Origin of the sequence: Curtobacterium sp. 458 (assembly GCF_030406605.1) — a bacterium.
GTDB lineage: Bacteria > Actinomycetota > Actinomycetes > Actinomycetales > Microbacteriaceae > Curtobacterium.
The window spans coordinates 1,881,779-1,937,710 of sequence record NZ_CP129104.1 but is presented as its reverse complement, the minus strand read 5'-3'; the positions used below and the strand labels follow the sequence as shown (position 1 = coordinate 1,937,710).

The 55,932-nt window shown below is 71.5% G+C and carries 56 protein-coding genes and 2 pseudogenes (1 of these 58 running past the window's edge); 29 read left to right on the top strand and 29 right to left on the bottom strand.

What is annotated here, in order from left to right; all coding sequences use genetic code 11:
• From QPJ90_RS09635 to QPJ90_RS09590, 10 genes are all read left to right on the top strand, one after another.
• A protein-coding gene (locus QPJ90_RS09635; RefSeq protein WP_290131030.1) for a metalloregulator ArsR/SmtB family transcription factor crosses the window boundary here: on the top strand, positions 1–311 show its 3' portion. The gene continues 46 nt to the left of window position 1, outside the view; the window shows 311 of its 357 coding nt (coding positions 47–357); its start codon lies beyond the left edge, outside the window; it ends in the stop codon at positions 309–311.
• Positions 308–1,321 carry a cation diffusion facilitator family transporter gene (locus QPJ90_RS09630; protein ID WP_290131029.1) on the top strand — a complete coding sequence of 338 codons (1,014 nt, stop codon included), beginning with the start codon at positions 308–310 and terminating at the stop codon, positions 1,319–1,321. The genes QPJ90_RS09635 and QPJ90_RS09630 overlap by 4 nt, the downstream gene beginning before the upstream one ends.
• Positions 1,322–1,363: 42 nt before the next feature.
• Positions 1,364–2,209 (top strand): aminoglycoside phosphotransferase family protein, encoded by an 846-nt coding sequence (locus QPJ90_RS09625; protein ID WP_290131028.1) that lies wholly within the window; start codon positions 1,364–1,366, stop codon positions 2,207–2,209.
• A gap of 38 nt (positions 2,210–2,247) precedes the next feature.
• Positions 2,248–2,919, top strand: coding sequence for a hypothetical protein (locus tag QPJ90_RS09620; protein ID WP_290131027.1), 672 nt, complete (start codon positions 2,248–2,250; stop codon positions 2,917–2,919).
• A gap of 10 nt (positions 2,920–2,929) precedes the next feature.
• The gene (locus QPJ90_RS09615; protein WP_290131026.1) at positions 2,930–3,460 is read left to right on the top strand and encodes a hypothetical protein; all 531 of its coding nucleotides are present in this window, start codon (positions 2,930–2,932) and stop codon (positions 3,458–3,460) included.
• A 118-nt stretch (positions 3,461–3,578) separates the two neighbouring features.
• On the top strand, positions 3,579–4,316 hold the full coding sequence (locus QPJ90_RS09610; RefSeq protein ID WP_290131025.1) for a DUF4129 domain-containing protein: 738 nt from the start codon (positions 3,579–3,581) through the stop codon (positions 4,314–4,316).
• Positions 4,313–4,792 (top strand): hypothetical protein, encoded by a 480-nt coding sequence (locus QPJ90_RS09605; RefSeq protein ID WP_290131024.1) that lies wholly within the window; start codon positions 4,313–4,315, stop codon positions 4,790–4,792. The genes QPJ90_RS09610 and QPJ90_RS09605 overlap by 4 nt, the downstream gene beginning before the upstream one ends.
• Positions 4,789–5,832 (top strand): MoxR family ATPase, encoded by a 1,044-nt coding sequence (locus QPJ90_RS09600; RefSeq protein WP_290131023.1) that lies wholly within the window; start codon positions 4,789–4,791, stop codon positions 5,830–5,832. Before QPJ90_RS09605 ends, QPJ90_RS09600 begins: the two co-directional genes overlap by 4 nt.
• Entirely contained in the window at positions 5,829–7,148 is a 1,320-nt protein-coding gene (locus tag QPJ90_RS09595) for a DUF58 domain-containing protein (protein ID WP_290131022.1), read from the top strand. The genes QPJ90_RS09600 and QPJ90_RS09595 overlap by 4 nt, the downstream gene beginning before the upstream one ends.
• A complete protein-coding gene (locus QPJ90_RS09590) occupies positions 7,145–7,681 on the top strand; it encodes a hypothetical protein (RefSeq protein ID WP_290131021.1) in 537 nt (178 codons plus the stop codon). The genes QPJ90_RS09595 and QPJ90_RS09590 overlap by 4 nt, the downstream gene beginning before the upstream one ends.
• A gap of 25 nt (positions 7,682–7,706) precedes the next feature.
• On the opposite strand, the gene QPJ90_RS09585 is transcribed toward QPJ90_RS09590, so the two are convergent.
• The 3 genes from QPJ90_RS09585 to QPJ90_RS09575 are packed head-to-tail and all read right to left on the bottom strand — an operon-like array spanning position 7,707 to position 8,878.
• Positions 7,707–8,138: a cupin domain-containing protein gene (locus QPJ90_RS09585; protein ID WP_290131020.1), complete on the bottom strand. Its 432-nt coding sequence runs from the start codon at positions 8,136–8,138 to the stop codon at positions 7,707–7,709.
• Between the two features lie 21 nt (positions 8,139–8,159).
• Positions 8,160–8,543 carry a DUF2255 family protein gene (locus QPJ90_RS09580; protein ID WP_290131019.1) on the bottom strand — a complete coding sequence of 128 codons (384 nt, stop codon included), beginning with the start codon at positions 8,541–8,543 and terminating at the stop codon, positions 8,160–8,162.
• Positions 8,540–8,878 (bottom strand): carboxymuconolactone decarboxylase family protein, encoded by a 339-nt coding sequence (locus QPJ90_RS09575; RefSeq protein ID WP_290131018.1) that lies wholly within the window; start codon positions 8,876–8,878, stop codon positions 8,540–8,542. The genes QPJ90_RS09580 and QPJ90_RS09575 overlap by 4 nt, the downstream gene beginning before the upstream one ends.
• Positions 8,879–9,007: 129 nt before the next feature.
• Between QPJ90_RS09575 and QPJ90_RS09570 the strand changes: the two genes are divergently transcribed.
• Complete coding sequence (locus tag QPJ90_RS09570; RefSeq protein ID WP_290131017.1) at positions 9,008–10,249, top strand: MFS transporter; 1,242 nt, start codon at positions 9,008–9,010, stop codon at positions 10,247–10,249.
• A gap of 108 nt (positions 10,250–10,357) precedes the next feature.
• Here QPJ90_RS09570 and QPJ90_RS09565 read toward each other — a convergent pair whose 3' ends face one another.
• The 10 genes from QPJ90_RS09565 to QPJ90_RS09520 all read right to left on the bottom strand — a co-directional run bounded on the left by QPJ90_RS09565 (position 10,358) and on the right by QPJ90_RS09520 (position 23,358).
• Positions 10,358–11,356 carry an ABC transporter permease gene (locus QPJ90_RS09565; protein WP_290131016.1) on the bottom strand — a complete coding sequence of 333 codons (999 nt, stop codon included), beginning with the start codon at positions 11,354–11,356 and terminating at the stop codon, positions 10,358–10,360.
• Complete coding sequence (locus QPJ90_RS09560) at positions 11,353–12,291, bottom strand: ABC transporter permease (RefSeq protein ID WP_290131015.1); 939 nt, start codon at positions 12,289–12,291, stop codon at positions 11,353–11,355. The genes QPJ90_RS09565 and QPJ90_RS09560 overlap by 4 nt, the downstream gene beginning before the upstream one ends.
• On the bottom strand, positions 12,288–13,985 hold the full coding sequence (locus QPJ90_RS09555) for an ABC transporter ATP-binding protein (protein WP_290131014.1): 1,698 nt from the start codon (positions 13,983–13,985) through the stop codon (positions 12,288–12,290). Before QPJ90_RS09555 ends, QPJ90_RS09560 begins: the two co-directional genes overlap by 4 nt.
• Positions 13,982–15,646 carry an ABC transporter substrate-binding protein gene (locus QPJ90_RS09550; protein ID WP_290131013.1) on the bottom strand — a complete coding sequence of 555 codons (1,665 nt, stop codon included), beginning with the start codon at positions 15,644–15,646 and terminating at the stop codon, positions 13,982–13,984. The genes QPJ90_RS09555 and QPJ90_RS09550 overlap by 4 nt, the downstream gene beginning before the upstream one ends.
• Positions 15,647–15,884: 238 nt before the next feature.
• Positions 15,885–16,739 (bottom strand): cation-transporting ATPase, encoded by an 855-nt coding sequence (locus QPJ90_RS09545; protein WP_290131012.1) that lies wholly within the window; start codon positions 16,737–16,739, stop codon positions 15,885–15,887.
• A 93-nt stretch (positions 16,740–16,832) separates the two neighbouring features.
• Positions 16,833–18,092, bottom strand: a complete 1,260-nt coding sequence (locus QPJ90_RS09540; RefSeq protein WP_290131011.1) for a D-arabinono-1,4-lactone oxidase — start codon at positions 18,090–18,092, stop codon at positions 16,833–16,835.
• A 10-nt stretch (positions 18,093–18,102) separates the two neighbouring features.
• Entirely contained in the window at positions 18,103–19,629 is a 1,527-nt protein-coding gene (gene araA, locus QPJ90_RS09535) for an L-arabinose isomerase (protein ID WP_290131010.1), read from the bottom strand.
• Positions 19,626–20,336, bottom strand: coding sequence for an L-ribulose-5-phosphate 4-epimerase (locus tag QPJ90_RS09530; RefSeq protein ID WP_290131009.1), 711 nt, complete (start codon positions 20,334–20,336; stop codon positions 19,626–19,628). Before QPJ90_RS09530 ends, araA begins: the two co-directional genes overlap by 4 nt.
• On the bottom strand, positions 20,333–22,138 hold the full coding sequence (locus QPJ90_RS09525; protein WP_290131008.1) for an FGGY-family carbohydrate kinase: 1,806 nt from the start codon (positions 22,136–22,138) through the stop codon (positions 20,333–20,335). The genes QPJ90_RS09530 and QPJ90_RS09525 overlap by 4 nt, the downstream gene beginning before the upstream one ends.
• A 221-nt stretch (positions 22,139–22,359) precedes the next feature.
• Complete coding sequence (locus tag QPJ90_RS09520) at positions 22,360–23,358, bottom strand: LacI family DNA-binding transcriptional regulator (protein WP_290131007.1); 999 nt, start codon at positions 23,356–23,358, stop codon at positions 22,360–22,362.
• A gap of 187 nt (positions 23,359–23,545) precedes the next feature.
• Between QPJ90_RS09520 and QPJ90_RS09515 the strand changes: the two genes are divergently transcribed.
• The 4 genes from QPJ90_RS09515 to QPJ90_RS09500 are packed head-to-tail and all read left to right on the top strand — an operon-like array spanning position 23,546 to position 28,863.
• The gene (locus QPJ90_RS09515; RefSeq protein WP_290131006.1) at positions 23,546–25,588 is read left to right on the top strand and encodes a beta-L-arabinofuranosidase domain-containing protein; all 2,043 of its coding nucleotides are present in this window, start codon (positions 23,546–23,548) and stop codon (positions 25,586–25,588) included.
• Positions 25,589–25,592: 4 nt separating this feature from the next.
• Positions 25,593–26,900, top strand: coding sequence for a sugar ABC transporter substrate-binding protein (locus QPJ90_RS09510; RefSeq protein WP_290131005.1), 1,308 nt, complete (start codon positions 25,593–25,595; stop codon positions 26,898–26,900).
• A gap of 37 nt (positions 26,901–26,937) precedes the next feature.
• Positions 26,938–27,909 carry a sugar ABC transporter permease gene (locus tag QPJ90_RS09505; protein ID WP_290131004.1) on the top strand — a complete coding sequence of 324 codons (972 nt, stop codon included), beginning with the start codon at positions 26,938–26,940 and terminating at the stop codon, positions 27,907–27,909.
• A 3-nt stretch (positions 27,910–27,912) separates the two neighbouring features.
• Positions 27,913–28,863: a carbohydrate ABC transporter permease gene (locus QPJ90_RS09500; RefSeq protein ID WP_290131003.1), complete on the top strand. Its 951-nt coding sequence runs from the start codon at positions 27,913–27,915 to the stop codon at positions 28,861–28,863.
• Between the two features lie 139 nt (positions 28,864–29,002).
• Here the strand turns inward: QPJ90_RS09500 and QPJ90_RS09495 are convergent, their stop codons facing one another.
• Positions 29,003–30,043, bottom strand: a complete 1,041-nt coding sequence (locus QPJ90_RS09495; RefSeq protein ID WP_290131002.1) for a substrate-binding domain-containing protein — start codon at positions 30,041–30,043, stop codon at positions 29,003–29,005.
• A gap of 180 nt (positions 30,044–30,223) precedes the next feature.
• On the opposite strand from QPJ90_RS09495, the gene chvE reads away from it, so the two are divergent.
• From chvE to mmsB, 3 genes are all read left to right on the top strand, one after another.
• Entirely contained in the window at positions 30,224–31,357 is a 1,134-nt protein-coding gene (gene chvE, locus QPJ90_RS09490; protein ID WP_290131001.1) for a multiple monosaccharide ABC transporter substrate-binding protein, read from the top strand.
• A 104-nt stretch (positions 31,358–31,461) separates the two neighbouring features.
• The gene (mmsA, locus tag QPJ90_RS09485) at positions 31,462–33,015 is read left to right on the top strand and encodes a multiple monosaccharide ABC transporter ATP-binding protein (RefSeq protein ID WP_290131000.1); all 1,554 of its coding nucleotides are present in this window, start codon (positions 31,462–31,464) and stop codon (positions 33,013–33,015) included.
• Complete coding sequence (gene mmsB / locus QPJ90_RS09480) at positions 33,002–34,183, top strand: multiple monosaccharide ABC transporter permease (protein WP_290130999.1); 1,182 nt, start codon at positions 33,002–33,004, stop codon at positions 34,181–34,183. Before mmsA ends, mmsB begins: the two co-directional genes overlap by 14 nt.
• A 135-nt stretch (positions 34,184–34,318) precedes the next feature.
• Here the strand turns inward: mmsB and QPJ90_RS09475 are convergent, their stop codons facing one another.
• The gene (locus QPJ90_RS09475) at positions 34,319–35,656 is read right to left on the bottom strand and encodes an alpha-amylase family glycosyl hydrolase (protein ID WP_290130998.1); all 1,338 of its coding nucleotides are present in this window, start codon (positions 35,654–35,656) and stop codon (positions 34,319–34,321) included.
• 93 nt (positions 35,657–35,749) lie between these two features.
• Between QPJ90_RS09475 and QPJ90_RS09470 the strand changes: the two genes are divergently transcribed.
• Together QPJ90_RS09470 and QPJ90_RS09465 are read left to right on the top strand one after the other, a co-directional pair.
• The gene (locus tag QPJ90_RS09470; protein WP_290130997.1) at positions 35,750–36,148 is read left to right on the top strand and encodes a DUF3253 domain-containing protein; all 399 of its coding nucleotides are present in this window, start codon (positions 35,750–35,752) and stop codon (positions 36,146–36,148) included.
• A gap of 35 nt (positions 36,149–36,183) precedes the next feature.
• A complete protein-coding gene (locus QPJ90_RS09465) occupies positions 36,184–37,293 on the top strand; it encodes an SDR family oxidoreductase (RefSeq protein WP_290130996.1) in 1,110 nt (369 codons plus the stop codon).
• A gap of 171 nt (positions 37,294–37,464) precedes the next feature.
• Here the strand turns inward: QPJ90_RS09465 and QPJ90_RS09460 are convergent, their stop codons facing one another.
• From QPJ90_RS09460 to QPJ90_RS09450, 3 genes are read right to left on the bottom strand one after another with little or no spacing between them, the layout of a single operon-like run.
• Positions 37,465–38,289, bottom strand: a complete 825-nt coding sequence (locus QPJ90_RS09460) for a carbohydrate ABC transporter permease (RefSeq protein ID WP_290130995.1) — start codon at positions 38,287–38,289, stop codon at positions 37,465–37,467.
• Complete coding sequence (locus QPJ90_RS09455; RefSeq protein ID WP_290130994.1) at positions 38,286–39,242, bottom strand: sugar ABC transporter permease; 957 nt, start codon at positions 39,240–39,242, stop codon at positions 38,286–38,288. Before QPJ90_RS09455 ends, QPJ90_RS09460 begins: the two co-directional genes overlap by 4 nt.
• The gene (locus tag QPJ90_RS09450) at positions 39,239–40,543 is read right to left on the bottom strand and encodes a sugar ABC transporter substrate-binding protein (protein ID WP_290130993.1); all 1,305 of its coding nucleotides are present in this window, start codon (positions 40,541–40,543) and stop codon (positions 39,239–39,241) included. The genes QPJ90_RS09455 and QPJ90_RS09450 overlap by 4 nt, the downstream gene beginning before the upstream one ends.
• A gap of 219 nt (positions 40,544–40,762) precedes the next feature.
• On the opposite strand from QPJ90_RS09450, the gene QPJ90_RS09445 reads away from it, so the two are divergent.
• A complete protein-coding gene (locus tag QPJ90_RS09445) occupies positions 40,763–40,939 on the top strand; it encodes a CsbD family protein (RefSeq protein ID WP_290130992.1) in 177 nt (58 codons plus the stop codon).
• Between the two features lie 79 nt (positions 40,940–41,018).
• On the opposite strand, the gene QPJ90_RS09440 is transcribed toward QPJ90_RS09445, so the two are convergent.
• Positions 41,019–42,092 carry a spore photoproduct lyase family protein gene (locus QPJ90_RS09440; protein ID WP_290130991.1) on the bottom strand — a complete coding sequence of 358 codons (1,074 nt, stop codon included), beginning with the start codon at positions 42,090–42,092 and terminating at the stop codon, positions 41,019–41,021.
• A gap of 45 nt (positions 42,093–42,137) precedes the next feature.
• Between QPJ90_RS09440 and QPJ90_RS09435 the strand changes: the two genes are divergently transcribed.
• Together QPJ90_RS09435 and QPJ90_RS09430 are read left to right on the top strand one after the other, a co-directional pair.
• A complete protein-coding gene (locus tag QPJ90_RS09435; RefSeq protein ID WP_290130990.1) occupies positions 42,138–42,458 on the top strand; it encodes a biopolymer transporter Tol in 321 nt (106 codons plus the stop codon).
• Between the two features lie 35 nt (positions 42,459–42,493).
• A complete protein-coding gene (locus QPJ90_RS09430) occupies positions 42,494–42,895 on the top strand; it encodes a hypothetical protein (RefSeq protein ID WP_290130989.1) in 402 nt (133 codons plus the stop codon).
• Positions 42,896–42,910: 15 nt separating this feature from the next.
• Here QPJ90_RS09430 and QPJ90_RS09425 read toward each other — a convergent pair whose 3' ends face one another.
• From QPJ90_RS09425 to QPJ90_RS09405, 5 genes are all read right to left on the bottom strand, one after another.
• On the bottom strand, positions 42,911–43,087 hold the full coding sequence (locus tag QPJ90_RS09425) for a hypothetical protein (RefSeq protein ID WP_290130988.1): 177 nt from the start codon (positions 43,085–43,087) through the stop codon (positions 42,911–42,913).
• 25 nt (positions 43,088–43,112) lie between these two features.
• Positions 43,113–44,924: a beta-galactosidase family protein gene (locus tag QPJ90_RS09420; RefSeq protein ID WP_290130987.1), complete on the bottom strand. Its 1,812-nt coding sequence runs from the start codon at positions 44,922–44,924 to the stop codon at positions 43,113–43,115.
• Between the two features lie 77 nt (positions 44,925–45,001).
• On the bottom strand, positions 45,002–46,339 hold the full coding sequence (locus tag QPJ90_RS09415; protein WP_290130986.1) for a sugar ABC transporter substrate-binding protein: 1,338 nt from the start codon (positions 46,337–46,339) through the stop codon (positions 45,002–45,004).
• Positions 46,340–46,437: 98 nt separating this feature from the next.
• A complete protein-coding gene (locus QPJ90_RS09410; protein ID WP_290134199.1) occupies positions 46,438–47,247 on the bottom strand; it encodes a carbohydrate ABC transporter permease in 810 nt (269 codons plus the stop codon).
• Between the two features lie 152 nt (positions 47,248–47,399).
• Positions 47,400–48,335: a sugar ABC transporter permease gene (locus QPJ90_RS09405; RefSeq protein WP_290130985.1), complete on the bottom strand. Its 936-nt coding sequence runs from the start codon at positions 48,333–48,335 to the stop codon at positions 47,400–47,402.
• Positions 48,336–48,483: 148 nt separating this feature from the next.
• Between QPJ90_RS09405 and QPJ90_RS09400 the strand changes: the two genes are divergently transcribed.
• Both QPJ90_RS09400 and QPJ90_RS09395 read left to right on the top strand, forming a co-directional pair.
• A complete protein-coding gene (locus tag QPJ90_RS09400; protein ID WP_290130984.1) occupies positions 48,484–49,518 on the top strand; it encodes a LacI family DNA-binding transcriptional regulator in 1,035 nt (344 codons plus the stop codon).
• 143 nt (positions 49,519–49,661) lie between these two features.
• A complete protein-coding gene (locus QPJ90_RS09395; protein ID WP_290130983.1) occupies positions 49,662–50,129 on the top strand; it encodes a hypothetical protein in 468 nt (155 codons plus the stop codon).
• Between the two features lie 177 nt (positions 50,130–50,306).
• On the opposite strand, the gene QPJ90_RS09390 is transcribed toward QPJ90_RS09395, so the two are convergent.
• Entirely contained in the window at positions 50,307–51,410 is a 1,104-nt protein-coding gene (locus QPJ90_RS09390; RefSeq protein ID WP_290130982.1) for an acyl-CoA desaturase, read from the bottom strand.
• A 216-nt stretch (positions 51,411–51,626) separates the two neighbouring features.
• Between QPJ90_RS09390 and QPJ90_RS09385 the strand changes: the two genes are divergently transcribed.
• The gene (locus tag QPJ90_RS09385; protein ID WP_290130981.1) at positions 51,627–51,926 is read left to right on the top strand and encodes a hypothetical protein; all 300 of its coding nucleotides are present in this window, start codon (positions 51,627–51,629) and stop codon (positions 51,924–51,926) included.
• Positions 51,927–52,062: 136 nt separating this feature from the next.
• Here QPJ90_RS09385 and QPJ90_RS09380 read toward each other — a convergent pair whose 3' ends face one another.
• Positions 52,063–52,599 carry an AAA family ATPase gene (locus QPJ90_RS09380; protein ID WP_290130980.1) on the bottom strand — a complete coding sequence of 179 codons (537 nt, stop codon included), beginning with the start codon at positions 52,597–52,599 and terminating at the stop codon, positions 52,063–52,065.
• A gap of 41 nt (positions 52,600–52,640) precedes the next feature.
• Here QPJ90_RS09380 and QPJ90_RS09375 point away from each other — a divergent pair.
• Positions 52,641–52,736 (top strand): annotated as a pseudogene (locus QPJ90_RS09375) (DivIVA domain-containing protein); the annotation flags it as partial.
• 45 nt (positions 52,737–52,781) lie between these two features.
• Positions 52,782–52,892, top strand: a pseudogene (locus QPJ90_RS09370) (DivIVA domain-containing protein); the annotation flags it as partial.
• A 36-nt stretch (positions 52,893–52,928) separates the two neighbouring features.
• Here QPJ90_RS09370 and QPJ90_RS09365 read toward each other — a convergent pair.
• Together QPJ90_RS09365 and QPJ90_RS09360 are read right to left on the bottom strand one after the other, a co-directional pair.
• Positions 52,929–53,150, bottom strand: coding sequence for a hypothetical protein (locus tag QPJ90_RS09365; protein ID WP_290130979.1), 222 nt, complete (start codon positions 53,148–53,150; stop codon positions 52,929–52,931).
• A gap of 86 nt (positions 53,151–53,236) precedes the next feature.
• On the bottom strand, positions 53,237–54,214 hold the full coding sequence (locus QPJ90_RS09360) for a family 16 glycosylhydrolase (RefSeq protein ID WP_290130978.1): 978 nt from the start codon (positions 54,212–54,214) through the stop codon (positions 53,237–53,239).
• Positions 54,215–54,487: 273 nt separating this feature from the next.
• Between QPJ90_RS09360 and QPJ90_RS09355 the strand changes: the two genes are divergently transcribed.
• Positions 54,488–55,276, top strand: a complete 789-nt coding sequence (locus QPJ90_RS09355; RefSeq protein ID WP_290130977.1) for an SDR family oxidoreductase — start codon at positions 54,488–54,490, stop codon at positions 55,274–55,276.
• A gap of 108 nt (positions 55,277–55,384) precedes the next feature.
• On the opposite strand, the gene QPJ90_RS09350 is transcribed toward QPJ90_RS09355, so the two are convergent.
• Entirely contained in the window at positions 55,385–55,924 is a 540-nt protein-coding gene (locus tag QPJ90_RS09350; RefSeq protein ID WP_290130976.1) for a DUF6611 family protein, read from the bottom strand.
• Positions 55,925–55,932 lie beyond the last annotated feature (8 nt).

Sequence of the window (55,932 nt, the reverse complement as noted above, 5' to 3'; positions counted from 1 at the left end):
ACGTCGAGCTCGCGGTGGAGGTGTTCGCCATGCTCGCGGACGCGACCCGCGTGAAGATCATCCTCGCGTTGCGGAACAGCGACGAGCTTTCGGTGAACCGCCTCGCAGAGGTCGTCGGCAAGAGCGCCCCGGCCGTGTCGCAGCACCTGGCGAAGCTCCGCCTGGCGCGGATGGTGTCGACCCGCCGCGAAGGCACGACGGTGTTCTACCGGCTGACCGACGAGCACGCTTCGGAGCTGGTCATCGACGCGGTCAAGCAGGCCGAGCACGTGGTCGGTCACGCACCCCACCACCAGCAGGCCTCCTCATGACGGACCACACGCACACCCACACGGACCGCAACGACCACGGGCACGACCACCACCACGACCATCCGCACGGCGGGGCGAAGGGGTTCCTGTACGACCTGTTCGTTCCGCACACGCACGACTCGGCGGACTCGATCGACGACGCGATGGAGGCCAGCACCGCCGGCGTCCGCGCCCTGAAGATCAGCCTGTTCGTCCTGTTGGCCACGACGGTCTTGCAGGCGGTGATCGTCGCGTTCACCGGGTCGATCGCGCTGCTCGCGGACACGATCCACAACTTCGCCGACGCCTTGACCGCGGTGCCGCTCTGGATCGCGTTCGTCCTCGGACGCCGCGTCGCGAACCGCCGCTACACGTACGGCTACGGCCGAGCGGAAGACCTCGCGGGCATGTTCATCGTGTTCGTCGTCGCCCTCTCCGCCGTCGTCGCTGGCTGGCAGGCGGTCGACCGCTTCATCGATCCTCGGCCGATCGAGCACCCATGGCTGCTCGTCGCCGCCGGACTCATCGGCTTCGCCGGCAACGAGGCCGTGGCGGTCTACCGCATCCGCGTCGGCCAGAAGATCGGCTCCGCGGCACTCGTCGCCGACGGCGTGCACGCGCGCCTCGACGGGTTCACGTCCTTGTCCGTCGTCCTCGGAGCGGTCGGCGTCCTCGTCGGCTTCCCGATCGCGGACCCGATCATCGGCCTGCTCATCTCGGTGTCGATCATGGCGCTGCTCTGGGGAACGGTGAAGTCCATCGGCGCCCGCCTCATGGACGCCATCGACCCGGGCCTCGTCAGCAGGACCGAGCACGCGCTCGAACACACCCCGGGCGTCGAAGCCGTCCGCGACGTCCGACTCCGTTGGGTCGGCCACCGCCTGACCGGCTCCGCCACGGTCGAGGTGGCGGCGCCGTCCCTGCACGAGGCCGCGGACGTCGCCGCGCACGCCGCCGAACACGTGCACGAAGCGATCGGCAACGTCGACGAGTTCACGGTGGTGCCCGCCGTCCACGCGCACCAGCACTGAGTCGACGTGCCGCCGCCGTGCACGCCGGACGTAGGGTGAGGTGTGCACTGGGGGACGAGCGGACTGCGGGACGAGCAGGTCGCCTTCCTGCAGTCGGTCTTCGACGATCCGGTCCTCGTGGCCGATGACTCGTGGGGACTGCTGGACACGCGAGTGCTCCACGTCCGTGACGCCGCCGGCGACTACGTCGTCAAGGCCTCGGGACCGGACAACGCGCACTTCCCCCGGGAGCTCGCGGCTCACCGCGACGGCTGGACGAGCGTCCTCGGCGCCCGGACCTCCCGCCTCGTCGCCGCGGACGAGGACGCACGCGTGCTGGTCCTCGATCGACTCCCGGGTCGGCTCGCGCTCGGGTCGCCCCACGAGGACGACCCCGACGTCCACCGGCAGGCCGGCACCGTCCTGCGACGGTTCCACCAGCAGTCCGCCCGCGAGGACCCGCAGTACCTCGACCGCGAGCGGGACAAGGTGCTCCGGCTGCTCGACGACCCGCACCGCATCGATGCGGACACGGCCGAGCGGGTCCGAGCGCTGTTCGAGACGTGGGTGCCGCACCCGGTGACGGTCGTCCCCACGCACGGCGACTGGCACCCGCGGAACTGGCTGGTCGACCGGGGCCGTCTCCTCGCCATCGACTACGGTCGCTTCGCGCTCCGCCCGGCAGCCACGGACTGCACCAGGCTCGCCGTCCTGTACTGGGAGCGGCGCCCCGAGCTCGAGCGGGCGTTCCTCGACGGGTACGGGGAGGATCCCCGCGACCCCGAGGACTGGCGCTGGCTGCAGCTCCGGGAGGCCGTCGGCACCGCGGTGTGGGCGTATGCGGTGCACGACGAGGCGTTCGAAGCGCAGGGCCACCGGATGCTGCGCGACGCGCTCACCGCGTTCTGACCTGCCCGCACTCGATCGCACCGGAGCAGGATGGGCAGATGGCGTTCATCTCGGACCGGTGGGTCGAGCGTCTGCGTGACGGCACCGCCGCTCCGTCGTGGCCGATCCACCTGGTCGCACTGGTCCTCGTGCTGGGGGCACCTGCGCTCATCGTCGCCGAGCTCCGGTCCCCGGCCTTCGTCGCGGAGATGGCCCGCAGCAGTCGGGTCGGGAGCGTCGTCCTGGTCGAGGCGTTCGTGGTCGTCGTCGGCTTCGCCATGTCGATCGGCACGTGGTGGAGCGGCCGACGCGATCGTCGGGTCCTCGCCCGGATGCGTGCGAGCAGCCACCGACCGGCGTTCTTCCTCCCGGTGCTGACGAAGGGCATCCGCGCCAGCGAGGACCTCCCCCGCCCGCGTCCGGAGGTCTGGACCTTCGACACGGCGGGACTGCACGGGTGGACGCCCGAACGGGACGGCCCGGTGCTCGACGTGCCCTGGTCGCGCATCCACCGGGTCGGGCTCGCGACGAAGGACTCCCGCGGCACCCGGGTCGACTACGCCCTGTGGTTCGGCCTCGACGGCGGCGACCCGCTCGTCCTCGCACCGCGGACCGCCCTCGGACGTCCGTTCGGGGCCGGGCCGGGCGGCCTCGAGACCCTCCTCCCCGTGGTGCGGGCGCTGCGGCGGGAGCTGGACCACCGGCCACGATCCCGCAGCACGGCTCGCTAGGGTGACGACCGTGACGACGGACGAGCCGAGCACCACGACCGCGCCCGACGCCCGAGGCGGTGCGACCCGTCGGACACTCCTGTCGGTCCTGCCGCTGACGACCGCGTGGGCCGGTGCCGCGGCCGTCGTCGCCGTCCCCGTCGTCTGGACGATCGTGGGCGCGGTCGTCGAACAGTCCCCCGAAAGGCTGACCTTCATCGTCCTCCTCGTCCCCGTGATGCTCTTCGCGGCCATCGGCGCCCTCCTCTACGGGTTCGCGGCAGGGGCCCTCGCTGCGCTGCCCGACTGGTTCCTGCGTCGGCGGTCGCCGAGCGCCGTCGGTGCCGTCAGCTCGGTCGTCATCCTGACGGCGGTCGTCTCGGCGACGTTCGGGTGCCTCGCGCTGTTCTCCGGGGTGTCCGCGGCTCTGCCGGTGTCAGGGTGGGGATGGCTGGCGCTCGTGGCGGCCGCGACGGCGGCCGCCACGAGCGCGGTCGTCGCGCGCCACCGTCGGCGGGAGCGGCGCGCTGCGGTGACCAGCCTGGAGGCGCGACCCGCCTGACGGACGCCGGTCGCGCCTCCAGGCCGTCGCCGGACGGCCGTCGGTCCGGTCCGGCTGCTCCCGACGCGACCCGCCTGACGGACGCCGCTCCCGCGGCCGCGCGGGGTAGCGTGAGGTCATGGGGAACGACGACGGTCCGCAGCGCAGCGGCTCCCCGTTCGTCCCCGTCGCCGCGTTCGCCCTCGGGGCGCTGGTCGTCGTCGCCGCCGGACTCGGAGCGCGTCCCGTCCTGACCGGTGCGCGCTGGTCCCCGACGGTCGCCCCCGCCCGCCCACCAGCCGTCGTGTCGACCGCGTCGCCGCCACCCGCGACGAACGAGCCGCAGCCGCCCGGCGCCCGCGCGGCCCAGCACGTCGACACGACCTGGGTCCTCGTCGTCTTCGCGGTCGTCGTGGTCGCGCTGCTGGTGCTCGTGGTCGTGCACCTGCTGCGGAAGCGTCGTCGTCGTGGACGTCCGGAGGAGATCGGGGTCGCCGGCCTCACGGTCGCGGTGGCGGCCGAACCGTCCGCCGAGGTCGGTCGACAGCACCTCCGCCGCGGGATCGGCCGTGCGCTCGAGGTGCTGTCGGCGCCACGCGACCCGTCCGACGCCGTCACCGCTGCGTGGCTCGGTCTGCAGGAGTCCGCCGAGGACGCCGGGTTCCGTCGGGGCGCAGCGGAGACGCCGACCGAGTTCACGACGCGGATCCTCCGACGACTCGACGTCGACGAGACCGCCCTCGCGACCCTGCGTCGCTGCTACCTCGCGGTGCGGTTCGGCGGGAGTCCGGCGAGCGACGCCGACGTCGCCGCCGTCCGCGCCGCACTGCGCACGCTCGACGCACAGTGGGCCGACGCCCCGACGGGCCGATCGTGAACCGCCGCCGCACCACCGGGGTGCTCGTGCTCGCCGTCGTCGCGGCCGCGATCACCTGGTTCTTCGGTGTCGGCGTCCTGCAGTCGCTCGCCGTCGGCGGCGCCGTCGCCGCGGTGGGTCTGACGTGGAGCGCGGTCCGCGAGGACGTCCCGCTGACCTGGCCCGTGCCTCCCGTCCGCTCCGAACCCGGCGCACGACGTGAGCTCGCCGAGACGGCGTGGGCGTTGCGCGCCCGCGGCGGCGTGCCGGAGCGGACGCTCGCCCGCGCCCGCGCGGTGGCTCGGCACCGCCTGCGGACGCTGCACCGACTCGACCTGGACGACCCGGCCGACCGGACGGCCATCGAGGCGGTCCTGCCGCCGGGCGTGGTCGCCGTCCTGGTGCGCGAGCGGCGGACCGAGATCGACCTCACCACCTTCGCGAGCGTCCTCACCGCGCTCGAGACCCTGGAACCCACGACCGAGAGGCACCCGTGACCGACACCCCGCCGCAGAGCGCCCAGCCGCTGCCCATCGCCGACGTCGCCGCGCGCTCCCACGACGTCCTCGACACGGTCGGCGCGGTCGTCGTCGGGATGCGGGAGTCCCTCGAGCTGGCGTTCGCGAGCATCCTCGCCGGCGGTCACGTCCTGTTCGAGGACGTCCCCGGACTCGGCAAGACGCTCGCGGCGCGGAGCCTCGCCGCCGCCTGCGGACTCGACTTCCGTCGGCTGCAGTGCACCCCGGACCTCCTGCCGGCCGACATCACCGGGTCGTTCGTCTACGCCCCGTCGACCGCCGACTTCGTCTTCCGGCCGGGCCCCGTCTTCACCGGGATGTTCCTCGCCGACGAGATCAACCGCACGTCACCGAAGACCCAGTCGGCGCTCCTCGAGGCGATGGCCGAAGGACAGGTCACGGTCGAGGGCGAGGGCTTCCCGCTCCCCCGGCCCTTCCACGTCGTCGCGACGTCGAACCCGATCGAGTACGAGGGCACCTACGCCCTGCCGGAGGCGCAGCTCGACCGTTTCATGGTCCGCCTCTCGGTCGGCTACCCCACCCGCGAGGGCGAGCAGCAGGTCCTCCTCAACCGGATCGGGCGACGGCAGGAGGTCGCGACGGTCCCGGCGGTGGTCGACGCGGCCGACATGCTGCGCATGCAGGCCACGGTCGAGAGCGTGCACGTCGACGAGGACATCGCGCTCTACTGCGTCGACCTCGCGGCCGCGACACGGACCCACCGCGACGTGCAGGTCGGGTCGTCGCCGCGCGGGGCGCAGGCGCTCATGCTCGTCGGCCGTGCGCGGGCGGTCATGGACGGGCGCGACTTCGTCACGCCGGAGGACGTCAAGACCGCTGCGGTCGCGGTGCTCGCGCACCGGATCTCGTTGACGCCGCAGGCGTGGGCGAACGGGGTGGACCCGGCGGTGATCGTGCGGGGCATCGTCGCGCAGGTGGCCGGGCCGCCGGTCGTCGGGGCGGCGGGCGTCCCCGGCGGTACCGGCGGGTCCGGTGCTGCCGGCCTGGAGGCACGGTGAGCGTTCCGGACGGACCGTCGGCCCGCCCCGTGGCCGCGTCCACGCCGCTCTGGGTACGGAACCCCGCACTCGTCTTCGGGCTCGCCGCCGGTGTGTTCCTCGCCGGGCTCGGCCTCGTCACCGGACGTCCCGAGCTCGTGGTGGTGGCGTTGCCGGCGCTCGTGACCGCAGCGTTCGGCGCCCGCCGTCACCACGCGGCCCCGGCCGGTACGACGATCGAGCTCGCACCCTCCGACTCCGGTCGGGGCGTCGGGTACCGGGCGGAAGTCGCCCTGCCTGCCACCGCCGAGGCCGTCGCCGTCGAGTTCCGCGTCGCCGGCGACCGTCGGCACGTCGTCGTGGTCGGACCTCGCCGTGCGGTGCACCTCACCGGCACCGTCCCGGTCACGCACTCCGGACCCCAGGAGGTCCTGCGGACACACCTGTCGCTCCTCGGCCGGGGCGGCACCGCGGTCTCGGTGCCCGACGCCGGTCCGGTGCGGTCCGCGGTCGTCCCGCCCCCGCACCTCCGGATGCAGCACCTCCCGATGCCGAAGAGGGTGACGGGCATCACGGGAGCGCACGACTCCACCCGTCCCGGCGACGGCGGCGAGTTCCGCGACGTCGCCCTCTTCGCCCCGGGCGACCGGCTCCGGCGCATCGACTGGCGACGCACCGCACGGCGGGCCGAGCGCCCGGGTGACCTCTACGTGCGCCGGACCTTCGCGACGGCGGACGCCCTCGTCGTCCTCGTGCTCGACGGCCGGGACGACCTCGGCGCGGACGTCACGGAGTGGAGCGGCGCCCGGCACGGCAGCCGTGACGCGACCTCGCTCGACCTCGCGCGCGAAGCCGCCGTGTCCCTCGCCACCGCGTACGTCGGGGCCGGCGACCGGGTCGGCTTCCGCGACCTCGCCGGCACCGCGCGGTCGGTCGAACCCGGCGGCGGCACCCGGCACCTCGAGCGGCTCCGCTCGACCATCGCCGCGGTGACCCCGACCGGTGACGCGACGGCGACGGCGCGCATGCCGCTCGTCCCGGCGGCGTCGCTCGTCGTGGTCCTGTCGACGTTCCTCGACGACCAGGCGGCGACGATGGCGATGACGTGGGCCGCCACGGGGCACCGCGTCGTGGCCGTCGACGTGCTCCCGACGCCCGACGACCGGCGGGCGAGCCGTCACGAGCGCGCGGCGTCCCGGCTCCTCACGCTCGAACGTGCCGACCGGTTCACGGAGATGACCGCCACCGGCGTCGAACTGATCCGCTGGCGGACCGACGACGGCGATTCCCCCGCCGTGCAGCTCCGCCTGCTGAGCCGCGCTCGGCGGGCCGGATGACGGCCCCCTCGCGGGCGGAGCGGGCAGGCGCCCCGGCGATCGGTCCGGCGGTGCCCGCGTGGTCGATCGGCGCGCTCGGCCTGGTGGCGGGTGTCGTCGGGTCGGTCGTCGTGGTCGGCGCGAGCGGCTGGCTCGTCGTCGCGATCGTCCTCGCGGTGGCCGCCGCGGTCGTGCCCCGCGGCCCGTTCGCGGCGCTCCTCACGGTGCAGCTCGCCCTCGCCGGGATCGACGGGACGGAGCTCCCGGTGCTCCTCCTCACGACGCACCTCCTGCTCGCCACGAGCCTGCTGTGGGCGTGGACGCCGCGGACCGCCCGGGTGCAGCTCCGGGCACTCGTGCCGTCGGCGCTGCGGTTCGTCGCCCTGCAGGTCGGCGCCCAGGTGGTCGCTTTCGTGGTCGTGGCGCTCCTCGGCGGGGCCGGCCCGGTCGGTGGCGTGTGGCTGGCGGTGGCCGGGACGATCGCGCTCCTGGCGCTCACCCTCGGCATGTTCGTGCCGGTGCTGGTGCGCGCCGGCGACGACCCCGAGGGTTGACCGATCCCGCCGTCCGTCGGCGCGGTCAGTCCTCGTCGGCCCCGGGCAGCGCGCCGTACTCCTCGTCCGTCACCCGCTCGAGCCACTCGTTGCGGACCCCCTCGCCGGGCGTGATGAACGCCAGGTGCGAGAACCACGAGTCGGCTTTCGCCCCGTGCCAGTGCTTCGTCCCGGCGGGGACGCGGACGGCGGTGCCCGGTGTCAGACTGACCGGGTCGGAGCCCTCGGCCTGGTACCACCCGGAGCCAGCGGTGCAGATCAGGACCTGGTCGCCGCCGCCGTCCTGACCGTGGTGCACGTGCCAGTCGTTGCGGCAGCCGGGCTCGAAGGTGATGTTGTTCACCGGGACGCCGCCGTCGACCACGGGGGCGTTGAAGCTCCGCCCGGTGAAGTACTGCGCGAACGCGTCGTTCGGCTCCCCGGTCGGGAAGGGCTGCTGGAAGGTGGTCTCGGTCATCGTCTTCGTCTCCGGTCGGCGTCAGGCGGGGTCGCGCGGGGTGATCTCGACGGTCGCGGCTCGGGGTCCGGCCGCGACCATCGGGGGGAGGTAGGGACTGCCGGCGTACTTCTCCTCGTACGCGGCGTCGATGCGGGTGCCGAGGTCGGGGTCGTCGACGGCCGTGAAGGCGACGTCGTGCGTGGCGCCGTCGGCGGTGATCGTCCCCGCCCGCTGCGCGAGCGCCGCCCCGTACCACTTCCCGGACGTGCCGTTCCAGGCGCGGACGAAGACCCGGCCGTCGACGACGACCGACCGGATCCAGGTCGGCGTCCCGGGCGTCCGGCCGTCGGGTCGGAACGGGGCGATGTGGAGGTCGTCCGTCGTGGCGATCCGCTGCACGGTGTCGGCGGGCCAGGCGCTCACCGGTCGTTCTCCACGATGTCCTTGAGGACGGTGGTGGCGGCCATGCCGTTGGGCCACCCGGTGTAGAACGCCAGCTGCAGCAGGGCTTCCCGCAGCTCGTCGTCGGTCACGCCGTTCTGTCGCGCGAAGGCGAGGTGGAACCGCAGCTGGTCCGTCTTCCCGAGCGCGGTCAGCGCCGAGATGGTGACCAGGCTGCGGTCACGCTTGGAGAGTCCAGCGCGCTCCCAGACCTCGTCGAAGAGCACCGCGTCGGTGTAGTGCACCATCCCGGGGGCGAAGTCCCCGAAGGCGTCCCTGCCGCCGGTCCATCCGGTCTGCTCGTCGTCGGTCGTCATGTGGTCCTCCCGTGGTCGTCGGTACCGATCCATGCAACGGCGCACCTGCGTGCGGCGTGAGGTTCTCCGTAAACGGGGTCCGGCAGACCCTCTCTCCCGCGTCGCGGCCGTCCCTACGGTGGGAGGACGATGCACGCACCCGCCGACCTCCGAAACGACCTCCGTCCCTCCGCCACACCGGACCGACTGCCGATCGTCGTGCCGGTGCTGGCGGTCGGCACGTTCCTCATGATCACGACCGAGTTCGTCGTCGCCGGCATCCTCCCCGAGGTCGCCACCGACCTCGGGGTGTCGCTCGGCCGCGCGGGCCTCCTCATCACCGTCTTCGCCGTCGGGATGATCGTCGGGTCTCCGCTCATGACGCTGCTCACCATCCGGCTGCCGAAGCGCCTCGCGCTCCTGTTGGCGATGGCCCTGTTCGTCGCGGGGCACGTCGTCGTCGCCGTCGCACAGGACTTCACCGTCCTGCTCGTCGCCCGGTTCGCCACCGCGTTCGCGACCGGCGCGTTCTGGTCGGTGGCCTCCGTGGTCGCAGCTCGAGCTGCCGGGCCCAGGCTCGGGTCGCGGGCGCAGGGCGTCGTCGGTGCGGGCGGCTCGCTCGGCACCGTCCTCGGGGTGCCGCTCGGGGCGTTCCTCGCGCAGGCCGTCGGGTGGCGTGGGACCTTCTGGGCCATCGCCGCCGCCGCGGTCGTCCTCGCGGTGCTGGTCGCACGGTTCGTCCCGCAGGCGACCGGAGCGGCCGGGCACACCTCGATCCGCGGCGAGTTCTCGGGGCTGCGCTCCGCACGGCTCTGGTGGACCCTCCTCGCCTGCGTGACGACCACCGGCGGGGTGGTCGCCGCCTACTCGTACATCGCGCCGCTGCTCACCGACCGGGCCGGCGTCCCCGCACAGTTCGTCCCGGTGGTGCTCACCGTGTTCGGCGTCGGCTCCTTCATCGGGACGCTCCTCGGCGGACGCTTCGGCGATGCCCGACCCGGGCTGGTCACGATCGTGACCCCGGCAGCGAGTGTCGTCCTGCTCCTGCTGATCGGACTGGTCGCCGGCCAACCGCTCGTCACCGCGGTCCTCGTCGGCGTGCTCGGCCTGTTCGGGCTGAGCGCGAACGGCGTGCTCATCAACACCGCGGTGCACGCCGCCGGCAGCGCGGCACCCCTCGGGGCGGCCCTCACCGTGTCGGCGTTCAACCTGGGCACCGCCATCGGGACCTCGATCGTCGGCGCGATGCTCACCGTCACCGGCGTCGCCGGTCCCGCGCTGATCGGGGCCGGCATCGTCGCCCTGACGCTCGTCCCCGTGGTCGTGATCGCGGTCGGCGCCGACCGGCGTCCGACCGCGCACCGCGCGCCGGACTCGATGTCCGTCAACTGACCACGCGCGCCGCCCGCCGGGGGCCATCCGTGCCTCCCGGCCGACCCACAGACCGACAGACCGACCGACGGACCGACGGACCGACGGACCGACCGACCGACGGACCGTCTACGCCCGGCGCCGCACCCGCGGGTCGACGAACGCGTAGACGATGTCCACGATCATGTTCGCGACGACGATGAGCATCGCCGAGAACAGCGTGAAGCCGACGACCACCTGCAGGTCGAGGGTGTGCACCGCGTCGATGAGGAGCGCCCCGAGACCCTGCATCGAGAACACCTTCTCGGTGATGACCGCACCGCCGAGGAGCGAACCGAGGTCGAGTCCGAACAGGGTCACCACGGGCAGGATCGCCGTCCGGAGCCCGTGCCGCACGACGACCTGGCGTTCGCGGAGGCCCTTCGCGCGGGCGGTCCGGACGAAGTCCTGCGACATCGATTCGAGCATCTCCCCCCGGGTGAGACGGGCGTAGATCGCGGCACTGATGAACGCGAGGACGCACCACGGCAGGACCAGGTGCGTGAACCAGCCCACGGGGTCGTCGGTGAAGGCCACGTAGCCACTCGTCGGCAGGACGCCCAGCACGAAGCCGAACAGCAGGATCGCGAGCAGCCCGATGAGGTACGACGGCGAGGACACCCCGGCGACCGCGACGGTCATCACCGCGCGGTCCACGAAGGTCCCACGGCGCAGTGCCGAGACCGCCCCGCCGACGACCCCGGCGACGAGCCAGAGCAGCGCGGCCCCGACGGCGATCGACGCGGTGACGGGCAGGCGCGACAGGATCAGGTCGGTGACGTTCTCGTGGAGCTGGAACGAGTACCCGAAGCACGGCGCGGCGCAGTTGATGACCGACGCCCCGGAGCCGAAGGTCCGACCGGCGAAGATCCCGGCGAGGTACGCCCCGAACTGCGCGAGCCACGGCTTGTCGGTGCCGAGGAACGCCTGCACCTCGCGGAGCCGGTCCGGCGTGCAGGGCTTGTCGCAGATCGCGCGCGCCGGGTTCGTCGGCAGCAGCAGGAACAGCGCGTAGGTGATCGCGGCGACGACGAGCAGGACGACGACGGCACCGAGGACACGGACCGCGATGAAGCGCAGGGTGGTCACCGGGCACCTCCACGGGGGTCGAGGGCGTCGCGGAGCGCATCGCCGAGCACGTTGAACGCGAGGGTGACGAGGAACAGCGCGGCGCCGGGGAAGACGAGGTACATCGGGTCGGTCTGCACCCACCCGATCGCGTCGCCGATGCTCCGACCCCACGAGGGCGTCGGCGGGGTGACCCCGACGGCGAGGAAGGACAGTGCGGCCTCGGCGCCGATCATCGACGGGATCGAGATCGTCGCGTAGACCGTGATGGTCGCGGCGAGGTTCGGCAGGAGCTGGGTGCGGATGACGTGCCAGCGACCGGCACCCATCGCGGTGGACGCCACGACGTAGTTCCGCGTCACGAGCGACAGGGTCTGCCCCCGGACGACGCGCGCGACGGCCGGCCAGCCGAAGAACCCGATGACGAGGACCACGAGCACCGGCTTCGGGAACGACGTCGGCACGATCGCGGTCAGGGCGATCATGAACACGAGCGACGGGAAGCCGAAGATGACGTCGACGATCCGGGAGAGCACCCGGTCGTACCAGCCCCCGAAGAACCCCGTGGTGACGCCGACGAGCACGCCGATGACGATCGACAGCGCCGTGGCGGCGAGACCGATCCCGAGCGAGGTCCGCGCGCCGTACGTCACGATCGCGAAGAGGTCGCGGCCGGTGAGCGGCTCGACGCCGAACCAGTGCGTCCCGCTCACACCCCCGAGTGCGCCGCGGGGCGCGCCGAAGTCGTTGAGCGCGTCCACGTGGTACTTGTAGGGATCCTGCCCGCTGATCGCGGCGATGAGCGGCGCGGCGATCGCGACCACCACGAACACGGCGATGAGGACGGCGGAGGCGACCGCCCAGCGGTCCTGCCGGACGCGACGGACGACGGCCCGGAAGCCGGTGCTCCGGCCGGCGGACGCGGCGACCGGACGGTCGACGACGTTGGCGGTCACGACGCCACCCCTTCCCACGCGCGCCACGCCTCGCGACGCTCGGCCTGCCGCACGGGGTCGGCGACCGGCGCCGCCGCGAGGAGCATGCGCGTGTAGTCCTGCTGCGCATCGTCGAGCACGGCCTCGGTGCGGCCGTGTTCCACGATGCGGCCGTCGTGGAGGACGACGACCTCGTCGGCGAGCTGCCGGACGACGGCGAGGTCGTGGCTGACGAGCAGCATCCCGAACCCGAACTCGTCCTGCAGCGTGGCGAGCAGGTCGAGCACGGCGGCCTGCACCGTCACGTCGAGCGCACTCGTGGGCTCGTCCGCGATCACGACCGCGGGCCGGAGCGCGAGGGCACGAGCGACCGCGACACGCTGCCGCTGGCCACCGGAGAGCTGGTGCGGGAAGCGTTCGGCCCACGACGGGTCGAGCTGCACCGCCCGGAGCAGCTCGCCCACGCGCTCCCGACGGTCGGCGTCCGAGCGCGGGTCGTGCACGAGGAGCGGCTCGGCGATGCTCCAGCCGATCGTCTGCCGCGGGTTGAGCGAGGACGCCGGGTCCTGGAAGACGATGCCGACGCGGCTGCGGAGCTCCCGCAGGCGCTTCCCCCGTGCGGTCCGGAGGTCGCTGCCGTCCACCTCGACGCTGCCGTCGACGACGGGGACGAGCCCAGCGAGCGCACGGCCGATCGTGGACTTGCCGGACCCCGACTCCCCCACGAGACCGACGGTGCCGCCGGCGTGCAGCTCGAGGTCGATCCCCGAGACGGTCGGCTCGCCGCGGCGTGCGTAGCGCACGGCGACGTCGCGCAGGCGCGCCACCACCGGCCGGGAGGCACGGCTCGCGTCGCCGCCGTCGGCATACGTCGCGGGGGTGCCCGGCCGGGCATCCTGCGGGTCCGCCGCTGACGAGGCGGGGGCGATCCGTCCCTCCAGTGCGGGGACCGCGGCGAGGAGCTCGCGCGTGTAGTCCGCCTGCGGACGCGCGAAGACGTCGGCGACGCTCCCCCGCTCGACGGGGTCGCCGCGACGCATGACGAGCACCTCGTCGGCGACGTCCGCGACCACGCCCATGTCGTGCGTGATGAGCAGGACGGCGAGCGACCGCTCGCGACCGAGGGTGCGGAGCAGGTCGAGGATGCCCGCCTGCACGGTGACGTCGAGCGCCGTCGTCGGTTCGTCGGCGATGAGCGCCACCGGGTCGCCCGCGAGCGCCATCGCGATCATCGCGCGCTGCAGCTGGCCGCCCGAGAGCTCGTGCGGGTAGGCCGTCCGGATCCGCTCGGGTTGCCGGAGTCCGGCGGACCGGAGCAGTTCGTCGACACGGGTCGAGACGCCCGCACGGTCGAGACCGGTCGGGTGTGCCCGCACGGCCTCGGCGATCTGCGTGCCGATCGTCAGGACCGGGGTGAACGAGTTCATCGGTTCCTGGAACACCACGCCGATGCCGGCGCCGCGGACGGCACGCAGGTGCTCCGCGTCGGCGCCGATGAGCTCCTCGCCGCGGAAGCGGGCGCTGCCGGACACCCGCGCCTCGGGTGGGAGCAGGCCGAGCAGGCTCATGGCGGAGACCGACTTGCCCGACCCGGACTCCCCCACGAGGGCGAGCACCCGGCCGGGCGTCAGGGTGAACGAGACGTCACGGACGACGGGCTCCGCGTCGCCGAACGCGACGTGGAGCCCCTCGACCTCGAGCAGCGGGTCGGTCACTGCTTCAGCGACACCGTGAGGTAGTTCGGGTACGCCGGGAAGTCCGCGATGCGGAAGTTCTCGACGTCCGAGCCGGCCAGGAAGGACTGCTTCGCGTACATCAGCGGGACGACGGGAGCGTCCTCCATGATCTTCCGGTCGGCCTGCGCCCAGAGCTTCTGCGCGTCGCTCTGGTCGATCGTCGCGCTCGCCTCCTTGATGAGGGCGTCGACGTCGGGGTTGCTGTACTTCGAGATGTTGTAGCCACCGCCACCGATCTGCGAGGAGTCGTACAGCGGCTGGAGGTTGGCGTTCGCGCTCGGGAAGTCCGGCTGCCAGCTCGAGAGCGACAGGTCGAAGTCCGTGCCGTTCGTCGTCGCCTGGTTGAACGAGTCGTCGTCGAGCGGCTTGAGCGTCACGGTGATCCCGGCGCGCTTGAGCCCCGCCTGCAGGGCCTGGGCCTGCGCCAGCGTGGAGGAGTCGTTCGGCGTCACCAGGGTGAGCTTGAGGTTGCTGACCCCTGCTTCCTTCAGGAGCGACTTCGCCTTGTCGACGTCGCCCGTGGCGCTCGTCTTGTACAGGTCGTAGTCCTGGCGCCCGGCGATGCCCGGCGTGATGAGCGTCGAGGCGTACGTGCCGGCGATCGCGCCTCCGGCGGCGATGCGGAACGACTTGCGGTCGACCGCGTACTGCAGGGCCTGGCGGACCTTGAGGTCCTTGAGGTCACCGCGCTGGGTGTTGATCGCCATGTAGGTGATCGGGCCGGCCTTCGACGTGGCCAGGCGGTCCTGCGCGGCCGGGTTCGAGCGCACCTGGTTGAGCTCGGCCGCACCGAGGTAGATCGCACCGAAGGAGTCCTTCGCGTCACCGTTGTCGGCGATCAGCGTCTGCGTGACCGTCGACGGGTCCTGGCTCTCCTTGAACACGACCTTCGACGGGCCCGCGGTGCGGACGGAGTCGGTCTTCTCGCTCCAGTACTTGTTGCGGACGAGCGTGACCTGCGACCCCTGCGTGTTCGACTGCACCTGGTACGGGCCGGACGACACCGGCTTGAGGTCGTACTGTCCGGTGTTCGTGCCCTCGCCCTCCGGCACCGGCGCGAACGCCGGCATCGACGCGATCCACGGCCAGTCGCCGTAGGCCGCGTTGAGCTTGAAGACGATCGTCTTGTCGTTCGGCGTCTCGATGCTGTCGAGCGTCTTGCCGTCGAACGGTCCCTTGTACGAGTCGCCGCCCACGAGGAGCGACTTGTGGTAGCTCAGGCCACCGGTGAGCGTCGGCGCGAACGAGCGCTCGATGCCCCACTTGATGTCCTTCGTGGTGATCGGCGACCCGTCCTGGAACTTCAGGCCGTCCTTGAGCGTGTAGGTCCAGGTCTTGCCGTCGTCGCTGACCTTGCCCGTGGTCGTCGCGAGGTCCGGGACGACCTTGGCGGTCTTGCCGGGCTCGACGTCCCACGTGGTGAGGCGGCGGGCGACGAGCGCCATCGACGTGATGCCGAGGCTCTGGCTCGTCGCGGGGTCGAGGTGGAATGCGGTCTGCGTCGTGAGGATGTTGAGGGTGCCGCCCTTGGCGGTGCCGCTGGCGTCGTCCGACGATCCCCCGCCCGAGCAGGCGGTGAGCGCGAGTGCTGCTGCGACGGCGACCGCCGCGGTGGTGATCAGGCGCGTGGGGCGTCTCATGACGGTGCTGCTCCTCGTGGGGTGTGGGTGGCGCACGCGCGTGGGGTGGGCGTGCCGCTGGCCGGTGTCGGGCGCTCCGGCGGCGTCCATCCTGGCACCGCGGGCCTCGGCCGGCCGAATCTCGCGCACGACGGACGTCGCACGACGTAACGGTCCAATCGTCGTGCGACGTCACGCATTCCCGATGCGCACACATCGATCCCGCGATGCGAGACTCGGCGTCCGCTCCCCACCCGGGTCAGCGGTCGAACAGGCCGCCGAGGAAGTCGTTCCCGAGGTTCGACGCCTGCTCGCCGAGGCCCGACGCCTGCTCGCCGAAGCCGCCGAGCAGCTGCTCGCCGTCGCCGAGCAGTCCCTGTGCACCCTCGCCGAGGTCCGCGAGACCCGTGTCCGCGAGCCCGAGGTCGCCGATCCCCGACGCGATCCCCTCGAAGTCGACGCCCGAGCCGACGGCCTCGGCGAGCACCGGCCCCGCCGCGGCACTCATCACCGCCGCTCCGGCGACCGCGACACCGATGCCGCCGATGGCCATCGCACCGGCACCCACCGCGGCTCCCCCGGCGAACGCACCGCCCCTGCCACCGAGGACACGGCGCAGGAGACCCGGGCGCTGGACCTCGCCCCGGGTCGCGGCACGGGCGAGTCCGGCGGCCGAGTCGTCGCGCAGGTGCTCGTTCGGCGGGAGCTGCGAGTTCAGCCGGTTGCGGATCTCCTGCCGCTGCCCGGGGGTGAGCCGCGCGAAGGCGTCGTGGTGGACCTGCTCGAGGCGCTCGGGCGGAGCGGTGCGGAGGAGGTAGTCGTACTTCGCGATGGCCACCTTGTCGGCGTCGACCGGACCGCGCTGCTGCCCGTGCGTTCGCGGCTGCGGCTGCGTGGCCTGCTGTCCGGAGTGCTGCGGTGCCGGGGGCTGCTGGGGCTGACGGCCCCGGTCGTCGCCCGTGAGCTTGTCCGCCGCCGACCGGACGACGTCACGCCAGTCGGTCCCCCCGGACGACGTTGCTCCGTTGCTCCGCGCGCCCGCCTGCCCGCGCTTGCCCAGCTGCTTGTCGATGACCTTCGAGGCCATCCCGAGGATGCGGTTGAGGTTCGCCATGGCCCAACCTTTGTGATCACACATGTGAGCACTCAGCGACCGACCGGTGCGTGCGCCGGACGACTGGTCCCAAACTCCTGGGAGCCGCCGGCCTCAGCTCAGGATGCGCGCGAGGAAGGCGTTCCGGAAGCGTCCGATCGGGTCGAGGTCCCGCGCGAGCGCCGCGAAGTCCCCGAGCCGCGGGTACGCCTCGTGCAGTCGCTCGGCACTCGCGACCGAGACCTTGCCCCAGTGCGGCCGCGGGTCGAACGGGGCCAGGGCCTCCTCGATCCGGTGCACCGCGGCCTCGACCGCCTCCGGCTCACGGCGGAAGGTGAAGTGGATGCCGACCGACTGCCGCTCGGACGACGGGGCGAGCCAGGCGGTGTCGGGCGCGATCGTGCGCACCTCGGCGGCGATGAGGATCGGTGCGAGCACGTCCTGCAACGGGCGCAGCGCCTGCAGTGCGGACACGGCGTGCGAGGCTGGGATCAGGTACTCCGACTGGATCTCCGCCCCGGTCGAGGGGGTGAACGCCGACCGGAAGTGCGGCAGCCGTTCGGACCACGGCCCCGGCACGCCGCCCTGCTCGGTGACGCCGGCCGGGTCGTTCTCGCCGGGGTGCACCGGCCCGGTGGCGGCCCGGGCACCGAGGGCGACGAGGTCGACCGTCGGCGCGGGCTCGTCGACGCGGTGCTTCACCCACACCTGGCGGGCGCCGCGGTCGTCGAACGACGTGAAGAGCGACACCGAGTAGGCGTCGGACACCACGGCGTCGAAGTGTTCGGTCACGGCGTCCCACGGCAGGTCGAGGAACACGGTCGTCGCGACCTGGAACGAGGGCTCGATCGCGAGCTCGACGGCGGTGACGACACCGAGCGCGCCGAGTGCCACCCGGTGGGCATCGAGGGCGCCGTCCGGGCTCGACGCATCGACGCGCTCCAGCGAACCGTCGGACCGGACGACCTCGAGGCCGACCACCGCCTGCGCGAGCGACGGGTTGCGGACGCCGGAGCCGTGCGTGCCGGTGGCGACCGCCCCTGCCGTGGAGATGTGCGGCAGGGACGCGAGGTTCGCGAGTGCCCAGCCACGGGCCTCCAGGCCGGCCGCGACCTGCGCGTGCGTCGTGCCGGCCGCGACACGGACGACCCGGCGGTCGCTGTCGACGTCGAGCACGGGCGGGAGCCCGGCGAGCGTCAGCTGCGCACCGTCGGTGTCGGCGATCCGGTTGAAGGAGTGCTTGGACCCGAGCGCCGTGAGGCGCGGTGTCGCCGCGACGACGCGACGGACCTCGTCGACCGAGGTCGGCGAGAGGAGTTCGGACGCCCCGTAGGTGACGTTCCCTGCCCAGTTCGTACGCGTCGTCGCGGTCACGGTCACGAGCCTAGAACCCCCGGTCGAGTCGGTGCCAGGTCTGCTGGAGCCGGAGCTCGTCGCGGAAGCCGCGCGACGTGGTGTGCTCGTCGATGACGAGGAACTCGGTGCCGACCATCGTCGCGACGTCCTCGACGACCTGCAGGCCGACGGCGGTCGTCATGACGGTGTGGTGGGCGGCGCCCGCGGTGAGCCAGGCCTCCGCGGCGACCGGGAACGACGGGCGCGGCTCCCAGACGGCACGGCCCACGGGCAGGTTCGGCAGTGCCTCGGTCGGCGGAACGACGTCCACGACGTTCGCGGTGAGGCGGAAGCCATCCCGGGTGTCGGAGAGCGCCACGACGACGGCCTCGCCGGCGTCGGCGGTGAAGACCAGGCGCACCGGGTCGTCCTTGCCGCCGATGCCGAGCGGGTGGATCTCGAGGGTCGGCTTCGTGGTGGTGAGGGTCGGCGACACCTCGAGCATGTGCGCTCCGAGGATCTTCTCGGCACCCGGGGTGAGGTCGTACGTGTAGTCCTCCATGAGGGAAGCGCCACCGGGGAGTCCCGCGCCGGCGACGTTCATCGCGCGGACGAGGACCGCCGTCTTCCAGTCGCCCTCGGCGCCGAAGCCGTAGCCGTCGGCCATGAGCCGCTGCACCGCGAGGCCGGGGAGCTGCTTGAGCGTGCCGAGGTCCTCGAAGTTCGTGGTGAACGCGGCGGAGCCGTTCTGCTCGAGGAGGGCACGGAGCCCGAGCTCGATGGCGGCGCCGTCGCGGAGCGCGGCGCGGCGTGCACCGCCGTCGCGCAGGTCGTCCACGACGTCGTACTGCTCGTCGTACTCCGCGACCAACGCGTCCACCGCGGCGGTGTCCGCTGCTGCTGCGTCCACCGCGGCGGCCAGCTCGTTCACCGCCCAGGTGTTCACCTGCACGCCGAGCTCGATCTCCGCCTCGGTCTTGTCGCCCTCGGTCACGGCGACGTAGCGCATGTTGTCGCCGAAGCGGGTCAGCTTGAGTTCGCGGACCGCAGCCGCACCGGCAGCAGCGCGGGTCCAGTTCGCGACGCGGATCTGCACCCGCTCGTCGGACACGTGCCCGACCGCGGTGGCGTGCCGGACACCGAGACGGGCGAGGGCGTAGCCGAACTCGCGGTCGCCGTGCGCGGCCTGGTTGAGGTTCATGAAGTCGAAGTCGATGTCGCCCCACGGGAGCGCGACGTTCGCCTGCGTGTGGAGGTGCAGCAGCGGCTTCGTGAGCGCCTGCAGCCCGCCGATCCACATCTTCGCGGGGCTGAACGTGTGCATCCAGGTGGTCACGCCGATGACCTTGCCGTCGGCGCTGGCCTCGATGAGGGCGCGGCGGATGCCGTCGGCGTCCTTGAGGACCGGCTTCCACACCAGCCTCACCGGCACGTGCGGCGCCAGGGTCTCGTGCACGGCCTTGCTCTGCCGCTCGACCTGACGGAGGGTCTCCTCGCCGTAGAGCCCCTGGGAGCCGGTGAGGAACCAGACCTCGTAGCCCGCCAGCGTTTCGGCGGGGTCGACGACGTGCGTCATGAGAGCGCTCCTTCGGGGTTCTGTCCGTAGACGTTCTGGTAGCGATCGAAGAGTCGATCGATGTTGTCCTGGGCGATGGGGACGACCTCGCCGCCCTGCTTCGCGATGTGCACGGTCCGCGCGACGTCCTCGCACATCACCGCGGCCTTCACGGCGTCCTTCGCGTCGCGCCCGATCGTGAACACGCCGTGGTTCTGCATGAGCACGGCACGGCTCCGGTGTCCGCTGAGGGTGTCGACGATGCCGTGCCCGATCGAGTCGTCGCCGATGATCGCGAACGGGCCGACCGGGATCGGACCGCCGAACTCGTCCGCCATCGCCGTGATGACGCACGGGATCTCCTCGGCGCGCGCGGCCCACGCGGTCGCGTACGTCGAGTGGGTGTGCACGACCCCGCCCACCTCGGGCATGTTCCGGTACACGTAGGCGTGCGCCGCGGTGTCGGAGGACGGGCCGTGCGCGTTGCCCCACCCGTCCGCCGGCACGCCGTCGAGGGTGCAGACGACCTGGTTCTCGGGGCGGAGCTCGTCGCTCGACACCCCGCTCGGCTTGATCACGAACAGGTCGGTGCCCGGGACGCGCTCGGACACGTTGCCGCCGGTCCAGATCACCAGGCCGTAGCGGACGAGCTCGCCGTGCAGGGTGGCGACGCGTTCGCGCGCGGCGGCGACGGCCGCCTTCGTCTCGTCGGTGGTCGGGTCCGTCATCGTGTCGGCTCCTTCTCGGTGCGTGCGTCGTCCGCGTGGTCGCTCGGGTCGGCCTGGGCCCCTGCCGCCGGTTCCGGGTCACCGCGCCAGCGGGGATCCGGCCGTGCCGGTGGGGAGAGGCGCGGCTCGGCACCGTCGGCCGGCTCGCCGGGGTCGGTCGGTGCGCTGGTGCGCGTGGCCGCTGCCGCCACGTCCTGGACGGGCAGGGCGGCGCGGTACCGGTCGAGGTAGTCCCGGAAGCCGTCGACGTCGCGCTGGTCGGGCTCGGCGACCTGGACGGCGTCGCCGCGGAACACGGTGTCGGCGAGGAAGTCCGCCAGCGGCCGGTCGGTGTGCTCGAGGTACGCCGCGAGGACCGCGATCCCCCAGGCCCCGCCCTCGCCCGCGGTCTCCTCGAGGGCGACGGGCACGCGGAGGGCGGCGGCGAGCAGGCGCTGCGGCGCACCGGGCGTCCGGAACAGGCCGCCGTGCGCGGTCATCCGGTCGACGGCGACGTGCTCGCCGTGCAGGACCTCCATGCCGATCGCGAGGGTGGCGAAGGCGCCGTGCACCTCGGAGCGGACGAGGTTGCCGAGGGAGAAGCGGGAACCGGGCGTGCGGAGGAGCAGTGGTCGGCCGTCCTCGACGCCGGTCACGGGCTCACCGGCGAGGTAGTTGAAGGACAGCAGGCCGCCGGCGTCCGGGTCGGCGTCCTCGCCCGTTGCTTCGCCGAGCAGGACCGCGTAGACGTCGTCGACGTCGACGGCCGGACCGCCCGTTCGTGCGCTCGTCGCCGCCGCGAACCGCGCGAACACCCGCGCCCACGCGGCGATCTCGCTCGCCCCGTTGTTGCAGTGCACCATCGCCACGGCGTCGCCGGACGGCGTGGTGACCACGTCGAGTTCCTCGTGCGGGGTGCTCAGCGGGCGTTCGAGGACGACCATCGCGAAGATGCTCGTACCGACGCTGACGTTGCCGGTCCGAGGTGCGACGGCGTTCGTCGCGACCATGCCCGTGCCCGCGTCGCCCTCCGGCGGGCAGAACGCCACGCCGGGCTCGAGCGTGCCGGTCGGGTCGAGCCACGCGGCGCCCTCGGCGGTGAGCGCCCCCGCCTCCTCGCCGGCGACGAGCACCTCGGGCAGCAGCGCACGGAGGTCCGGCACCCGCTCGCCGAGCAGGTCCTGCGTGGTCGCGAGCATGCCGGCGTCGTAGTCCCGGTGGCCGGGGTCGCCCGGGGCGCTCTCGACGGGCGCGGAGTCGATCGGGAACAGGCCGCTCGCGTCGCCGACGCCGAGGACGTCCCGGCCGGTGAGGCGACGGTGGACGTACCCGGCGAGCGTCGTGATCCCGGCGATCTGCGCGATGTGCGGCTCGTCGTCGAGGACGGCCTGGGCCAGGTGGGCGATGGACCAGCGCTGCGGGACGTTGAAGTCGAGGGCGGCGCTCAGTCGCTCGGCGGCCGGGCCGGTGGAGGTGTTGCGCCACGTCCGGAAGGGCACGAGCAGCTCGCCGTCCGCGTCGAACGCGAGGTAGCCGTGCATCATCGCGGAGACACCGGCGGCGCGGAAGGTGGTCGGGCGGACGCCGTACTGCCGCTCGACGTCGTCCACCAGGTCGGCGTACGCGGCCCGGAGCCCGGTCTCGACGGCGTCGAGCGAGTAGGTCCACCGGCCGTCGACGTACTCGTTCTCCCACTCGTGGGAGCCGCTCGCGACGGGGCGGAGGTCCTCGTCGACCAGGACGGCCTTGATGCGCGTCGAGCCGAGTTCGATGCCGAGGGTGGTCCGGCCGTCCACGACCTGCCGAGCGGCGTCGTCACCCATGTCGTCCTCCAGACGTCGTCGTCCTGCGTGAGCGCTCACATCCTGGCACGTGAGCGCTCACTCGCGCAACGCGGCACGCCCCGGGGCCGCCCCGCTTCCTCGAGCGGTCGCGACACCCCGCACGCGCGGCGCCCGACGGTCACGATGTGTCGCTCGACCGCGCCGAGACCGACACGAGGTGACCCCTCGCCGGAGCCGAGCCGGGCGTCACGACCTCGCGGCTACGCGCCGACGGTGCTCTCGCGCACCACGAGCGACGGCGTCACGGTCGCCGAGGTCGCCGTCCCGCCGTCGATCAGCTCGAGCAGCGTCCGCCCCGCCACCCGTCCGAGCTCCTCGAGCCGGAGGTCGACCGTGGTGAGCGGCGGACGGGACGCCAGGGCCATCACGTCCCAGTCGTCGAACCCCGCGACGGCGACGTCACCCGGGACGGACCGCCCCGTCTCGCGCAGCCGGTCGCACACGCCGCGTGCGATCTGGTCGCTCCCGGCGACGATCGCATCCACGTCCGGAGCGGTCCGGGCCAGCAGGTCGACCGCCTGCCGACCCCACCGCTCCGACCACTCCCCGTACGACGGCGGACCGACCAGGTGCTCGCCGAGGACGCGTGCAGCACCCTCGACACGTCGCACCGCCGACGCGTGCCGCTCCGGGCCGGTGACGATCGCGACACGCCGCCGCCCCAGGCTCAGCACGTGGTCGGCGACCATCGCGGCACCGGCGGCGTCGTCGAGGGTGACCGACACGTCAGCGGGGTCGGTCGACGGCGTGAACGCGTACACGACCGGCACCGGGACGTCGATCGGCGGGCGCGCGTCCGCCGACCGACCGGTGACGATCACACCGTCGACACCGCGCGCGGCGAGCGACCGGAGGTAGTGCGCCTCGCGGACGTGGTCGTCGCGGGTGTCGCAGAGGAGCACGGCCATCTGACCGGCGGAGAGCGCGTCCTCGGCGCCGAGCAGGACCGGGATGGTGAAGCGTCCGAACGAGTCGGTGGTGATCATGCCGACCGTGTACGTGCGTCCGGAGGACAGCGCCCGTGCACGCGCGTCACCGACGAAGCCGAGCTTCTCCGCCGCCTGCTTGACCCGCTGCCGCGTCGACTCACGGAGCTGTCCGGTGTCGTTGAGCGCCTTGGACGCCGTACCGATGGACACCCCGGCGAGCGCCGCGACGTCGCTGATCCGGACGGGCGGAGCGACTCGGTCGATCGTCACGGCAACTCCTTTCCGGATCGGCTCGGGTAGCGCGATCATACGCAATTCCCGGCAGTCCGGGGTTGCGCAGCGCCGGAGCGTGACGTACGGTCAGCGCCAGAAACCGTTTTCCGGCAACGTTGGCACCTCGACCCCGAGGCCATCGATCCCGTGACCGGAACGGCACCGGCATTCGCAAGGAGGCGACATGACCACCACGCTCGCGACCGACAGCCGCGCGCACACCGCGACCCCGGTCCTCCCGACCGACGGTGCGCACCTGACCTTCCGGCCGCTCCCCGCCGGGGCGGCGCGGATCACAGGCGGGTTCTGGGCGCTCCGGCAGGACCGCAACGGGCGGGACGCGATCCGCAGCGGGTACCACCAGCTCGAGGCCGCCGGGAACTTCCGGAACCTGCGCATCGCCGCGGGTGACGAGGAGGGCGAGGCTGTCGGACCGATCTTCATGGACTCCGACGTGACGAAGTGGCTCGAGGCGGTCGCGTGGGAGTACGGGCGCGCCCCCGCCGAGGACCTCCTGGCGCTCCAGCGCGAGGTCACGGACCTCTACGCCCGCGCCCAGGCCGACGACGGGTACCTCGACTCGGTGCAGCAGGTCCGCGGGAAGGGCGAGCGGTACGTCGACCTCAAGTGGAGCCACGAGCTGTACTGCGCCGGCCACCTGTACCAGGCAGCGGTGGCGCAGCACCGCGCGACCGGCGACACCGGTCTGCTCGACGTCGCGACGAAGAACGCCGACCACCTGGTCGCCACGTTCGGTGACGGACCGGGTCGGACCGTCGACATCGACGGGCACCCCGTCGTGGAGATGGGGCTCGTCGAGCTCTACCGCGAGACCGGCACCCGCGCCTACCTCGACCTCGCGCACTGGTTCGTCGATGCGCGGGGGCACGGCATCATCGAGCGCGCGGGCGGCGAGCCGACGTACTTCTCCGACCGGGTCCCGGCACGCGAGGCGACGACCGTCGAGGGGCACGCGGTCCGTGCCGTGTACCTGGCGGCCGGAGCGGTCGACGTGGCGATCGAGACCGGTGACACCGAGCTCCTCGCCGCGAGCGAGCGCCAGTTCGCCGACATGATGGCCACGAAGGCGTTCATCACGGGCGGCCTCGGCGCACGGTGGGACTACGAGGCCTTCGGTGACCCGTACGAGCTGCCGACCGACCGCGGCTACGCCGAGACCTGCGCCGCGATCGGCGGGGTCCAGTGGGCGTGGCGGCTGCTCCTCGCGACCGGGGAGCCCGTCTACGCGGACGCGATCGAGCGTCTGCTGTACAACGCGTTCCTCGCGGGGGTGAGCCTCGCCGGCACGGAGTACTTCTACGTGAACCCGCTGCAGCAGCGGGACCACGCGCACCAGGACGAGAACCGCTCCCCCGCGCACGGCCGCCGCGGCTGGTTCGACTGCGCCTGCTGCCCGCCGAACATCATGCGCACGTTCGCGAGCCTCGACGGCTACCTCGCGACGGCCACCGACGGCGGTCTCCAGGTGCACCAGTACGCCACCGCCGACCTCGGGCCGGTCCGCGTCGAGACCGGGTACCCGCACGACGGCCGGGTGGTCGTCACCGTGACCGCGGACGGTCCGCTCGCCCTCGGGCTGCGCATCCCCGCGTGGTCGGACACCACGACCGTGACCGGACCGGACGGCGAGGCGTCGCCGGAGCCGGGCACCCTGCACGTCCTCGACCGCACGTGGACGGCCGGTGACACGGTGGAGCTCGTCTTCGACACGACGCCGCACCGGTACGTCGCCGACTCCCGCATCGACGCCTCGCGCGGGCAGGTCGCGATCGAGCGCGGTCCGCTCGTCTACGCGGTCGAGCAGGCCGACCAGGAGGGCTTCACCGTCGACGACCTGACGGTCGACCCGTCCGCACCGATCACCGAGGAGCGGCGCGACGACCTCCTCGACGGCGTCGTCACGCTGCGCGTGCCCGGCTCCGCGCCCTCGTCGCACGAGCAGGCAGCGTGGCCGTACCGCCGGATCGACGCGACCAGGACGGGAGGCGCGACACCGGCTCTCGACGCGACCAGCGTCGGCGGCTCGACCGGTGGCGCCGGGGGCGAGCCGCGCCTCCCGGCCGACACGGCGAGCACCGACACAGCGAGCACCGACACAGCGAGCACCGACACGGCGCACGCCGTGACCGCGACCGCGGTCCCCTACTACGCCTGGGCGAACCGCGGAGCCGCGCCGATGCGCGTCTGGCTGCCGATCGCGCGGTGATCTGATGGACCGCAGAGCGTTCCTCGTGGGTGGCCTCGCCGGAGCCGCCACGCTCGCCCTCGCGGGGTGCTCCGGCACCCTGCCGAAGGTCGACGCGCAGGTGGCGAGCTTCGGGAAGGGCGCCACCGGCACCGTGCAGGTGTGGTGCCGCGCGGCGACCCAGGCCGGGCTCACCGCGACCGTGGCCGGCTTCAACAAGGCGAACCCGGAGCTGCAGGTCGAGCTGACGCCGGTGCCCGACGGGCAGTACGTCACGAAGCTCGCGACCGCGATCCGCGGAGGCGAGCCGCCGGACGTGGTGGACCTCGACGACATCAACTCGCAGCTGTTCATCTTCCGCGAGGCCTTCGCGGACCTGACCGACGTCGTGAAGGGCCTCGACTACTTCTCCGAGCTGTCTCCGGGGCACCTCCGGCTGCTCGAGTACCGCGACCGGTACTACGGCCTGCCGTACCTCGCCGACAACTCGCAACTGTTCGTCAACACCGAGCTGTTCGAGCGTGCCGGGCTCGACGTCGACGACTCCACGAAGGACCTCGACTCGCTCCTGGCCGCGGCGAAGGCGCTCCGGAAGGTCGCGGACGACGTCTACGGGTGGTCGATCGCGGGCAACTCGGCCGGCATCATCGGCTTCGTCACGCAGCCGCACGTCTGGGCGACCGGCGTCGACATGATGTCGGGTGAGGTCGGGTCCCAGAAGCCGAACATCACCGGCAACGACGCCCTCGAGCGGATGCTCGAGTTCTACCGGGAGCTGTGGAAGGACGGCGTGCTGTCGAAGGCCGCGTTCTCGGACGCCGGCACGACGTGGGGGGCCGATTTCCGCGCCGGCAAGGTCGGCATCTTCCCGACCTCGTACGGCGCGACCGTCCCCGCTGCCACGAAGTCGATGCGGGCGAAGATGCGGACGGTGCTCATCCCGTCGTGGGACGGCAAGCGGTCGTTCTTCGACGGCGGCGACAACATGTGCATCCCGAACGGAGCGGCGAACCCCTCGGGCGGCTGGGCGTTCATGCGGTACGCGAACGGGCTCGGTCCGCAGCAGGCGCTCCCGGACGGCGGCTACTTCCCGACGCGCTCGGACGCAGCCACACCGGCGTACCGGAAGCGGTACCCGCTCGCCTCGGGTCCGCTCGACGCGATCGACAAGGGCTACGCGCCGCGGACGCTCGCCTACAACCTGCTCGTCAACCAGCCCTCGTCGCCGTACTTCGCGATGTTCCGCGAGGCCGTCTTCGGCGCCGGGGTCGGCCCGGCCATGCGGGCTGCACAGCCCGAGTACGAGCGGATCCTCGACCAGGTCCAGGCCTGACCCGCACCGTCATCCCGTCGCACAGAGAGGTGCACGCATGTCGACCATCCCCGCCAAGCGCACGTCGGGCTCCGCATCCCGGTCCCGCCGCTCGGGAGCCGGGCGCTCCACCGTGGGCGGCCGCCGTCCGGCAACCCGGAACTCGCTCACCCACCCACCCCGCACCGGAGCGTTGCTGGTCACCCCGGCGATCGCGTTCGTCGCGGTGTTCGTCCTCGCACCGCTCCTCTTCGCGCTGTACATCTCGCTCACGAACTGGCCCCTGATCGGCCCGTACCGGTTCATCGGGCTGCAGAACTACCTCACGCTCTTCCAGGACCCGACGTTCGTGCACGCGATCGGCTACACGCTGCTGTACACGGCGATCGTGACGGTGCCGATCCTCGCGCTCGGCTACTTCCTCGCGGTGGTCGTCCGCGCCCGGCGCCGAGGCAGCACGTTCCTCCGGACGGTGTTCTTCCTGCCGTACGTCGTCGGGCTCACGACCCTGAGCTTCACCCTCGTCCTCGAGGCACAACCGAACTCGGGCGCGGTGAACATGGTGCTCCGCTGGCTCGGGATCACCGACGGCAGCACGGCGTGGCTCGTCAACGGCCCGCTCGCGACGCTGCTGATCTGCGTCCTCGTGGTGTGGGCCGTCTCCGGGCTGACCATGGTGCTGCTCATGTCGGCGATGCAGGGCGTGCCGGACGAGGTGTACGAGTCGGCGCAGCTCGAGGGCGCGTCGTGGTGGCAGACCGAACGGCTCATCACGTTGCCGATGATCCGGTCGACGGTCGCGCTCAGCGTCATCATCTCGGTGATCGGGTCCCTGCTCGCGTTCAACCAGTTCTACATCCTCACCCAGGGCGGACCGGGCACCGAGACCACCACGATCGTGAACGCGATCTACAACCGCGGGTTCGTGAACCTGCAGCTCGGCGCGGCGACCGCGGAGTCGATCGCCCTCGTCGTCGTCATCGCCGCCGTCACCGTGTTCCAGTTCTGGGCACTCCGCGAGAAGGACTGAGCCATGAGCACCACGACCACCCCGTCGACCATCGCCGCGGCCGACCTCTCCACCCGCGCGGTCACGACCGGCGACGGACACCGGCGTCGGCACCACCAGGGCAGCGTCCGGCACCCGCGCGACACGGCCGTCAAGCGGACCCTGTACGTCATCGCCGGCGTCGGCTCGGCCCTCGTGTTCGGCGTCCCGCTGATCTGGGCGATCCTGCGGGCGTTCCAGCCGGAGTCGGTGATCACGCAGGCACCGGACCCGGCGACGTTCTTCCACCTCACCTGGCAGAACTTCCAAGCCGTCTTCAGTCCGTCCGCACGCCTGCTCTCCGGCGTGATCAACTCGCTCGTGGTGTCGATCTCGACCGCTGTGCTCACCGCGGTGCTCGCCACGATGGCCGGGTACGGGTTCGCCCGCTTCCGGTTCCGTGGCGCGGGCCTCGTGTTCGGACTGGTGCTGCTCACGATGATGGTGCCGTTCCAGGCGATCCTCACGCCGCTGTACCTCGAGATGAACGCCATGAAGCTCACGAACTCGCTGCTCGGCCTCGTGCTCTTCTACACGACGGTGAACCTGCCGTTCGGGGTGTTCGTCATGCGGAACGCGTTCGAGTCGATCCCGACCGAGCTCGAGGACTCGGCGTTCGTCGACGGCGCCTCGCGCTTCCGGGTCGTCGTGTCGGTCCTGCGTCCGCTGCTCCTCCCCGGGGCTGCCACCGCTGCGCTCTACGCATTCCTGGCGTCGTGGACGGAGTTCCTCGGAGCGCTGACCTTCCTGACGAAGGACTCGCTCTACACGCTCCCGGTCGCGCTGCTCAACCTGCAGACCGGGGCGTACGGGCAGGTGTCGTACGGGAACCTCGTCGCCGGGTCGGTCGTGGCGATGATCCCCTGCATCGCGCTGTACGTGGGCCTGCAGCGGTTCTACGTCGCCGGACTGTCGTCGGGTGCGCTGAAGGGCTGACCAGCCGACGGCGGACGGGAGGCGCGGGCCGGGTCGGGCCCACGCCTCCCGTCCGCCGTTGCGTGCGCCGACGGCTCCGTCGCGGCAGCGCCGACGGCTCCGTCGCGGCAGCGCCGACGGCTCCGTCGCGGGCTGCGCGCTACGCGCTCCGCCGCACCACCAGCTCGGGGGCGATGAGCCGGTCGTCGTGGGACTGACCCTCGACGAGCCGCCGCACCGAGGCGAGCACCCGCTCCCCCATCGCCATGAAGTCCTGCCGCACCGACGTGAGCGGCGGCGTGAAGTGGGCGGCCTCCGGGATGTCGTCGAAGCCGATCACCGCGATGTCGTCGGGGACGCGGAGACCCTCCTCGGCGAAGGCGTGCAGCACGCCGAGCGCCATCTGGTCGTTCCCGGCGAAGACGGCATCGACGGTGTGCACGTCGATCGACTGCGCCGCACGGAAGCCGCTCGCGGGGGTCCAGTCGCCCTCGAGCACGATCGGCTCGAGCCCCCGGTCGGTCATGATCCGCTCGTAGGTCGCCCGGCGCACCTCGGACTCCTGCGAGACCGAGGGCCCGGCTATGTGCACGATCCGACGGTGTCCCGCCGCGAAGAGGTGCTCCATCGCGAGGGTGGCGCCCGCGGCCTGGTCGATCGCCACGGCGGCGACGTTCGGTGCCGCTCCGGTCCGTTCGGCGTCGCGCTGCACGGCGTTCGCCACCACGACGGGCACCGACACGGGGACGGTCAGCGAGGCCAGGGCGTCGAGCACACGGTTGTCGGCGGCGACGAGCACGACCGCGGCGACGTCCTGCGCGAGCAACGAGGCGAGCGCGCCGGAGAGGTCGGCGGGTACCGGGTCCTCGGGCAGGGTCGACAGGAGCACGTGGTAGCCGGCGGTGCGGGCGGCACGTTCGAAGCCGATCGCGGTGCTCGACGGCCCGTACAGGGCGTCGCCCGTGCTGACGAGCCCGAGCGCGCGGCTGCGCCCTCCGGCGAGCGCTCGTGCGGCGGCCCGCGGACGGTACCCGAGCTCGGCGACGGCGGCGACCACCTGGTCGCGGAACTGCTCGCGGACGGTGGGATCGCCGTTGATGACACGGGAGACGGTCTGGTGCGAGACCCCGGCACGCTCGGCGACGTCGAAGATCGTCGGCGCCTTGCGGCGCTTGCCCTCGTGGGCCGTCGTGGTCGTCACGTGGGAAACCGTACCCCCGGAACGGGGCCACGACGAAAGGTCGCGAAACGATCACGACGAGTTGACACCCCGTGAAACAACCCACATGATGTGAGCGCTCACTTTGAGCAGCACCCAAGGGGCACAGCAGCCCGAACCCAGCGCGTCGAGGACGACGTGAGAGGAACAAGAGGTACTTCGATGATGAAGCGCAAGATCGCAGCGGGGATCGTCGCCGTCGGACTGGCAGTCAGCCTGGCCGCGTGCTCCGCAGGGGGCCGTGGCGCCACGGGCAGTGGTGACGGCGGAAGCGGCGACAACAAGGGCGCCCTCGTCGGCGTCGCGATGCCGACCAAGGTCTCCGAGCGGTGGATCAAGGACGGCGACGCCGTCAAGAGCGACCTCGAGAAGGCAGGCTACAAGGTCGACCTCGAGTACGGCGACAACAAGGTCCAGCAGCAGGCCCAGCAGGTCAGCAACATGATCACCAAGGGCGCGAAGGTCCTGATCATCGCGTCGATCGACGGTGGCGCACTGTCCGACCAGCTCGACGCCGCCGCGAAGGCCGGCATCAAGGTCATCTCGTACGACCGCCTGCTCACCGGCAACAAGAACGTCGACTACTACGTGTCGTTCGACAACTACAAGGTGGGCGTCGACCAGGCCACCTCGCTCCTCACGGGTCTCGGCGTCCTCGACTCGGACGGCAAGAAGACCGACAAGAAGGGCCCGTTCAACATCGAGGTCTTCGCCGGCTCGCTCGACGACAACAACGCCGGGTTCTTCTTCAACGGCGCGATGGACACCCTCAAGCCGTACCTCGAGGACGGCACGCTGAAGATCCAGTCCGGCCAGGACCAGCTGTCCCAGGCCGCGACGCAGCAGTGGGACCCGGCGACCGCCAAGGCCCGCATGCAGAACCTCATCGCGAAGTCGTACTCCGGCGGCACCACGCTGAACGGCGTGCTCTCGCCCTACGACGGCATGTCGATCGGCATCATCTCGGCGCTCCAGGGTGCCGGCTACGGCTCGGGTGACCGCCCGCTGCCGATCATCACCGGCCAGGACGCCGAGGCGGCATCCGTCAAGTCGATCATCGCCGGTCAGCAGTACTCGACGATCTACAAGGACACGCGCAAGCTCGCGAAGCAGTCGGTCACCATGGCCGAGGACCTGCTCTCCGGCAAGAAGCCCGAGGTGAACGACACCAAGAGCTACGACAACAAGGTCAAGGTCGTCCCGACCTACCTCTTCCAGCCGACCGTGGTCACGAAGGACAACTACAAGTCCGTCCTGGTCGACAGCGGTTACTACACCGAGGCCGACCTCAAGTAGGAGGTTCCCACCTGACGGACGGGAGGCGCGGGTCGACACCGCCCCGCGCCTCCCGTCCGTCTCCACTCGCGCGCCCACGCGCGCACGACGGAAAGGCGGTCCGCATGGCGGACACCATCCTCGAGATGCGGGACATCACCAAGACCTTCCCCGGCGTGAAGGCCCTGCAGGGCGTCTCGATCGAGGTCGAGCGCGGCCAGGTCCACGCGATCTGCGGCGAGAACGGCGCGGGCAAGTCGACCCTCATGAAGGTGCTGTCGGGGGTCTACCCGCACGGCAGCTTCGACGGCGAGATCCTGCTCGACGGTCAGCCGGTGCGGTTCGGCTCCATCAACGACTCCGAGGCCGCGGGCGTGGTCATCATCCACCAGGAGCTCGCCCTCAGCCCGTTCCTGTCGATCGCCGAGAACATCTTCCTCGGCAACGAGCGCGTCAAGGGCGGGCTCATCGACTGGAACAAGACCAACCTCGAGGCCGCGTCGCTGCTGCAGCGCGTGGGGCTCAAGGACAACCCCGTCACGAAGATCGTGGACATCGGCGTCGGCAAGCAACAGCTCGTCGAGATCGCGAAGGCGCTCTCCAAGGACGTCAAGCTCCTCATCCTCGACGAGCCCACGGCGGCCCTCAACGACGACGACTCGGCCCACCTGCTCGACCTCATCCGGTCCCTGCAGGCCGAGGGCATGACGGCGATCATCATCAGCCACAAGCTCAACGAGATCAAGGCGATCGCGGACAAGGTCACGATCATCCGCGACGGCAAGACCATCGAGACGCTCGACATGCACGCGGACGACGTCTCCGAGGACCGCATCATCCGCGGCATGGTCGGCCGCGACCTGTCCAGCCGGTACCCGGAGCGCGCGAACCCCGTCATCGGCGAGGAGCTCCTGCGCATCGAGGACTGGACCGTCCACCACCCGCTCGACGGCTCACGCGAGATCATCCACCAGGCGAACCTCAACGTCCGGGCCGGCGAGGTCGTCGGCATCGCGGGACTCATGGGCGCTGGCCGCACCGAACTCGCGATGAGCGTGTTCGGGCACTCGTACGGCACCGGCATCAGCGGGACCGTGTACAAGCGCGGCGTCCCGATCAAGACGAACACCGTGACCCGCGCGATCGACAACGGCATCGCCTACGCGACCGAGGACCGGAAGCGCTACGGCCTCAACCTGATCGACGACATCAAGCGGAACATCTCCGGGTCGGCGCTCGGCAAGCTCGCCAACTGGGGCTTCGTGAACAGCTCGCAGGAGACCACGGTCGCGTCGCAGTTCCTGAAGAGCATGAACATCAAGGCCCCGTCGGTGAACGCCGTCACGGGCAAGCTCTCCGGCGGCAACCAGCAGAAGGTCGTGCTGTCGAAGTGGATGTACGCCGACCCCGACGTGCTCATCCTCGACGAGCCGACCCGCGGCATCGACGTCGGCGCGAAGTACGAGATCTACACGCTCATCAACAGCCTGGCGGACCAGGGCAAGGGGATCATCGTGATCTCCTCCGAGCTCCCGGAGCTCCTCGGCATCTGCGACCGCATCTACACACTCTCCGAGGGCACGATCACCGCCGACGTGCCCCGCTCCGAGGCCACCCCAGAGGTCCTCATGCAGTACATGACCCAGGAACGGGAGACCCCTGTCAATGAACGCGCTTAAGTCCGCAGCGAGCTACCTCACCGGACAGCTCCGACAGATCGGCCTCTTCATCGCGCTGATCGTCATCGTGATCTTCTTCCAGGTGGCGACGAGCGGCATCACCCTGGCACCGATCAACGTGTCGAACATCATCGTCCAGAACAGCTACATCCTGATCCTGGCGATCGGCATGGTGATGGTCATCATCGCCGGCCACATCGACCTGTCCGTCGGGTCGGTCGTCGCGTTCAGCGGCGCGATGGCCGGTGTGATGATCACCCAGTGGGGTCTCCCGTGGCCGGTCGCGGTGGTCCTCTGCCTCGTGATCGGCGCGCTCGTCGGTGCCTGGCAGGGCTTCTGGATCGCCTACTTCGGGATCCCGGCGTTCATCGTGACGCTCGCCGGCATGCTCGCCTTCCGCGGCGCGGCGCAGATCGTCCTGCAGAACCAGCAGATCTCGCCGTTCCCGGCCGGCTTCCGGTCGCTCGGCTCGGGGTTCCTGCCGTCGTTCGGCACCACCGGGTACGAGCCGCTCACGATGGTCCTCGGGCTCGCCGCGGCCGCGATCATGGTGATCGCCGCCTTCCGGGGCCGTGCGACGCGTCGGAAGTACCAGCTCGAGAGCGAGCCCTTCGCGTGGTTCATCGTGAAGACGGCGTTCGGCGCAGCGCTCGTGATCTACGTCGCCCTGCTGCTCGCGAGCTACAACGGCACGCCGATCGTCCTCGTCGTCCTCGGCGCCCTCGTGGTGATCTACTCGGTCGTCATGCGCAGCGCGGTGTTCGGTCGCCACGTCTACGCGATCGGTGGGAACGCCCTCGCCGCGCAGCTGTCCGGCGTGAAGACGAAGCGCGTCACGTTCCTGCTGTTCGTGAACATGGGCGTCATCGCGGCGCTGGCCGGTGTGGTGTTCACCGGACAGCTCAACCTCGCGGCGCCGGGTGCGGGCAACGGCTTCGAGCTCGACGCCATCGCGGCCGTGTTCATCGGTGGCGCTGCCGTCACGGGTGGCATCGGCACGGTGCCGGGCGCGATCGTCGGCGGTCTGATCATCGGCATCCTGAACAACGGCATGTCGATCCTCGGTGTCGGCACGGAGTTCCAGTCGCTCATCAAGGGCCTGGTGCTGCTCGCCGCCGTCGCGTTCGACGTCTTCAACAAGCGTCGGGCGGCCGCCGCGCGCAAGTAGGGGCGGCTCGGGCACGCGCCAGCGCGTCCGTTCGGCCGGTTCGGTTCGGCAAAGCGACAGATCTCCGCGGTTCGACCGCGGAGATCTGTCGCTTTCGCGTTGTGACAGCCGCGTTCTGTCGCTTCGGCAACGCGGTCACGCCGTCAGGACGGCCCAACCCCCGGCCGGGAGGCGCAGGGTGTCGTCCCGCAGGTCCCCGCCGCCCGCCTCGACGCGCGTCGCACCCGCCGTGGGCAGCTCGACCGGGTCGTCCGCCAGGTTCAGGGCGGTCACCACGGCCGCGTCCACGGTCGCGGTCCGCAGCACGATCGCGGTGTTCGTCAGGTGCACGACGTCGGTGTGCGCCCGGTGCAGCCACGGGTGCCGTCGTCGGAGCGCCACGAGCGCCTCGTACGCGTGCGTCAGGTCGGTCGGCGCCGGGGGCACCTCGGGGAACGCGGGGCGCACCGCGTCGTCACCGCCCTCACGCTCCTCCTTCACCCCGGCCCAGCCGTACTCGTCGCCCGCGTACACGATCGGTGTCCCGGCGAGCGTGAACAGCACCGCGCCCGCGTGCCCGGCGAACCGCTCCCCCACGGCGCTCGCGATCCGGGTGACGTCGTGGTTGCCGACGAACGTGGTCGGCACCTGGGCTCCGAGCAGTTCGTCGTGCCGCTCGACCGCGTGCGCCAGCTCGAAGAGGTTCCGGTCCGCGATGCCGTGCCAGATCCCCTGCCACAACTCGTACTGGGTGGTCGAGTCCATCGTCGACGCGCGGACGATCGCCGCCGCGTCGCCGTGGATGACCTCGCCGCTGAACCAGGCGTCCGGGAACCGCTCGCGCACCCGCGGCAGCACCCGGGCCCAGAACCCCGGGGGCACGGCGTAGGCGGCGTCGAGCCGCCAGCCGTCGATGCCACGCTCGAGCCAGTGCGTCATGACCGCGACGACGAGGTCCTCGGCGGCGGTGCCGTCGTGGTCGAGCGCGACGAGGATGTCGTGCCCCTCGAAGTCGCGCACCGGGACCGGCTGTCCGGGCGCCCACCCCGACCAGTCCACGGCGAACAGGTCGGCGCTGGTGGCGTCGGGTCCGTCCTGCTCGACGGCGCGGAACGCGGGGTGCTCGCGGCCGACGTGGTTGAACACCCCGTCGAGCAGCACCCGCACACCGCGCTCGTGTGCCGCCCGGACGAGGCGGTCGAAGTCCTCGTCGTCACCGAGGCGCGGGTCGATCCGGAAGTGGTCGACCGTGTCGTAGCCGTGCGTCGAACTCGCGAAGACCGGGCCGAGCAACAGGCCGTTGAGCCCGAGGTCGACGACGTGGTCGAGCCACGGGGTGATCCGGTCGAGCCGGTGCTCCACGGGTCGGTCCTCGACGGGGGTCCCGGGTCGGACGTCGGCTCCGACGAACCCGAGCGGGTAGACGTGCCACCACATCACGTGCGGGACCCAGGCGGGTTCCGGCGGACGGACGGGATCGGGTTCGGCGTTCACGGACCCGATGCTGCCAGCCGTGCCTGGGCTGTGCGCCGGACCGGACAGCCCCGGGCTGAGCGCCGGGGCGGACGAGGAGGACAGGATGGGGACATGGGACGCGCGATCAGGACCGGTGCCGACGCGGCGGCGAACGAGGCCGAGCACGCCGAACGCACCTGCGCCTCGTGCGGTCGTCGGATGCCGTCGTCCGCAGCCCCGGACGCGAAGTACTGCTCGGCGGCGTGCCGGAAGCACGGCGTCGACGCCACCGACCGGGCGCTCGAACAGCGGATCGACGAGCTGCTCGCCGCACGCTCACGGTCGTCGAGCATCTGCCCGTCCGACGCCGCACGGGCCCTCGACCCGGACGACTGGCGGGACCTCATGGAACCCGCCCGCCGGGCCGCTCGTCGCATGGTCGCCCGCGGCGAGGTCGAGATCACCCAGCACGGCAGCGTCGTCGACCCGTCCACCGCCAAGGGGCCGATCCGGATCCGACGACCGCGGTAGGGAACACCTGTCGTCCGCGGGCGTTGCACCCGGGGATGACACTCGACACCACTCCGACCGACACGGCCACCACCACCGACCGACGCGAAGCCCTCGTCGTGGGCGCCAGCGGCATCACCGGGTCCGCGCTGGTGGACCACCTGCTCGACCTCGGCTGGGACGTCACGGCGCTGTCCCGACGACCGCTCCCCCGTGACGGCGTCCGCAGCGTGCCCGCCGATCTCCGCGACCCCGGGTCGCTGCGGACCGCACTCGCCGACGAGCATCCGACACACGTCTTCTTCACCGCGTGGCAGCGCCAGGAAACCGAGGCCGAGAACATCCGCGTCAACGGCGGCATGGTGCGCGACCTCCTCGCCGCGCTGGCGCACGCGCCGCTCGAGCACGTCGCGCTCGTGACCGGGCTGAAGCACTACCTCGGCCCGTTCGAGGCGTACGCCGCGGGCGAGATGCCGGACACGCCCTTCCACGAGGAGGAGCCGCGCCTCGACACCCCGAACTTCTACTACGCGCAGGAGGACGAGCTCTTCGCCGCGGCCGAGCGCCAGGGCTTCACGTGGTCCGTGCACCGGTCGCACACCGTCATCGGGCACGCCGTGGGCAACGCCATGAACATGGGCCTGACCATCGCGGTGCAGGCGACGCTGGCGAAGGAGCTCGACCTCGACTTCGTGTTCCCCGGCAGCGAGGCGCAGTGGAACGGCCTCACCGACATGACCGACGCGGGCATCCTCGCCGAGCACATGGTCTGGGCCGCGACCGCGCCCGAGGGCGCGGACGAGGCGTTCAACGTCGTGAACGGCGACGTCTTCCGGTGGCGCTGGATGTGGCCACGGCTCGCCGCGCACCTCGGGGTCGACCCGGCGCGCGTCGTCGGGTTCGAGGGTGCCGCGCGGCCCCTGGAGCAGCAGATGGCTCCCCACGAGCAGGCGTGGCCGGGGATCGCGGAGCGGCACGGCCTCGCCGAACCGGACATCAGCCGGCTGGCGTCGTGGTGGCACACCGACGCCGACCTCGGTCGGGCGATGGAGGTCGTGACCGACATGGGCAAGAGCCGCGAGGCCGGGTTCACGGCGTTCCGGAGGACCGAGCGCGCGTTCGCCGAGCTGTTCGACCGCTACCGGGCCGACCGCCTCGTCCCCTGACCGACGCGGTCGGGTGCGGCAGGTCGGGTCGCGCCGCGACCACGGACCGGACGGGAGGTGGGCCCCACCCGGCCGGTACCGGCGCGACGCGGAGCCTGCGGAGCGTCGTGACGGCCGAGACGGGAGGGACGGAGCGGGCCCGCACCGCGCCTCCCGTCCGGCCCGTGCGCGTCAGCGCAGGCCGCTGCGTGCGAAACCCTGCACGAACCACCGTTGGAACACCAGGAACACGACGAGGATCGGCACCACGTCGAGCAGGGCGAACGCCATGGTCGCGCCGTAGTCCGAGCCGAACTGCCCCTGCAGGTAGAGCAGGCCGATCGGCAGCGTGAAGAGACGGTTCTCCCGGAGGGCGATCAGCGGCCACGCGAAGTCGTTCCACGCCTGCTGCAGGCTCATGAAGAACAGCACCGCGATGAGCGGCCGCGACATCGGCAGCACGATCCGGAAGAACACGCCTGCGTGCCCGGCACCGTCGATGCGAGCCGCCTCGACGAGCTCCTTCGGGATCCCGAGCAGGAACTGCCGGGCGAGGAACACCCCGAACGCCGAGGCCGCACTCGGCAGGATGACCGCCCAGTACGTGCCGTAGAGGTGCAGACCGGTGACGATGCGGAACAGCGACACCATGATGACCTGCACCGGCACCGCGAGGGTGGCGAGCGCGACGAAGAACAGCACCGTCGACCCGCGGAACCGCAGTTGTGCGAACGCGTACCCGGCGAGCAGGCTGATCGCCGTGGTCAGCACGGCGACCGACACCGCGATCGCCGTCGAGTTGCCGAGCCACTCGACGACCGGGAACGACGAGAACACGCGGTCGAGGTTCTCCAGGGTGAGCGTCCGCGGGAAGAACCGGACGGTCCCGCCGAGCAGTTCGGAACGCGGGGAGAACGCGACGACGACCATCCAGTAGAGGGGTGCGATGACGATCAGCGCGACGACCACCGCGACGACGGTGCGGAGGACGAACAGCGTCCGGGCCCGGGCGGTCATCCGGCGAGGTCCCGGTTCTTGCTGCCGCGCCACTGCGCGATCGCGAACACCACCGCGAGCAGGAGCAGCACCATGCCGATCGCCGCTGCGTAGCCCTGGTCACGGGTGACGAAGCCCGTGTCGTAGGCGTAGGTCACGAGCACCGACGTGGCGTTCCGCGGTCCGCCACCGGTCAGGACGAAGACGATGTCGAACACCTGGAACGAGTAGATGACGTTGAGCACCGTGAGGAAGAACGTCGACGAGCCGAGGAGCGGCACCGTGATCGAGCGGAGCCGTCGCGACCAGCCGGCGCCGTCGAGCATCGCCGCCTCCGGGAGCTCCGGGCCGATGCCCTGCAACCCGGCGAGGTAGATGAGCATGTTGAAGCCGACCCGCCACCAGATCGTCACGAGGACCACGGACGCGAACGCCGCCGCCGGGTCCGACTGCCACTGCACCGGGGTGATGCCGACGAGTCCGAGCAGGGCGTCGAGCACGCCGGAGTTCTGGTCGAACACCAGGACCCCGATCAGTGCCGTCGCCACCCCGGACACCGCCATCGGCGTGATGAGCACCGACCGGAAGAACCCCCGAGCAGGCAGCACGCTGTTGAGGAGCAGTGCGGCGAGCAGTCCGAGCCCCATCGAGATCGGCGTCACGAGCACCGTGAAGAGGACCGTGTTGAGCAGCGCCCGCCAGAACAGCCCGTCGCCGAGCAGCCGCTGGTAGTTCGCGAGGCCGGTCCACTCGGCCGCGCCGAAACCGTTCGTGCGCTGGAAGCTGATCACGAACGCCCCGACGAGCGGCACGAGCACGAACACTGCCAGCAGCACCATGTTCGGTGCGACGAAGGCGTAGGCAGCACGTTCCTCCCGACGGGCGCTCAGCGACCGGCGCCCGGGCGTGCGGTCGGCACGAGTGCTCGTCGCTCGCGCGCCGCCTGCGGGCGAGCTGCTCGTCTGCGCGCTCATGCTCGTCCTCCGGTCGCGTCGGCGATGCCGCGCTGCAGGGTCCCGACCGTCTCGCGCGCTCCGGCCCCGCCGACGAAGGCGTCCTCGAGGCCGTTCTGCAGGACCGTGATGATCGACGCCATGTCGGGCGACGCCACCTGTGCGACGTCCTCCGGCCGGATCACCGACGCCTGGTCGACGAACGTGCGGGTGAGCTCCGGACGCACCCGGAACCGCAGGCCGCCGTCGACGAGGTCGCGCCGGGTCGGGAGCAGCGACGCCCGCTCGCAGAAGTCCCGCATCTGCGGCCGCCGGGTGATGAAGTCGAGGAACGACGCCGCGAGGTCCGGCTTGGTCGTCTGCGCGGTCGCGACGAGGGCGTTGCCGCCGAAGTCACTGCCGCCGCGCTCCTGCCGTGGCGCGTAGGTCGCGGTCCAGGGGAAGTCGAGGGTCTGCGCGGCGTCCGGGATCTGGAACGCACCCGACCACACCATGGCGACCCGCTTCCGGTACCAGGTGTCGCTCGCGTAGGTGGCGGACTTGATCGAGTCGTTGGCCGGCACCCAACGCTCCTCGAAGAACCGCTGGGCGAAGGACACGGCCTCCCGCCCGGCAGCGCTGTCGATCACCGGGGTCTTCTGATCCGCGTCGAGGAACGCGCCCCCGGCCTGGAACAGCAGGCTCAACCAGCGCGTCACACCGTTCCCCTGCCAGTTGTAGGCGAACGGGTAGACGTCGTCCGGCAGCGCGTCGCGCAGCTTCCCGGCGACGTCGCCGAGCTCGTCCCACGTCCACGCCTCGTCGACGGACCGCGGCAGGTCGGTCACCCCGGCCTTCCGCATCAGGTCGGTGTTCACGAGCATCGCCGAGGTGTCGGTGTGGTGGGGCACGCCGTACGGACGGCCGTCGGACTGCACCGCCGCCCACGCCGTCGCCGTGAACCGGTCACCCACGCCGGCGTTCAGCGACCGGGAGAGGTCGAGCAGTTGGCCACGGCCCGCGTACGCGCCGAACGAGTAGTACGGCACGCGGAACACGTCGGGCGGGTTCCCGGCCTGCAGCTGCGCGTCGATGTTCGTGAACATCTGCTCGTACGGCACCGCGTTGAGCGCGACCTTCCGGCCCGGGTACGTCCGCTGGAACGCGCGGATGGCGGAGCGGAAGCCGGCCAGCTCCGCGTCGGTGCCCCACGTCGTGAACGTCAGGGTATCCGCGTCGGCCTGCCCGCCGGTGTCCTGCGGGACGAAGCCGCACCCCGCCAGGGCCACGGGCAGCGTGACGGCACCGAGCCCCGCGAGGAGCGTTCGGCGTGTGATGTGCACTTGTTCTCCGATGATCGGTCCGGGGCTGGGACGACATCTGTTGCGCCAGCATGCTCCCTCGGGGCCGAGCCGGTGCGGTGCGGCGCGATCCGTACCCCGTTCGAACCAATCGGGGGACACGAACCTGCGGCCCGGCCGCGAGCCACACGATCGCGGCTGGTTGTGTTCGTGGCACAGGCGCCGGGGACCCTCGGCGGTTCCCGGAGGAAGGAAGACACCATGTCGCTCGGAGACAAGGCGAAGGACGTCACCCAGAAGGTCGTCGGCAAGGTCGAGGAAGCGGTCGGCAAGCACACCGACGACGACGAGCTCAAGCACCAGGGTCAGAAGGACCAGGTCATGGGCGAGGGTCGTCTCGAGACCGAGAAGGCCAAGGACAAGCTGACGGGCAACTGATCCGCCCGTTGCGCTGACGCCCGTACCGCTCGGCGGTGCGGGCGTTCGCTGTTCGCCGCTCGCCGCTCGCCGCTCGCCGTCAGAACGCGTACCGGATGCGGCAGCTCGGCAGGTGCTCGGCCACGAGCTCCCGGAACCGCTCGACGAGCTGGCCCTTCATCCCCGAGCGGTACCGGACGTTGACGGCGCCGTTCTGTGAGACCTTCTGCTCCTGCAGGTCCGGCCGCCACAGCAGGTCCTCCGCCTTGGGGTGCCAGCCGAGGTTGACCTCGTGCAGCGGCTCGTTGTGCGTGAGGAAGATGACCTCGGCCGCGAGTTGCGCCTTCGACGCCGGGGAGAGCACGTCGTCGACCTGTCGCAGCAGCTCCGCCCAATCGGACTCCCACGTCGGCGTGAGGATGACCGGCGAGAAGTTCAGGTGCACCTCGTACCCGGCGTCGACGAAGTCGTTCACCGCGGCGATGCGTTCCGCGATCGGACTCGTGCGGATGTCCGTGACCTTCGCGGTCTCGTGCGGCATGAGCGAGAACCGGATGCGGGTGCGACCCATCGGGTCCCAGTCGAGCAGCTCGCGGTTGACGTACTTCGTGGCGAACGACGCCTTCGCGGTCGGGGTCATCCGGAACAGGTCGCAGAGGTCGCGCACGTTGTCGCTGATCATCGCGTCGACCGAGCAGTCGGAGTTCTCGCCGATGTCGTACACCCAGGCGTCGGGGTCGCACTGGTTCGGCTCGGTCTTCGGCCCCTGCTTCGCGATGTTCCGGGCGACGTGCTTCGTGATCTGCTCGATGTTCGCGAACACCGTGACGGGGTTCGAGTACCCCTTGCGCCGGGGCACGTAGCAGTAGGCGCACGCCATCGCGCAGCCGTTCGCCGTCGAGGGGGCGATGAAGTCGGCGGAGCGCCCGTTCGGCCGGGTGATGAGCGACTTCTTCACACCGAGAACGAGCGCCTCGGTCTTGATCCGCACCCACCGCTGAACGTTGCGTTCGTCGCCGTGGACCTCGGGGATGTTCCAGTGCGACGCAACGGGGACGATCTCGGCGTCGGGCCAGCGACCGAGCACCTCTTGCCCGCGGGGCAGCTCGAGCGCGGCGTCCTCGGCGTAGATGCGTCGGACGTCGAGCATCGGACGCGTGCGTGCTTCGCTCATCACCACCTGTCTACCGCCGACCACCGACGGTGCAGACTCAGGACCATGACCGCCGAGCCCGACGACCACTTCTTCGTCGTCGACGGTCGACGGTGGCGCCGGACGGACCCGGCCATCCCCGAGGACGTCGCCGCCGCCCTCCGGTCGCACCTCGGACGCGGGCGGAACGCGGTCAAGCAGGCGAAGCGGTCCGGGGACGAGGACGCCCTCGCGGCCGCACGGCACCGCAACGGGTTGGCGAAGCACGGCCTGGGCGAGCGGGGACCGGAGTGGTGGACTCGGCCGGAGTCCGAGCGGGCCGCCGACGCCCGCCGTGCGCTCGACGAACTCGACGCCCTCGACGCCCTCGACGGGGACCGTTCGTGACGGTCGTCCGGCCACCGCGCTGGGAGGTCATCTTGATGACGACCGTGCTCTGGCTCCTCGTGGGGCTCGGCGCCGCCATGCTCATCGCAGGCACGCTGGACGGCGAGACCCTGATCGTAGCGACCGGTGCGATCTGTGCCCTGCCCGGCGCGTGGGCTGCCGTGCGAGCGCCCAGTGTGCGCGTCCAGCTCACCGACGATCACCTGCGCTACCAGGGGTGGTTCGTCAGCTGGACAGCACCCCGTCGTTCGATCGCCGTCGTGCTCGACGACGCGACGGTCGAGTGGCGAGACGGGCGGGGGGTCGGACGCCGACGGCACATGCCCCTGCTCGCCCAGGCATGGGAGGACGGCGGGACGAAGTTCGCGCCGTTGTGGCGGTGGCGGCGGGAGGGTCTGCTCGCGGTCCGCGAGTGGGCGGGCGCTCGCGCCGTCTGACCCGGCGACGAGCGGCTAGGGCCGGTACTCGTCGCGCTTCGCGGGCGGCGGGGTCGGCGCCGCGCCGGGGCCGACCGCGCCGTGCGACCCGAGACCGTCGAGCGCGCGGGCGAGCACCTGCAGCACCGTCACGACCACCCGGCCGGCGGCCTTCACCACATCCCACATCGCGTTCCCCCTCTGACCGAGCACCAGTGCGGCCAGGGTAGCCGAGCGATCAGCCCTCGGTGTGGCCGAGGTCCGGCTCGGTGAGCAGGCACACCGTGCGGGTCGCCGCGGCGTGGACCTCGAACACGACGACCTCGTTGCGGCCCTCGCGGAGCACCGGACCCGGCACGGCGAGGGTCTTCTGCGGCCCGCGCGACCAGTACCGCCCGAGGCAGAACCCGTTCACCCAGGCCACGCCCTTGCGGAAGCCGTCGAGGCACAGGTACCGGTCGTCGACGGACGCGAGCTCGAACGACCCGGACGCGAACACCGGTCCGGCGAGCACGTCGCCCGGCTCCGGGGAAGCACCGGCGAGCAGGGCCAGGGCGGCCGGCGCGATCGGGTCGAGGGCGAGCGGCGACGCCGTCCACCGGGACAGCAGCTCGCCGTCGACGCGGACGTCCCCGACGAGGCCCTTCGGCTCGCCGATGCGGGGACCGTAGTCCACGCGTCCCTGGTCCTCGACGAGGAGCTCCAGGGTGCCGGTGACGGGCGGGAGCGTGATCGCGCGATCGTGGTGCTCACGTTCGAGGACGCCGACGACGACCCCGTCGGCGGAGACGAGCGCCCGGTCGCGGACCTCGGTCCCGACGGTGAGCACACCGCCGGACGGCAGCGCGACCTCGGTGCGGTACAGCACGAATCCGGAGGCGGCGCCGAGCGCGTCGAACGTGGGCGGTGCGTCGTGCGCGGTCCACGTGGTGAGCGACGGCAGCAGCGTCGCCAGGGGTGCGACCTGGTCGAGACGGACGGCGACGTCCGTGGCGGGGGCGACCCGTGCCTCCAGGCCGGAGGCGAGGCGACCCGACCCACCCGGCTGCATCGACTCGGGCAGCGGCGGCACGGACGCGTAGCGCTCGATCACCGCACGGAAGGCGTGGAACTTCGCCGTCGGGCGTCCGGCCTCGTCGAGCGGGGCGTCGTAGTCGTACGACGTCGCGATCGGCCGGTACACGCCCTTGTCGTTCGCGCCGTTGGTGAACCCGAAGTTCGTGCCGCCGTGGAACATGTAGATGTTCACGGAGCCTCCCGCGGCCAGCAGCACGTCGAGCTCCGCCGCGCTGTCCGACGCCGGTGTCGTGTGGTGGTGCTCGCCCCAGCTGTCGAACCAGCCGTCCCAGAACTCCGAGCACATGAGGGGCCCGGTGGGCTGCACCTCACGGAGACGCTCGATGCGGGCGGCGGCGCGGGATCCGAACGAGCCGGTCTTGTGGAGCGACGGGAGCGAGCCGTCCTCCAGCATGGTGCCCATCGGCTGGTCGACGCTCGTGAACGGCACGGTCAGGCCGATGTCGCGGTGCATCTGCTCGAGCGCCCGCAGGTACGACGAGTCGGAGCCGTACGCGCCGTACTCGTTCTCGACCTGCACGAGCACGATCGGGCCGCCGTTGTCGATCTGCCGCGGCACGAGTACCGGGGCGAGCTGCTCGAGGTAGGTCTGGACCGCCGCGAGGAAGCCCGGCTCGTTCCGCCGGCCACCGACCGTGCCGTCTGAGAAGAGCCAGTACGGCAGGCCGCCGTTCGTCCACTCGGCACAGATGTAGGGGCCGGGCCGGACGATGGCGTGCATGCCCTCGGCGGCGACGAGATCGAGGAAGCGCCCGAGGTCGAGGCCGCCCGTCAGGTCGAAGACCCCGGGCCGGGGCGCGTGGGCGTTCCAGGCGACGTAGGTCTCGATGGTGTTCAGGCCCATGAGCTTGGCCTTGCGGATCCGGTCCTGCCAGAGGTCGGGGTGGACGCGGAAGTAGTGGATCGCGCCGGACAGGACGCGGTGCGGCTCGCCGTCGAGCAGGAAGTCGGTGTCGCCGATGGCGAAGCGCATGGGAGGGGCCTTTCAGTGGTCGGGGCCGCGCGGACGGTGTCCGCGCGGCCCCGCTCCGGTTCGAACGAGTGCGGTGGTTACTTCGAGGTGACCTTGAAGCCCTGCTCGTTGCCGTACTTCACGATGGCCTTCTGCCAGGCCTCGAGACCAGCGTTCAGGTCGGTCTTGTTCTGGTAGGCCTGGCCGACGGTGTCCGCGTAGACGCTGTTCGCGTAGACCTGGAACGGCAGGTACTGCCATCCCTCGGCCACGCTGGACGACGCCTTCGAGAGGGTCTCGTTGATCGCCTCGCCGCCGAAGTACTCCGGCTTCTCGGCGGTGAAGGACGACGAGGTGAGCTGTGCCTTGGTCGACGGGAAGCCACCAGACTTGAGGAACACGTCGATCGAGTCCTGCGAGGAGTTCAGCCACTTGAGGAAGCCGGCGGCGAGGGCCGGGTTCTTCGACTGCTTCATGACGACCTCGGCGGAACCACCGTTGTTGGCGGTCACGTCGGAGGAGCCGTCGTAGGTCGGGATCGGGGCGACGCGCCAGTTGCCGCTGCCGTCCTTCACGCTCGACTCGAGGACGCCGGGCATCCAGGCGCCGGTGACCATCGTGGCGATCTCACCGTTGCCGAGCTGCTTGTACCAGTCGTCGGTCCAGCCGGGGGTCTGCGAGAGCAGGCCCTTCTCGACGAGCTGGTTCCAGGTCGAGGTCCACTTCTTGGTGCCCTCGTCCTGCAGGTTGACGGTGACGTCGGTGCCCTTGACCTCGAACGGACGGCCGCCGGCCTGCCAGATCATCGAGGTGGTGAAGCCCGCGTCGCCGGAGTCGGCCGCGATGTAGGCGTCCGGGTTCGACTTGTGGATCTTCTCGGCGTCGGCGACGTACTCGTCCCACGTCTTCGGCGGGGTGGTGATGCCGGCTTCCTTGAAGGTCTTCTCGTTGTAGAACATCGCCATGGGGCCGGAGTCCTGCGGCAGGCCGTAGACCTTGCCGTCGAGGTCGACCGACTGCCAGGTGCCCGCGCCGTACTTGTCGGCGAGCTTGTCGAACCCGTACGACTTGAGATCGACGAGCGAGTCGCTCAGGGCGAACTGCGGCAGGGCGAAGTACTCGATCTGCGCGACGTCGGGGGCGCCCGAGCCGGCCTTGATAGTGTTCTGCAGCTTCGTGTACTGGTCGTTGCCGGTGCCGGCGTTGACGAGCTTGACCTTCACCTTGGGGTAGGCCTTCTCGAACGCGGCGACCTGGGCCTCGGCGGAGGGGGTCCACGACCAGTAGGTGAGCGTGCCGCCCTTCTCGAGGGCCTTGGTGATGTCGTCGGACGACCCGCCGGAGCCGGAGCCGCCGGAGGCGCAGGCCGTCATGGCGATGGCTGCGGTGACGCCGATCGCGAGGGCGCTGAGCCCGCGCCGGAGACGCTTGTGCATGGGTGTGCCTTTCACTTCTTCGTGGAGAGGGGTGGTGCTGCTGTGTGCCGGGCCGGGAGGCGCGTGGCGGGGTCGCCCAGCGCCTCCCGTCCGACCGGTCACGCCTTGACGGAGCCGGCCGCGAGGCCGGACTGCCAGGAACGCTGGAGGAAGAGGAACGCGACGACGATCGGGACGATCGTGAGGAGCGATCCGGTGATGACGAGGTTGTAGATCGGGTGCGCGGAGACGCCCTGCGCCTGCGCGCTCCACTGGTTGAGGCCGACCGTGAGCGGGTAGAGGTTCGGGTCGCTCAGCATGATCAGGGGCAGGAAGTAGTTGTTCCAGGTCGCGACGACCGCGAAGAGCAGGACCGTCACGACGCCGGGCGCGAGGAGCCGCAGCGCGATCGTGAAGAAGATCCGGAACTCCCCCGCGCCGTCCATGCGGGCCGCTTCGATGACCTCCGTCGGGACCGCGTCGATCGCGTACGTCCAGATGAGGTACATGCCGAAGGGGCTGATGAGCGAGGGCAGGATGATCGCCCACGGGGTGTTCGTCAGGCCGACGGACGAGAACAGCAGGAAGGTCGGGACGGCGAGCGCGGTGCCGGGGATGGCGATCGCGCCGAGCACGACCGCGAAGACCGCGCGCCGACCGGGGAACCGGAACTTCGCCATGCCGTACCCCGCGATCGTGGCGAGCAGGGTCGCTCCACCCGCGCCGACGACGACGTAGAGGACGGTGTTCGCGAGCCAGCGGAGGTAGATCCCGCCGTCGTACGTCAGCGTCTCGCCGATGTTCTGGAACAGCGAGAAGCCGCCGCCGAACCAGAGTCCGAAGGTGCTGAGCAGGTCGTCCTGCGACTTCGTCGCGTTGACGACGAGGTAGAAGAGCGGCAGCAGCGAGTAGACGGTGATGACGATCATCACCACGAGCAGCAGGGGTGACTTGCGTGCGCGGGGTCCTCGGCCCTTCGGGCCCGTCGGCCTGGAGGCGCGGCTGCGGCCCGCCCCGCTGCGACCGCGGGTGGTCACCGCCTCCGTCACGGTCGGTGCCGTGGTGCGGGTGTCGAGGGCGCTCATCGGTTCTCCGCTCGGGTCCCGCGCACCTGGACGATGTAGGCGATCACGGCGGTGATGACACCCATGACGATCGCGACGGTGGCGGAGTAGTTGAACTGCTGGCCACTGAAGGACAGCGAGTAGGCGTACATGTTCGGGGTGAAGGCGCTGCCGATGACGTTCGGGGCGAGGGTCTTCAGGAGGTTCGGCTCGTTGAAGAGCTGGAAGCTGCCGATGATCGAGAAGATGGTGGCGATCACGATCGAGCCGCGGAGCGCCGGGATCTTGATCGACCAGACGGTGCGCAGCGGACCGGCACCGTCGATCTCGGCGGCCTCGTAGAGCTCGGTGGGGACGACGCGGAGGGCGGCGTAGAAGATCAGCATGTTGTAACCGACGAACTCCCACGTGACGATGTTGCCGATCGACGCGAGGACCCAGTCGGGACTGAACGGCTGCAGGAGGTCGATGCCGAGCGCGGAGTTGATCGAGCCGGTCAGGCCGAACTGGTTGCCGTAGATGAAGCCCCAGATGAGCGCCGCGACGACGCCGGGCACCGCGTACGGCAGGAAGATCGCGATGCGGAAGAACGACGAGGCCCAGAGGCGGGCGCTGTCGAGCGCGAGGGCGGCGACGAGCGCGACCACGAGCATGATCGGCACCTGCACGACGAGGAACAGTGCGACGCGGCCGAAGCCCTGCCAGAACTTGGCGTCCTGGAACAGCTGGACGTAGTTGGCGAACCAGACGAACTGGTTGCCGCCGATGAGCTGGTCGCGGAAGAGGCTGAGCCAGAGTGCGTACCCGATCGGGACGACGAGCATCGCGACGAGGACGACGACGAACGGCCCGACGAACATCCAGCCGGTCCAGCGGCCGCGCTGCGAGGTGCGGCGCCGCGGCGGCGTGGCCGGAGCTGCTGCTCCTGGCGCACGCGCTTCGAGCGTGGTCATGTGACTCCCTTGTCGTGCTGCGTTCGGGTGCGTCGATGTTGACGTCAACATCGAACGCCGCGACGATAGCATGGCAACGTCAACATGCGCTAGCGTCTCCGGAGTCGGGCTCGATCACGATCCGATGACGAGCGCCGAGGGAGGCCGCGTGACCACGGAACTCAGCGGCGTGCGCCGTGCACCGTCGATGGCCGCGGTCGCCGAGGCCGCCGGCGTGTCGATGCAGACCGTGTCGCGCGTCGCCCGTGGCTTCGACAACGTCTCCCCGGACACCCGCGACCGCGTGCAGCGGGCGATGGACGAGCTCGGCTACCGGCCGAACCGCGCCGCCCGCGCGCTCCGCTCGGGACGCTTCCGCACGATCGGCGTGATCATGTTCACGCTCGCGTCGTTCGGCAACATGCGCACGCTCGAGGCGATCGCCGACGCCGCCGGGGCCGCGGACTTCACGATCACCCTGCTGCCGATGGCATCCCGGACCGAGGAGGGCGTGCGCTCGGCGTTCTCGCGGTTGCACGAGCAGGCTGTCGACGGCGTGGTGATCATCATCGAGTCGCACATCATCGACACCGCCGAGGTGGCGCTGCCGGACGGCGTCCCGATGGTCGTCGTGGACTCCACGGGCACGACCCAGCACCCGTCGATCGACACCGACCAGGCCGAGGGCGCACGGTTGGCGACGCAGCACCTCCTCGACCTCGGGCACGACACCGTCTGGCACGTCGCCGGACCGGTGTCGTCGTACTCCGCCGCACGCCGTCTCGCCGCGTGGCAGGACACCCTCGAACGTGCGGGTCGGGTGGTGCCCCCGGTGTTCCACGGCGGCTGGACCACGTCGCACGGGTACGAGGCAGGGCTCACGATCGCCGCACGACCGGACATCACCGCCGTGTTCGCCGCGAACGACCAGACCGCGCTGGGGGTGCTCCGCGCCGCGCACGAGTCCGGCCGGGACGTCCCCGGTTCGCTCAGCGTCGTCGGCTTCGACGACTCGCCCGAGGCCGACTCGTTCTGGCCGCCGCTCACCACCGTGCACCAGTCGTTCGACGAGGTCGGCCGACGGGCGGTCCGGAACCTCCTCGGGCAGATCGAGGGCGCTCCCGAGCCGGCGTCGACCGTCGCCGACCTCGTCCCGACGCGGCTCGTGGTCCGGGCGAGCACGGCCGTCCCGCCCGCCGGCTGACCCCTGGGCCGCGGCCGCACGCGCGCGCCCGGAACGAGTCGCTCGGTGCGAGGTTTCCCACGCGGTGCGAGGTACGAGAGCACGACGACCCCGACCGGTTCTGGGGGCAGCGCCGCACGACCGGCGTCTGGGAGCATCGTCGCGTGCGCACCCGCTGGAAGGTCCTGCTCGGAACCGTCGCGGCGGTCGCCGTCACCGCCTCGGTCGTCACCGTCCACTCGGAAGCGCTCGACGCCGCCGCGCACGCCCGGGCTCTCGCCGAGGCACCGCCACGCAGCGCGACCCCGCGCGAGGACACGCTCGCGTACCTCCGCGCGGCGAAGGCCCACGACTGCGCCCTGCTCGACCTCCTCGAGGCGAGCGGCACGACCGACTGGTGCCCGAAGGCGCCGACTGCGTGGTCGGACGGGGAGTCCGAACTGCTGGCCTACCGCGACGTCGGGAAGCCCTACGTGGTCTCCGCGAAGCAGGCCGCCCAGGCCGAGGTGTGCGTGCCGTCGGTCATCACCCAGCGCTGGATGACCGGAGCGGACCCGGGCACGATGCAGTGGAGCTGGTGCTGGGCGCGGACCACCGACGGCTGGCGACTGGTCGACGAGGGCCAGGGCTGACAAGCACGGCCACCCGCCCGCCGACGCTCGTCGGCTCCGCGCAACCGCGGGTCTGCCCATGGAACCACGGATGCGACATCGAACCAGGCATCGAGACCGGTTCGACGTCGCATTCGTGGTTCGGAGCGGCGAAGCGCAGGCGCCCCGCCGCAGTACCCCGCGGCCCGCCGCAGCGCCTCAGTGCAGCCGCAGCGACGTCACCATCGGGCAGGCGAACGGGTCCCGCGCCGCGAGCCCGACCCGGTTGAGGTACGCCACGACGATGCCGTACGACCGCAGCAGTGTCGTCTCCGTGTAGGGGATCCCGAGCGAGCGGCAGTGCGCCTGCACGAGCGGCTTCGCCCGCCGCAGGTTCGGCCGCGCCATGCTCGGGAAGAGGTGGTGCTCGGCCTGGTGGTTGAGGCCGCCGAGCAGGTGGTCCACCCACCGTCCGCCGACGATGTTCCGGGAGGTCCGCACCTGGCGTGAGAAGAAGTCGATGCGCGCGTTCTCGGCGATGACCGGCATGCCCTTGTGGTTCGGCGCGAACGAGGCGCCCATCATGACGCCGAACACCGCGACCTGCACGCCGATGAACGCGAAGCCGATGCCGATCGGCAGGAACGCGAACACGGCCCAGAAGTACAGCCCGAACCGGGCGAGGAGGAGGACGCCCTCGACCGCTCGGCCGCGCGAGGTCCCCTTGACGTGCTCGCCCGTGACCACCGCGCGGATGGACAGCCAGTGCAGGTTGAGCCCCTCCATGGTGAGCAGCGGGAAGAACGCCCAGCCCTGCACGCGCGTCAGCAGCCGCAGGAGCCCGGTGCGCTGCGCGGCGTCCTCCTCGATGAACGACACCGTGTCCTGCGCGATGTCCGGGTCCTTCCCGATGGTGTTCGGGTTGCCGTGGTGTCGCGTGTGCTTGTTCATCCACCACGAGTAGGACATACCGACGAGGAACACCCCGACGAACCGTCCGGCGTGGTCGTTCCACCGGTTCGACGCGAAGATCTGCCGGTGCGCGGCTTCGTGCGACAGGAACGCGAACTGCGTGAACACCACGCCGAGGACCCCGGCCGGGATGAGCGCGAACCAGCTGTGCCCGACGAACGCGGTCACGACGAAGGCGACGGCACCGACGGCGACGAGGACGGCGAACACCGTCCAGTAGAAGCCGGTGCGGCGCTGCAGCAACCCGGCGTCCTTCACCTGCTGGAGCAGGTCCTTGTAGGTGGAGGTCCCGGAGCGTGCCCCCGCCGGTCGCGGCGAGGTCGGGCGGTACAGGGTGGACGAAGTGGCCATGGGGCTGCTTCCGTCAGGGACAGCCCTTCGGCCGAACAATGGGTTCCCGCGTGCGCGGTTCCGGCAACCGTAGGGCCTCTCCCCGTACGTCCGCAGGGAGCTGCGCGTACTGTCCGGAAAGAGTCGGTCCAGCTGTACCGGCTCCGGATGGGCGCCGCCTCCCTCTGTCCGGAACACTCGTCCGCGCGTGCTCACCCCGCCACCGCAGCACGGATCATGAAGCACATCGTCTACGGACTCACCGCCGTCCTGACCACGGACGAGGCGGCCGACGCCGTCCTGGACTACGCCGCGGCGCTCGCCCACGCCGGGCTCACGGACGTGATCGCCGTCCCGACGGTCGACCTGTTCGGTACCCAGACCACGACGTCGTTCCTGCTCGCCCCGGCGCTCGGGATCCTCGTCGAGGACGCACCGGACGACCCGCTCGGGCCCGACACCGCTGCGTTCGTCGCCGAGATCACGTGGCGGTCGCAGGCGGTGCGCTCCGCACCGCCCCACCTGCCCCCCGCGTGACGGACCCGCGCAGCGCGTGTCGTTCCCTGGTCGTGACCGCCCGCCGGCCTGGAGGCACGGGTCGGGCCCGCACCGTGCCTCCAGGCCGGTGGTCAGCGCGTCATCACGACGCACCGCCGGGTCGGTGGTCGGCGCGTCAGCGCGCCGGCGCCTCTGCGAGCACGGCCGTGGCGATGCGGTCCGCCGCCTCGGCGGGGCCGATCGTGGTGGTGTCGACGACCGCCGCCTCGGCGTGCAGCCAGGTGCGCGCCGCCTCGGCGTAGCGGTCGACGTACCCGAGGCGGAAGGTCGACGGCCCCATCACCTCGTCGTGCAGGATCCGGTGTCGGAGCGTCTCGGGGTCGGTGTGCAGCACGAAGTGCCAGACCGGGATGCCGTGCCCCGCGAAGCCGTCGCTGATCTCGCGCCAGTAGGACTCGACGAGGACGGTCATGGGCATCACGAGGGTGCCGCCGGCGTAGTCGAGCACCCGGCGCGCGGTCTCCACGACGAGCGGGCGCCACGGGTCCCAGTCCTGGAAGTTGCCGGTCCACGGCAGGCTCGGCGAGACGTCCATCAGCGTCTCCCCCACCTTCTCGGCGTCGAGTACCCGCGCGTCCGGCAGCCGTTCCTGCACCAGGCGACTCGTCGTCGTCTTCCCCACACCGTGCGTCCCGTTCACCCAGACGATCATGCGGGGACTGTAGCGTGTGGTCATCGACGATCGGGGGGACGATGCTCGCAGGGGACGTCGCGGCCAAGCGGTTCGCGCCGACGAAGTGGCGTGAGGGGTACGACCAAGAGCAGGTCGACGACTTCCTCGCGCGGGTCCAGGCCACGCTGGCGGAGTACGAACGCGGACGGCCGGCCGATCCGTTGCGCGCCGAGGACGTCGTGGCGTCGCGCTTCCGGCCGACGCGGTTCCGTGCCGGCTACGCGCAGGACGAGGTCGATGACTTCCTCGACGAGGTCGCGGTGGAGCTGCGCGGGCACGAGGCACGGTGGGGCGCCCGCGACTGACGGTCAGGCGGCGAACGCGGACGCGAAGAGGAGCACGGCCGCGAGTCCGATCAGCAGCCCGACCGCGACGATCGCGCCTGCGGTGAGCAGCGACACCATCCCGACGAACACGGCGCCGAGTCCGCCGAGTCCTGCGGCCTGACCGAGCGCGGACGGTTCCGACACGGACTGCGTTCCGCGAGCGAAGAGCTCGTCCATGTCGCGGGGGACGTCATCAGCGGGCACGCGCCGAGCCTACGACGACGAACGGGAGGCACGGTGCGTCGCCGCACCGTGCCTCCCGTCGGGTCAGCCCGCCAGGGCTGTGCGGCTCACTCGCTCGTCGTCACCCAGTCGATGAGCAGGTTGCCGCTGGCACCCCAGTTGCCGGTCTGGAACATGAACCGGTGCGGGGTGGTCGGGACGTCGTGCGTGATCGTCCCGATGACCTTGCCGTCGACCTTGTACGTGACCGACTTGCCCGGGTCCCAGTCCACCGTGTACGTGTGCCAGTCACGCCAGGAGACACCCGTGGGGATCTGGACGCGCTCGGCCTCCTGGCCCGGGGTCATCGAGTGGTGGAACGCCATGGGCTCCGACTCGAAGTTGCCCTCGGGGAAGTCGATCTCGCCGTCGGCCCAGCGGTTCGACGTCGGCCACAGCATGAACGCCGCGCCGTTGCCGTCACCGCCAGTCGCCTTCGCGCGGACGGAGAACGACCCGCCGACGTGGTCGTACGCGCCGGTCTTCGTGCCGAAGGTGCCGGCCGTGCCCGCCCCACCGAGGCGGGCGTCGAGGACGCCGTCGTGCACGGTCACGGTCTGGCTCGGCGCGTAGATGCCGGACGTGCCGTCCGGGTACGGCTGCCACGCTTGCTGGTACAGGTTCGCGACGTTGCCCAGCGCTGCCGACACGTCGAAGTCCTCGACGAACGACGCCTGCGGCGGCGTCGCACCGCTCGGGTCGTCCGCCTGGGCGTCGGCGGACGCCTGTTCCGTCGGCTCGTCGCTCGGCGTGTCGGTCGGCGTCGCGCTCGGGGTGTCGGTCGGCGTCGACTCCTCGATGGGTTCGCCGGTGGGCGTCGCGTCGGGGGTCGGTGTCGCGTCGTCCGACGGCGTGGTCTCGTCGGAAGGGTCGGACGTCGCCTCGTCGCCCGGAACCGTGTCGTCCGACGGCGACGCGGTCGGGGTGGGGGTCGGGTGCCAGTGGTGGTGCCAGCCCCACCAGGGGCTGGCGGTGGCAGCCGTCGGGATGCCGATGATGAGCGCGGCAGCGGCGGTCGTCGCGATGACGACGTTCCGGCGCTTCACCGGGCGCTCCGTCCGTCGGCGGACAGGGGGGTTCTTCGCGCGCGGAAGCGCGTGGTCGAGACAGAGATGTCGAGCTCCTCGGAGGGTTCGGGATCAGGGGCGCAGGACGCGGGACGGACGCGGCGAGCGGTGGTGCCAGGCAGTGCTGTGGGGTGCTGTGGTGCTGCGCTCGGTGATGCGTCCTCGAACATTGTGCCTCATGTGTGCCCTGTTCGGGGGGTATTGATGACCCCTCACCAACTGGTGCGTGATCCGGCGAGTACGACTGGCCCCATGACACCTCCTCGGCCCCCCTTCCGCGGCCGCCGTGCCGTCGTCACCGGAGCGAGCGGCGGCATCGGCCGTTCGCTCGCCCTCCAGCTGGCGGACGCCGGCGCGGACCTCGTGCTCGTGGCCCGGTCGCAGGATGCCCTCGAAGCCGTGGCGTCGGAGGTGCGAGCGCGCGGGACGAGGGCGTCCGTGGTGGTCGCCGACCTCGCCACGGCGGACGGCGTGGCGCAGGTCGTGGACCGGCTCGACGGCACCCGGATCGACGTCCTCGTGGCGAACGCGGGCGTCGGCGCCCACGGTCCGTTCGTCGACGAGTCCCCCGAGCGGACCGCCACGCAGATCGCCCTCAACTGTGCGGCGGTGACGGCCCTGACCCACGCGTTCCTGCCGGGGATGCTCGCCCGCGGGGTCGGCGGTGTGATGACGGTCGCGTCGACGGCGTCGTTCCAACCGACCCCGGGCATGGCGGTCTACGGCGCGACGAAGGCGTTCGTCCTGTCGTTCACCGAGGCCCTGTGGCAGGAGACCCAGGGGCGGGGCGTCCGGGTGCTCGCGCTCTGCCCGGGCCCGACCTCGACCGGCTTCTTCGACGCGGCCGGGGCCGGCAGCGGGGTGATGGCGCGCGGACGACAGACGCCGGACGAGGTCGCCGCCGTCGGGCTCCGGGCGTTCGCGCGTGCTGGAGGCCCGACGGTGGTGTCCGGTGCCGGCAACCGGGTCACGGCGAACGCGCACCGGTTCGTGCCACGTGGGCTGATGGCGAGGATGTCGGCTCTGGTGACGGCCGGCTGAGGAGCGGCCGTGGCGACGACCGCGGCCGGTACTGCTGGCGCTGCCGTCAGTCGTAGCCGAGGACGACTCCGTCCTCGGCAGCCTCGTCCGCGCCCGGTCCCGGTTCGCTCAGCGGGTCCACGTGCCACTCCGTCGCAGCGTCTCCGGCATCGCCGTCCACACGTCCGCCCAGAGCAGCTCGAAGTCCACCGCACTGATCTGCCCGGCGAGCGCCGCCCGTTCGTACACGAGCAACGCGTCGAGCGACCCCGCGAGCAGCCGAGCGTCCCCGTGCCCGCGAGGCCGGCCGCCGCCGTGGAATGTGGTCACCGTGAGCGTCCGGACCGAGGGCCGTGTCCGCCGCGTCGCACGTCGGAGGACGAGGAACCCGGAGCCGTACAGCGCGACGGCCGCGAGGATCCCCCACAGCGCGGAGCCGTTCAGCGCAGCCATCACGCCCAGCGCCGGCAGCGCGCCCACCACACCCCAGACGTGGAGGGCACGCAGCAGGAAGCGCTCGCGGGGACTCGTACCTGGCGGGAAGACCACGAGCGTGCGCGAACTCCACAGGGTGCGCCCGGCGGGGTGGACGGTCTCGCGGCCCCACACGTGCAGGTGGCGGTCTCGGAGCGTGGCGAGCAGGAGCGGTGGCTTCGTGGACGAGTGCACCCCCGTAC

Coding starts and splice junctions, on each gene's coding strand:
- QPJ90_RS09630 (WP_290131029.1), top strand. CDS start 308: ATGACGGACCACACGCACACCCACACGGACCGCAACGACCACGGGCAC.
- QPJ90_RS09620 (WP_290131027.1), top strand. CDS start 2,248: ATGGCGTTCATCTCGGACCGGTGGGTCGAGCGTCTGCGTGACGGCACC.
- QPJ90_RS09610 (WP_290131025.1), top strand. CDS start 3,579: ATGGGGAACGACGACGGTCCGCAGCGCAGCGGCTCCCCGTTCGTCCCC.
- QPJ90_RS09590 (WP_290131021.1), top strand. CDS start 7,145: ATGACGGCCCCCTCGCGGGCGGAGCGGGCAGGCGCCCCGGCGATCGGT.
- QPJ90_RS09585 (WP_290131020.1), bottom strand. CDS start 8,138: ATGACCGAGACCACCTTCCAGCAGCCCTTCCCGACCGGGGAGCCGAAC.
- QPJ90_RS09575 (WP_290131018.1), bottom strand. CDS start 8,878: ATGACGACCGACGACGAGCAGACCGGATGGACCGGCGGCAGGGACGCC.
- QPJ90_RS09570 (WP_290131017.1), top strand. CDS start 9,008: ATGCACGCACCCGCCGACCTCCGAAACGACCTCCGTCCCTCCGCCACA.
- QPJ90_RS09550 (WP_290131013.1), bottom strand. CDS start 15,646: ATGAGACGCCCCACGCGCCTGATCACCACCGCGGCGGTCGCCGTCGCA.
- QPJ90_RS09545 (WP_290131012.1), bottom strand. CDS start 16,739: ATGGCGAACCTCAACCGCATCCTCGGGATGGCCTCGAAGGTCATCGAC.
- araA (WP_290131010.1), bottom strand. CDS start 19,629: ATGACGCACGTCGTCGACCCCGCCGAAACGCTGGCGGGCTACGAGGTC.
- QPJ90_RS09530 (WP_290131009.1), bottom strand. CDS start 20,336: ATGACGGACCCGACCACCGACGAGACGAAGGCGGCCGTCGCCGCCGCG.
- QPJ90_RS09525 (WP_290131008.1), bottom strand. CDS start 22,138: ATGGGTGACGACGCCGCTCGGCAGGTCGTGGACGGCCGGACCACCCTC.
- QPJ90_RS09515 (WP_290131006.1), top strand. CDS start 23,546: ATGACCACCACGCTCGCGACCGACAGCCGCGCGCACACCGCGACCCCG.
- QPJ90_RS09510 (WP_290131005.1), top strand. CDS start 25,593: ATGGACCGCAGAGCGTTCCTCGTGGGTGGCCTCGCCGGAGCCGCCACG.
- QPJ90_RS09505 (WP_290131004.1), top strand. CDS start 26,938: ATGTCGACCATCCCCGCCAAGCGCACGTCGGGCTCCGCATCCCGGTCC.
- QPJ90_RS09500 (WP_290131003.1), top strand. CDS start 27,913: ATGAGCACCACGACCACCCCGTCGACCATCGCCGCGGCCGACCTCTCC.
- chvE (WP_290131001.1), top strand. CDS start 30,224: ATGATGAAGCGCAAGATCGCAGCGGGGATCGTCGCCGTCGGACTGGCA.
- mmsA (WP_290131000.1), top strand. CDS start 31,462: ATGGCGGACACCATCCTCGAGATGCGGGACATCACCAAGACCTTCCCC.
- mmsB (WP_290130999.1), top strand. CDS start 33,002: ATGAACGCGCTTAAGTCCGCAGCGAGCTACCTCACCGGACAGCTCCGA.
- QPJ90_RS09470 (WP_290130997.1), top strand. CDS start 35,750: ATGGGACGCGCGATCAGGACCGGTGCCGACGCGGCGGCGAACGAGGCC.
- QPJ90_RS09465 (WP_290130996.1), top strand. CDS start 36,184: ATGACACTCGACACCACTCCGACCGACACGGCCACCACCACCGACCGA.
- QPJ90_RS09460 (WP_290130995.1), bottom strand. CDS start 38,289: ATGACCGCCCGGGCCCGGACGCTGTTCGTCCTCCGCACCGTCGTCGCG.
- QPJ90_RS09455 (WP_290130994.1), bottom strand. CDS start 39,242: ATGAGCGCGCAGACGAGCAGCTCGCCCGCAGGCGGCGCGCGAGCGACG.
- QPJ90_RS09445 (WP_290130992.1), top strand. CDS start 40,763: ATGTCGCTCGGAGACAAGGCGAAGGACGTCACCCAGAAGGTCGTCGGC.
- QPJ90_RS09440 (WP_290130991.1), bottom strand. CDS start 42,092: ATGAGCGAAGCACGCACGCGTCCGATGCTCGACGTCCGACGCATCTAC.
- QPJ90_RS09435 (WP_290130990.1), top strand. CDS start 42,138: ATGACCGCCGAGCCCGACGACCACTTCTTCGTCGTCGACGGTCGACGG.
- QPJ90_RS09430 (WP_290130989.1), top strand. CDS start 42,494: ATGACGACCGTGCTCTGGCTCCTCGTGGGGCTCGGCGCCGCCATGCTC.
- QPJ90_RS09420 (WP_290130987.1), bottom strand. CDS start 44,924: ATGCGCTTCGCCATCGGCGACACCGACTTCCTGCTCGACGGCGAGCCG.
- QPJ90_RS09415 (WP_290130986.1), bottom strand. CDS start 46,339: ATGCACAAGCGTCTCCGGCGCGGGCTCAGCGCCCTCGCGATCGGCGTC.
- QPJ90_RS09410 (WP_290134199.1), bottom strand. CDS start 47,247: ATGATCGTCATCACCGTCTACTCGCTGCTGCCGCTCTTCTACCTCGTC.
- QPJ90_RS09405 (WP_290130985.1), bottom strand. CDS start 48,335: ATGACCACGCTCGAAGCGCGTGCGCCAGGAGCAGCAGCTCCGGCCACG.
- QPJ90_RS09390 (WP_290130982.1), bottom strand. CDS start 51,410: ATGGCCACTTCGTCCACCCTGTACCGCCCGACCTCGCCGCGACCGGCG.
- QPJ90_RS09385 (WP_290130981.1), top strand. CDS start 51,627: ATGAAGCACATCGTCTACGGACTCACCGCCGTCCTGACCACGGACGAG.
- QPJ90_RS09380 (WP_290130980.1), bottom strand. CDS start 52,599: ATGATCGTCTGGGTGAACGGGACGCACGGTGTGGGGAAGACGACGACG.
- QPJ90_RS09355 (WP_290130977.1), top strand. CDS start 54,488: ATGACACCTCCTCGGCCCCCCTTCCGCGGCCGCCGTGCCGTCGTCACC.